Here is a 56,766-nt window from a genome sequence, read left to right as displayed (position 1 = left end):
GCAGCAGGTCCGCGGCGCGGCTCTGGCCGATCAGCCGGGGCAGCGTCCAGGAGACGCCCGAGTCGGCCGTGAGCGCGACCCCGGCGAACGAGGTGTTGAACGACGCGGTGTCGGCGGCCACCCGGTAGTCGCAGGCCAGGGCGAACCCGAACCCGGCGCCGGCCGCGACCCCGTTGATCCCGGCGACAACGGGCTTCGGCATCCCGGTGATGGCCCGCACGATGGGGTTGTAGTGCTCCTGCACGGTGCTGAGCGCGTTGCCGCCGTCCTGCTCACGGGCTTCCGCCAGCTTGGCGACGTGCTCCTTGAGGTCCTGGCCGACACAGAAGGCGCGTCCGCCGGCCGCGGTGAGCAGCACCGCCCGCACGGCGGGATCGGCGGCGGCCGACGTCAGGGCGTCACGCAGCGCCACCTTGGTCGCGGTGTTCATCGCGTTCATCGCGTCGGGACGGTTGATCGTGATCGTTGCGAGCCCGTCGCTCACTTCGCAGAGCACGGCGTCGGCCATGTGGGGTCCCCTTTTGCGCCTCGTCCAAAGTCTGTCGAGGCAAGCATGGCCGACTTCGGCGAAGGCGAACATGTGACCTGCGTCTAACAATTCCGCCCCGATGGAGGGGTATGGGGGACGGAGTATCGCAGTCGGTTCGCCGAATTGGGTGGTTTTGAGCGAGCGCGTTGCGCAAGCGATGCAGAGCGATGTTGGTCATCGGGGTCTCTGATGCGGGATAATGGCCTGGAAGCAATGTGTTCGATGCCGGTGAGGCAGCGCCTGTCATGGGGCCGCCGGTTGCGATGAGCTGGTTTCAGGAAGGGGAACGAGCATGGCGGCCATGAAGCCGCGGACGGGCGACGGCCCGCTCGAGGTGACAAAGGAGGGGCGGGGCATCGTCATGCGCGTTCCGCTCGAAGGCGGCGGTCGGCTTGTCGTGGAGCTGACTCCGGACGAGGCCGATGCGCTGGGCGATGCCCTCAAGAAGGTCGTCGGCTGACGCAGAGGCGCCCACACTTCGCTACTGCCCGGCACGGATTCCGTGCCGGGCAGCAGTGCGTTCGGTGACAGGTCCTGGGAACAGGGTTCGGTGACGAGCGACGAGCGACGAGCGACAAGTGACAAGCGACACGTAGTGCGTGACACGTGACACGTGACACGTGACACGTGACACGTGACACGTGATGCGTGGGAAAGTGCGTGACGGCCGGGGAGGCGGGTCAGCCCCGCCGCACCGCGCAGAGCAGACCGTCGCCCACCGGCAGCAGCGTCGCCATCAGCTCCTGGCTCTCACGGACCGCGCGCAGCAGCTCGCGCAGGCGCAGCACCTCCGCGGGCTGGGGCGCGGAGTCGACCGTACGGCCGTCCGCGAAGACGCCCTCGAAGCACACAAGGCCGCCCGGACGCAGCAGGCGCAACGATTCGGCGAGGCAGTCGAGGCTCTCCATCCGGTCGCCGTCGCAGAAGACGAGGTCGTATCCGCCGTCCGCCAGCCGGGGCAGTACGTCCAGGGCGCGGCCGGGGATGAAGCGGGCCCGGTTGGCGGCGAAGCCGGCCGCCCGGAAGGCCTCACGGGCGAACTGCTGGCGCTCGGGTTCCGGGTCGACCGTGGTCAGCACGCCGTCGGGCCGCATGCCGTGCAGCAGATAGATGCCGGACACGCCCGTACCTGTGCCGATTTCGGCGACCGCCTTGGCGTCCGTCGTGGCAGCGAGCAGGCGCAGCGCTGCGCCGGTGCCTGGTGACACCGAGCGGAGTCCTGCGTCCCGAGCCCGGTCCCGGGCCCAGCGCAGTGCTTCGTCCTCGGCGACAAAGGCGTCGGCGAACGCCCAGCTCGTCTGCCGGTTGGCTGTGATGGCCCTCTCCTGTCCCCGTAGTTGGCGCAACGGTGACTGTATCCGCTGCACCCGGGAACCCGCAGATGGGACCGGGCGTTATGAGAGGACAGGGGAAAGCCCATGGATCGGGCCCGCGGATCGGGCCCGGGATCATGGACAGGCGGTTCCCGGGGCTGTCCCCGGCCCCAGCAGGAAAAAGGCTTATCCGGAGCTAACGGGCGAGGTGGCTATGGTAGGGGCTCCACTGGACACCACCAGAGCCGACAGGGGAGGTGCGGCTGCGCCTGTGGATCGGGGAGGAGTGCTGTGGCGCTTTCTCAGGTCGGCGGGTGAGCCGAAATCCGTGACCAACACCGCTGACCGTTCTTCCAACGACTCCGCAACGACTGCGACCTTCGCCTCGGATGCGCATTCCCAGGCGTGGACGCCGCCCTCATGGGAAGAGATCGTCAGCACGCACAGCGGTCGTGTCTACCGCCTTGCCTACCGACTGACGGGAAACCAGCACGACGCCGAGGACCTCACCCAGGAGGTCTTCGTCCGGGTCTTCCGTTCGTTGTCGACCTATACGCCCGGCACCTTCGAGGGCTGGCTGCACCGCATCACGACCAACCTGTTCCTGGACATGGTCCGTCGTAAGCAGCGGATCCGTTTCGACTCCCTGGGCGACGACGCGGCCGAGCGCCTCCCGAGCCGCGAGCCGTCGCCGCAGCAGGTTTTCAATGACACGCACTTCGACGCGGACGTCCAGCAGGCGCTGGACACCCTCGCGCCCGAATTCCGGGCGGCGGTCGTGCTCTGTGACATCGAGGGACTCTCGTACGAGGAGATCGCCGCGACACTCGGCGTGAAGCTCGGCACCGTGCGCAGCCGTATCCACCGCGGGCGCTCGCACCTGCGCAAGGCGCTGCAGCACCGTTCGCCCGAGGCCCGTGCCGAGCAGCGCTCGCTGACGGGTGTCCTCGCGGCAGGGGAGGGCGGAGCGTCGTGAGTGGCACAGGACCGACCTCCGCGGAACAGCACCTGGGGGACCGGCTCGCCGCGCTTGTCGACGGTGAGCTCAAACACGACGCCCGTGACCGGGTGCTCGCCCACCTCGCGACCTGTGCCAAGTGCAAGGCCGAGGCTGCCGCCCAGCGGCGCCTGAAGAGTGTCTTCGCCCAGTCGGCCCCGCCCTCTCCCTCCGAGGGCTTCCTTGCCCGCTTGCAGGGCCTTCCCGGCGGCCCGGGTGGTGACGACGACAGTCAGGGAAGACCGCTCGGCGGCTCAGGCCGTTTCGGTGACGGGATCTTCCCCGTGATGCAGCCTCCCGGCAGCCGGGCGGATTCGCCCGTCGGCGGCTCTGCGCTGGACGGCTTCGGCTACCTCCCGACCGTGCACGGTTCGGCGGCGGCCCTTCCGGTCGGCCCGGCCCGGCCCGCGTTCCGGATTCACGAGGTCAGCCGCGAGGCCGACCGTTCGCCGTGGCGGGGCCGCAGGTTCGCGTTCGCCGCCGCCAGTGCCGTCTCCCTGGCCGCCATCGCCCTGGGCGGTGCCCTCCCGACGGACGCCGGCCCCGATTCCCCGGCCCGAGCCGACGGCTCGGGCAGCAGCGTGACACCGCTGGACGCCGACGCGCGTGCGGAGAGCGGCGTCGGCGTCAGCCGGCGAAGTGGTGGCCACGGCGCGCTCGCGGCGCCTGGTATCGGCGACCGCCCGGTGTCCCTCGCCATGAACGCCGCGCCGTTGGCGTTCTCCTCCGCGTCCCCCCTGCTCGGCGCCGGCAGCCTCACCGGAAGCCGGTACGCGCTTCCCGTCCAGACCAATGTGTCCGCGCCTTCGCTGATACGTCCCGGCAGCACCAGCCCGCTGTTCGCCCAGGCCCTCGGCAGCGGACTTTCCACGGCTTCCCCGGAGCCGTCCCGGACCCCCACGTCGGCCGCCGGACTGCCGGTTCCCGCCAACCACGGACTGCCGCTCCTCCCTCGTCGCTGACGCGGGTCCGCGCAGGGCATACGTAAACCTGGTTGAATTCCGACAGGATTCCGGGAGGGACGCCCCCTGCGGGGCGTGCAGAGGCCAGTTGCGGCAGTTGCGGGGAGAGCATGGACGACGGGAAGCCCACCGAGCCGAAGGCGAAGTGGTGGAGCCGGCCCACGGCGGGGCGCAGTGCGAGCACAGCGCCTCAGGAGCCGTCGCCCGTCGAGGACGCGGTGCCCCTGGTGGACGCGCCCGCAGCGCGTGACGGGGCGGAACCGGAGCCGGAGGAGTCCGTGGCGGCCGAGGCCGTGCCGCGGGCCCCGCAGCCGCTCCACGAGCCCGATCAGTACAGCACCCCGCCCTACGGCGGCCCCGGTCCCTGGGCACCCGCGCCCCCCGTGCAGCATCCGGTCCCGACACCGGCGCACGGCACCCCCGTACCGCCGCCCCACGCGGGGACGAACGGCGCGGGGACGAACGGTGCGGGCATCACGACGGCCTCCGCGCCGCCCCCCGCCCCGCCGGCCGCCTTCCCGCCCCCGGCCCCCCTGCCACAGCAGCCCCAGGACAGGCAGCAGCCCCACCAGCAGCAGCCCCAACACGCCCAGCCGCAGCCGCAGTCCCAGCCCCACCAGTCCCAGCCCCACCAGTCCCAGCCCCACCAGTCCCAGTCCCACCAGTCCCAGCCCCCGTCGCCGCAGTGGCTCCAGTACGACCCCTGGGGCGCACCCCGGCAGCCCCTGATCACCAACCCCGGCCCCCCGCTCGGCTCCGACGCCGGCCGGCCGGGGAACCGGCGCGGGTCCGTCCTCGTCGGCGCGCTGCTCCTCGCGCTGGTAGCGGGCGGCATCGGCGGCGGGATCGGCGCGTACATAGAGCGCAACGGCGGCCTCACCCAGGTCGAACTGCCCCAGGACGAACGGAACGGCGGCGGCCGGGCTCCCGACAGCGTCGCCGGTATCGCGGCCAGCGCGCTGCCCAGCGTGGTCACCCTCCACGTCAGCGGCAGCAGCGAATCCGGCACCGGCACGGGCTTCGTCCTCGACAACAAGGGGCACATCCTCACCAACAACCACGTCGTCGCCCCCGCCGGTTCGTCCGGCGACATCACCGTGACGTTCAGCGGCGGCGAGACGGCGAGCGCCGAGGTCGTCGGCAAGGACAGCGGCTACGACCTGGCCGTGGTCAAGGTCAGCGGCGTCTCGGGACTCAAGCCGCTGCCCCTCGGCAACTCCGACAACGTGCAGGTCGGCGATCCGGTGGTGGCCATCGGGGCGCCGTTCGACCTGTCCAACACGGTCACCTCCGGCATCATCAGCGCCAAGGACCGGCCGATCACCGCGGGCGGCGAGAAGGGCGACGGCAGTGACGTCAGTTACGTCGACGCGCTGCAGACCGACGCCCCGATCAACCCGGGCAACTCCGGCGGCCCGCTGGTCGACACCGACGCACACGTCATCGGGATCAACAGCGCCATCCGCGCCGCGGACAGCGGCTCGACCACCGGGGGCGGCCAGGCCGGTTCCATAGGCCTCGGCTTCGCCATCCCGATCAACCAGGGCAAGCGCGTCGCAGAGGAGCTGATCAACACCGGGAAGGCCACTCACCCGGTGATCGGCGTCACGCTCGACATGAAGTACACGGGTGACGGAGCGAAGGTCGGGCAGAAGGACGCCGTCGGCAAGTCCTCCGTCACGCCGGACGGTCCCGGTGCCAAGGCCGGGATCGAGCCCGGTGACGTCATCACCGAGGTGGACGGGCAGCGGGTGCACAGCGGCGAGGAGCTGATCGTGAAGATCCGCGCGCACCGGCCGGGTGACCGGCTGGACCTCAGGCTGACCCGTGGTGGTAAAGACCTGTCCATGACTTTGACGCTCGGCTCGGCAACGGGCACGTGACGGCCACGGGAAGCTACCGCGCGGACAGCCCCGGCGGGTACCGTGGGCCCGGTCGAGACCTCATCCGACCTGGTCGCGGAGAACACGAGGAGCCGCAAGGTGTTCAATGACATAGGCCCACTCGAGCTGCTGACGCTCGTGATCATTGGCGTGCTCGTCTTCGGTCCGGAGAAGCTGCCCAAGGTCATCCAGGACGCCTCGCGCTTCATCCGCAAGATCCGTGAGTTCTCGGAGAGCGCCAAGGAGGACATCCGCACGGAGCTCGGCCCGGAGTTCAAGGACTTCGATTTCGAGGACCTCAACCCCAAGACGTTCGTCCGCAAGCAGCTCATGGACGGCAACGACGATCTGGGGCTGAAGGAGATCCGGGAGAGCTTCGACCTGCGCAAGGAGGTCGCCGAGGTCACCGATGCGGTCAATGGCCGCGAGACCTCGTCGGTGGAGGCGAAGAGCGGCGTGTCGGGCGGTTCCGCGATCACCGCGGCGAACGGCTCCGCGGGCGCTCCCGACCTGCTCAAGAAGCGTGAACAGCCCGCGAAGGACGACCACCCGCCGTTCGACGCAGACGCCACCTGACACCCGTCAATCCCGACTCGTCCGGACGGTATGGCTATTCTCCATCTGTCCGGTTGTGAGGACGCCCGAGGGGGGCGGGCCGCTCCGGACCCTACGGATCGAGGAGGCGGCCGGACAGATGGAGACAACGAGTCGGGTGGGCGCGGATGGTGCGCCGGACGCAGGCACGGCGGAGGGGGTGCCGACGGCCCGGCTCACGGTCGACGGCTATCTGCGGGCGCCGTTCCCCTGGTACGGACTTGACGAGGCCTTCACCGGGCCGCGCTGGCTGATGCAGGTGGGCACCGCCGCGGACGGCACGGTGCAGCACGGCTCCACCGGCCACGGTGACGAGCCCTCGGTCCGCAGTGACGCGGGCGAGGACAGACAGAGATTCGCGGTCGTCGTGACCGTGGCCAGCAGCCCCGTGCGGCGCAGCGGCGACGGCACGGGCGTCCTGGACGCGACGACGGTCTCCTCCGCGGCCTGGCTGGCCGGCTCGGGCCTGCTGGCCTACACCTGGCCCGCGCAGATGGACCACACGCTGCGGGACGACTGGCTGGACCAGCAGACGGAGACGGCCTTCGAGCTGGCCGACGATCTGGACGGCCCCGCGTGGTCGGCGCTGTCACTGCCGGTCGACGGCGTGCCGGTGGCCTTCCACTACCGCGAGTCCGAGTTCGGCTGGGTGCTGGCCGGGTCGGCGCACGGCGGGGTGCACATCGGGGCGTACGGGCGCGGCATGAGCGCGTACGGGCTGGGGTTCTCGGCAATCGGGGACATCACGTCGTACGCGTAGCCGTGGGCGGGCCGTGGGCTTCGCCCCCGGCCCGCCGCGTTCCGGCCGCGGTCAGAACTTGTTGCGCGGGGTGATTCCCAGGGACATGCCCGACAGGCCGCGCTGACGGCCGCTCAGCTTCTCCGCGATGGAGCGCAGGGCCTTGCCCGCCGGGGAGTCCGGGTCGGACAGGACGACCGGCTTGCCCTCGTCGCCGCCCTCGCGCAGCCGCAGGTCGATCGGGATGGAGCCGAGCACCGGCACCTCGGCGCCGACCGTCCTCGTCAGTCCCTCGGCGACCCGGGCGCCGCCGCCCGAGCCGAACACGTCGACCATCTCGTCGCAGTGCGGGCACGGCATGCCCGACATGTTCTCGACGACGCCGACGATCTTCTGATGGGTCTGGACGGCGATCGAGCCCGCCCGCTCGGCCACCTCGGCCGCGGCCTGCTGCGGGGTCGTGACGACCAGGATCTCCGCGTTCGGCACCAGCTGGGCCACGGAGATCGCGATGTCACCGGTGCCCGGCGGCAGGTCGAGCAGCAGGACGTCCAGGTCGCCCCAGTACACATCGGCGAGGAACTGCTGGAGCGCGCGGTGCAGCATCGGCCCGCGCCACACCACGGGGGCGTTGCCCGGGGTGAACATGCCGATGGAAATGACCTTCACGCCGTGCGCGGACGGCGGCATGATCATGTTCTCGACCTGGGTCGGCTTGCCGTCCGCGCCGAGCATCCGGGGCACGCTGTGCCCGTAGATGTCCGCGTCCACGACGCCGACCTTGAGGCCGTCGGCGGCCATGGCGGCCGCCAGGTTCACGGTCACCGACGACTTGCCGACGCCGCCCTTGCCGGAGGCGACCGCGTACACCCGGGTCAGCGAGCCGGGCTGGGCGAACGGCACCTCGCGCTCCGCCGTGCCGCCGCGCAGCGACGACGCCAGGTCCTTGCGCTGCTCGTCGCTCATCACGTCGAGCGTGACCTCTACCCGTGACACCCCTTCGACGCGGGCCACCGCGTCGGTCACGTTCTTGGTGATCGTCTCGCGCATCGGACAGCCGGAAACGGTGAGATACACCGTGACAGCGACCACACCGTCAGGATCGATCTCGACCGATTTCACCATGCCCAGCTCGGTGATCGGGCGGTGGATCTCCGGGTCGTTCACTGTCGCCAGTGCCTCAAGCACCGCGTCTTCCGTAGCCATACAGACGATGTTACGGCGCTCGGCACTACGCGCGGGTGGCCCCGTCAGCGGTCTTCGTCACTCTCGGCCCCGGACAGCGCCCTGCGGTCGTCCAGGTCCCTCACCAGGTCCTCCAGTTCGGAGCGGATCCAGTCGCGGGTGGCGACCTCCCCGAGGCCCATCCGCAGTGCCGCGATCTCCCTGGTCAGGTACTCGGTGTCGGCGATGGAGCGCTCGTTCTGGGCGCGGTCCTGCTCGTGGGTGACCCGGTCGCGGTCGTCCTGCCGGTTCTGCGCGAGCAGGATCAGCGGGGCCGCGTACGAGGCCTGGAGGGAGAGCATCAGGGTCAGGAAGATGAACGGGTACTCGTCGAACCGGAGCTTCTCCGGCGCGAAGATGTTCCACACCACCCACAGGATGATGATCAGCGTCATCCAGACGATGAACCGACCGGTCCCCAGGAACCGCGCGATCCGCTCCGAGAACCGGCCGAACGCCTCGGGGTCGTACTCCGGCAGCAGCCGCCGCCTCGGGTCCTTCGGCTGGTCGAGCCGGGTCCTGGGGGTACGGGTCAGGGCCGTCGAGCCGTGCGACGCCCTGGAGCGGTCCTCACCGGCCACGGAGGACCCCCTCGCGGCCGTGGAAGTCGGTCTCCCGCCAGTCGTCGGGCAGCAGGTGGTCGAGCACGTCGTCGACGGTCACCGCGCCGAGCAGCGAGCCGCTCTCGTCCACCACGGGCACCGAGACCAGGTTGTACGCCGCCAGATAGCTGGTCACCACCGACAGCGGGGTGCCCGGTGTCAGCGCCACCAGGTCGCTGTCGACGATCGAGCTGACCAGGGTGAACGGCGGGTCCCGCAGCAGCCGCTGGAAATGCACCGTGCCCAGGTACTTGCCCGTGGGCGTCTCGTCCGGCGACCGGCACACGTACACCTGGGCGGCGAGCGCCGGGGACAGGTCCGACTGGCGGACCCGGGCGAGTGCGTCGGCCACCGTCGCGTCCGGGCGCAGGATGATCGGCTCCGTGGTCATGAGACCGCCCGCGGTCCGCTCCTCGTACGACATGAGGCGCCGCACGTCGGCCGCGTCGTCCGGGCGCATCAGCGTCAGCAGCCGCTCCTTGTCCGCCTCGGGCAGCTCGGACAGCAGGTCGGCCGCGTCATCGGGGTCCATCGCCTCCAGGACGTCCGCCGCGCGCTCCTCCTGGAGCTTGCCGATGATCTCCACCTGGTCGTCCTCGGGGAGCTCCTCCAGGACGTCGGCGAGCCGGTCGTCGTCGAGCGCGGCGGCGACCTCCGCCCGCCGCTTCGGGGAGAGGTGGTGCAGCGCGTTGGCCACATCGGTCGGGCGCAGCTTCTCGAACGTGGCGACGAGCGACTCCGCGCCCTGGCCGTGCTCCTCCAGCGAGAAGCCGCTGACCGCCGACCACTCGACCGTCAGGGTCTCGCCCTTGCGGCGCAGCGCCCCGCCCCTGCCCTTGCGGACGAAGTACTTGTCGATCTCCCAGTCGCGGCGGGCCGGCAGCTGCTGGATCGCGACGTCGAGGATGGTGACCTCCTCGCCGGTCTCCACCAGGCTGACCCGCCGGTCCAGGAACTCGCCGAGCACCAGGCGTTCGGTGGGCCGCTGTTCGAAGCGCCGCATGTTGACCACGCCGGTGGTGATGACCTGTCCCGACTCGATGCCGGTCACCCGCGTCATCGGGAGGAAGATCCGGCGCCGGCTCACCACCTCGACGACGATGCCGAGCAGCCGGGGCGGCCGGCCGCCGATCCGGAGCATCGCGACCAGGTCACGGACGCGGCCCACCTGGTCGCCGTTCGGGTCGAAGACCGGCACCCCGGAGAGGTGCGAGACGAAGACCCGGGGCGTTCCTGCTGCCATGTCTGCGCCTCCTCCTTCGCCGCCTGCTTACGCATCCGGTCTGTTCTGACATTTATTGCACCGTTATGACGGGATCAGGCTAGCCCGTACCGCTGCGGGCCGCCCCGGAGAGCTGTCGGCGCGACTCTCTGCCGATAGGCGTAGGCCGCACGGGTACGCTGCCGTCTGCCACCCCCCGCCATGAAGATGAGAGGCAGTGCGCCTGTGACCTCTTTTGTCCCGCCCGTCCGGGCCCGCCGCCGGACCGCCGCCCTCGCCGTCGTGCTCTGCGCGGGGCTGACCGCGGCCCTGACCGCGTGCGCGGGCGAGGATCCGGACGAGGGGACCAACGGCGTCGGCAGACTGGCCGCACCGGAGATCGAGCAGAAGGCGCGGACCGCGGCGGACTCCTCCGGCACGGTCCGGCTGGCCGGCACCCTGGTCAGCAAGGGCGGTACGTACAAACTGAACATGCGGCTCAAGGACAAGGGCGGGGCGGGCTCCGTCACGTCCGGGAAGAGCACGTTCGAGCTGCTCCGGATCGGCGACGTGCTCTACCTCAAGGCGGGCGCCGACTTCTGGAACCACGGCACGGAGGGCGCCGGCAGGGCGAGCGACGCGGACGGGGCGGCGGCGGACAAGCTGGACGCCAAGTACGTGAAGGTCCCAGAGGACGACCCCACGTACAAGCAGCTGCGCGGATTCACCGACAAGAAGGTGCTGCTCGGCGGGCTGCTCACGCTCCACGGCGAGGTCGGCAAGGGTGACCGCGACGAGGTCGGCGGGGTACGCACCATCCGGATCACCGGCGGCAAGGGCGAGGGCGGCGCGCTCGACGTGTCCCTGGAGGGCAAGCCGTATCCGCTGCGCTTCGCGCGGGGCGGCGGCGGGGGCACCATCACGCTCGCGGACTGGGGCAAGGACTTCGCGCTGAAGGCCCCGGCCGAGGGCGACACGGTCGACTACGGGCAGCAGCTGCCCAAGTCCTCGTCATAGGGCCGAGGCCGGCTACCGCTTCCTGAGCGAGCGCTTCAGCAGGTGCGGCAGCCCGGCCGGTACCGGCATCCGGGTGGTCGCGGTGGTGGGCAGCGGCGCCGCCGCCCCCGAGTCCGTCGGCAGGTCCGTGCGGGAGCCGAGGGGCGTGAGCCGCAGGATCCGGCACTCGCGCGCCCAGCGGCCGGTCATCTGCTCGGCGTCCGGTGCGTTCAGCCGCTTGCCCCTGAGTTCGGCGACCGCGGCCTCCCACGCCTCGGAGCGCGGCGCGAGCTGGGTGACGGAGGCCGTCCAGGCGACGAGCCGGCCGCCCTTGTCCTTGCTGCGGGCGGTCACCTCCGCGGTGGCGCCGTCCGTGAGACCGGCGGGGAGCGGCTGCTCGCCGGGGCCGTCCCCGACGAAGAGCGCCGCACTCTCGTGCCACACGTGCCACAGCGCCCGCGCGGGTCCGGTGCCGCGCACCCAGACCAGGCCCGACTTCTTGGTGGCCTCCTCGACGAGGGCCGGTCCGAGCAGCGTGTCAGCAGCAGTCATGCCGCAGAGCTTACGACCTGGTGCGGACCGGCTCCGTTCCCCCGCGGTCAGAGCCAGCCGTTGCGCTTGAGCATGCGGTGGATGGAGAAGCAGACCACCCCGATGAAGCCCAGCACCATGGGGTAGCCGTACGTCCAGCGCAGTTCCGGCATGTGCTTGAAGTTCATGCCGTAGACCCCGCAGATCATCGTCGGCACGGCGATGATCGCCGCCCAGGACGTGATCTTGCGCATGTCCTCGTTCTGGGCGACGGTCGCCTGCGCCAGATTGGCCTGGAGGATGGAGTTCAGCAGCTCGTCGAAGCCGATGACCTCTTCCTGCACCCGGACGAGGTGGTCCGCGACGTCCCGGAAGTACTTCTGGATGTCCGGGTCGATGAGCCGCATCGGCCGCTCGCTGAGCAGCTGCATCGGGCGCAGCAGCGGTGAGACGGCCCGCTTGAACTCCAGCACCTCGCGCTTCAGCTGGTAGATCCGGCCCGCGTCCGAACCGCGCGGGCCGCCCTTGTCCGGGGTGGAGAAGACCTCGATCTCCACCTCGTCGATGTCCTCCTGCACCGCGCCCGCCACCGCGATGTACCCGTCGACGACGTGGTCGGCGATGGAGTGCAGGACGGCCGACGGCCCTTTGGCGAGCAGTTCGGGGTCGTCCTGGAGCCGGTGGCGCAGCGCGCGCAGCGAGCCGTGGCCGCCGTGCCGCACGGTGATGACGAAGTCCCGGCCGGTGAAGCACATCACCTCACCGGTCTCCACGACCTCGCTGGTCGCGGTCAGCTCGGCGTGCTCGACGTAGTGGATGGTCTTGAAGACGGTGAACAGGGTGTCGTCGTACCGCTCCAGCTTCGGCCGCTGGTGGGCGTGCACGGCGTCCTCGACGGCCAGCGGGTGCAGCCCGAACTCCCGGGCGATACCGGCGAATTCCTCCTCGGTCGGCTCGTGGAGGCCGATCCAGGCGAAGCCGCCGTTCTCCCGTACCCGGAGCATCGCCTCGTGCGGCGTACGGCAGGTGCCGTCCACTTCCGCGAGGCGGCGTCCGTCGCGGTAGACCGCGCAGTCCACGACCGCGCTGGAGGCGGACGGGTCACGGGTGGCGTCGTACGTGCTGTGCAGGGTGTTGGTCTTGCGCAGGGACGGGCGCACCACGGCGCGCAGGTCACGGATCATCGACATGGCTGGCTCCTTCACGGAGGGCCGTCGGCGAGGGCGTGGAACAGCCCGGAATGGGGACGTGGGCTCACGTCCGCAAAGCGGGCGGCACCGCGGCGGCGCGATGACGGCGTTCGCTACAGACAGGCAAAAAAGGAGTGCTCTTCCGTCGTGCGAAAGGCCATGGGCCTTGACCGGGAAGGCGTCAGATCACAGAAGAAAGGTGTCGAGCGGAAGAGCGGTTGGTACTGCACGGTCGACTTGGATCCACCGCAGCCCCACCTCCTCCGGTCGGTCCCCCGTGGGGGACGACGTTGCGTCGGGACTTGAGAGCGACGCTTCTGCGTGCTGTCCCGACCGGCGGGCCCAGGCTATCAGTCGGCACAGGGCCAATCTCTTACTTTGCCCGTTCCATACGCGTCCTATGCTCGCCGCATGGCAGAAATTCTTGCTCTGGTCGAGGCCCGTCTGCGCACGGCCCTGGGTGAACCGGACGCACGCGCGGCAGTGACGTTCCTCGGCACGGACCGGATCGAGGTGCTCAGGTTCATCGACGGCGACATCGTGAGGTACGCCACGCTCGGGATGTCCGCGCAGCCGATGGCCGACCCGGCCGACTCCCTCGCCGACCCCGTGAAGGGGCCGCGGGCCGAGCTGGTCCTCTCGGTACGGGCCGGCCTCGCCGACACCGACCAGGTGCTGCGCAAGCTCGCCGTGCTGGCCGCGTCGCCGCAGGTGGAGGGGTTGATCGTGGCGCCGGGCGCCTCGCTGGACCTCGGCGAACCGCTGTGGCCGGGGGCGCCGTTCAGCTCGGTGCTCGTCGCCGAGTCCGGGGGGCTGGTCGAGGACCTGGAGATGGACGCGCCCATGGAGGCGGTGCGGTTCCTGCCGCTGCTGCCGATGACGCACAACGAGGCGGCCTGGAAGCGGGTCAGGGGCGCGCAGGAACTCCAGGAGCGGTGGCTGTCCCTGGGGACGGACCTGCGCGACCCGCTGCGCGCCTCGGTGGCCCTGGACTGACGCCGGTGAGACGAGCGTCTCACGGTGGGTTCGGACCCGCGCCGGCGAGAAGTGCGGAACAGCCGGAAGCCCCGCCGCGCGGCGAGGAGGGGAGCCGCGGGCGGGGCGGTATGCGGGGCGACCGGTCGCCCCCGTCGCCTCAGTCGGCGAAGACCGTGACGCCGTCCTCCGTGGCGTGCTTCGGTTCCAGCTCCTGCGCGTCGTGGGTCAGTGCCGAGCGCCGTACCCAGATGACGATCGCGCCGATGACCGCGGCGACGGCGGCGATCACGAACGGGATGTGGATGTTGCTCCACTCCTCGATCTTCGGGGCCAGGAAGGGCGCGGCGGCCGCGGCGAACCAGCGGACGAAGTTGTACCCGGCGCTGGCCACCGGGCGCGGTGCGTCGGACACCCCGAGTGCCAGCTCCGTGTAGACGGTGTTGTTCATGCCGATGAAGGCGCCGGAGACGATCGTGCAGACGATGGCCGCGGTGTGGTCGCCGTAGCCGAGGATCACCAGGTCGGCGGCGAGCAGCACCAGTGACCCACCCACCACCTTGAGCGAGCCGAAGCGCTTCTGCAGCCTCGGCGCGACGAGGACGGAGAAGACCGCGAGCAGCAGGCCCCAGGCGAAGAAGACGGCGCCGGACTTGTACGGCGACATGTTCAGCACGAACGGCGTGAACGCCAGGATCGTGAAGAACGCGTAGTTGTAGAAGAACGCCGAGGTGGCGACGGAGGCGAGCCCGCCGTGGCCGAGCGCCTTGATCGGGTCGAGCAGCGATGTCTTCCTGGCCGGCCTGGGCTGTTCCTTGAGGAACGCCGTGATGCAGACGAAGCCGATGGCCATCAGCGCGGCCGTGCCGAAGAACGGGTAGCGCCAGCTGGCGTCACCGAGCAGGGCGCCGAGCAGCGGTCCGCAGGCCATGCCGAGGCCGAGCGCCGACTCGTACAGCAGGATCGCCGCCGAGCTGCCGCCCGCCGCCGCGCCGACGATCACGGCGAGCGCGGTCGACACGAAGAGGGCGTTGCCCAGGCCCCAGCCGGCCCGGAAGCCGACGAGTTCCGCGACGGAGGACGAGGTGCCGGAGAGCGCGGCGAAGACCACGACGAGCGCCAGTCCGGCCAGCAGCGTCTTGCGCCCGCCGATGCGGCTGGAGACGAAACCGGTGACCAGCATCGCGACGGCGGTGATCAGGAAGTAGGAGGTGAAGAGCAGGGACACCTGGCTCGGCGTCGCCTGGAGTCCCTTGGCGATGGACGGCAGAATCGGGTCCACCAGGCCGATTCCCATGAACGCGACAACAGAGGCGCCCGCTGTGGCCCAGACGGCCTTCGGCTGGCGCAGGATGCTGACCGTTCCTTGATCGAACGGATCCTCTCCCTGCATGGGTCTACTCACTCTCCACTAGATCGGTGTGTTATGCACAGAATAAGTTAGAGAAGCTAATAAATGCAAGCTACATCTAAATCTCCTGGTGGGAGCCACGCTGCGGAAGGGTGATCGTCCTTGACGCGGCGACGGCCGGGGAGGACGGTTGGTCGGTATGAGGGGCGAACCCAGTTGCCCGAAGTGCGGAGGCCGGGTCAAGGCGCCCGGTTTCTTCGACGACACCTGGCAGTGCGACGCGCACGGCAGCGTGCAGCCGATGCAGCCGGTGATCCCGCCCAGCGTCGAGGCGCTCGGCGTGGTGGTGCACCGTGCCCGGGTGCCGGTGTGGATGCCCTGGCCGCTCCCGGTGGGCTGGCTCTTCACCGGTGTGGCGTGCGCGGGCGACGACCGCGGCGGCGGCCGGGCCACCGCCGTCGCCTGCTCCGGACCGGGGCCGCTCGGCGGCATCGGTGAGCTGCTGCTCGTCGCGGAGGAGCTCGGCGTCGGACTCGGTGCGCGGTATGCGGGCGTCGACGGCCCCGACCCCGGCCCGTACCTGCGGGTGGACGGGCCGCCGGACGTCAAGGTGCTCGCCGCCGGACGCCCTACCCCGCTCTGGCACGTGAAGGACGCCCCCGACGACCGGGCGGTCTTCGCGGGCGAGGCCTGCGGCCTGTGGCTCTGGGCGGTCGTCTGGCCCGAGCAGTCGGGACTCCTGATGTACGACGAACTGGTGCTGACCGATCTGCGCGACGCCGGAGGAGAGGTCGACCTCGTGCCCTGCGGCGCGCTCACGCCCCGGCTGCTGGGCGGGCCCTGAGCGGCCGCCGGATCACCTCCGGCCGGGTCCGGAATCCACCCGTCCGCCGGTTATCCTTGGGCGTCCCCCATCCGCCCGCGAGCACCGGAGTCCGCGTCGTGCGCATCGACCTGCACACCCACTCCACCGCGTCGGACGGTACGGATACCCCCGCCGAGCTGGTCCGCAACGCCGCCGCCGCGGGTCTGGACGTCGTCGCCCTCACCGACCACGACACGGTCCGCGGACACGCGGAGGCACTCGCGGCCCTGCCCGAGGGGCTCACCCTGGTCACCGGCGCGGAGCTGTCCTGCCGGCTCGACGGCGTGGGCCTGCACATGCTGGCGTACCTCTTCGACCCCGACGAACCCGAGCTGGCGCGCGAGCGCGAACTGGTGCGCGACGACCGGGTGCCGCGCGCCAGGACCATGGTGCGCAAGCTCCAGGAGCTGGGCGTGCCCGTCGAATGGGAGCAGGTCGCGCGGATCGCCGGAGACGGATCGGTCGGGCGGCCGCACATCGCCACCGCACTGGTCGAACTCGGCGTCGTCCCGACCGTCTCCGACGCCTTCACCCCGCAGTGGCTCGCCGACGGCGGCCGCGCCCACGCCGAGAAGCACGAGCTCGACCCGTTCGACGCGGTCCGGCTGGTCAAGGCCGCCGGCGGCGTCACCGTCCTCGCCCACCCCGCCGCCGTCAAACGCGGCAACGTGGTCCCCGAGCCGGCGATCGCGGAGCTGACCGCCGCGGGGCTCGACGGCATCGAGACCGACCACATGGACCACGACGAACCGACCAGGGCCGCCCTGCGCGGGCTCGCCCGCGAGCTCGGGCTGCTGACCACCGGGTCGAGCGACTACCACGGCAGCCGCAAGACCGTACGGCTCGGCGAGAACGTCACCGACCCCGAGATCTACGGCGAGATCACCCGGCGAGCCACGGGAGCCTTCCCGGTGCCGGGAGCCGGCGGACCGCTCACCCCGTAACGGCCCACGCGCCACGCCTCCACCCGGCCGCGCCGCAGCGCGACGCCGTCCGTTCCACTCCCGCGCACCGGTCTGCCGCGGCTGCCGTCAGGACCCTCCGGCACCCGCCCGGTGCGCCGCCCCCAGCCGAATTCCCGCTCTCTCCCCGCAAGGCTCACTGTGTTCGACGTCGCTGTCTTCGGATCCCTTTTTCTCACGCTTTTTGTGATTATGGATCCGCCCGGAATCACCCCGATCTTCCTGGCCCTCACCGCCGGCCGCCCCGCCAAGATGCAGCGCAGGATGGCACTGCAGGCGGTCTCCGTCGCCTTCGGCGTGATCGCCGTCTTCGGGCTGCTCGGCCAGCAGATCCTGGACTACCTGCACGTCTCCGTACCCGCGCTGATGATCGCGGGCGGACTGCTCCTGCTGCTGATCGCGCTGGATCTGCTGACCGGCAAGACCGACGAGCCGACGCAGACGAAGGACGTCAACGTGGCGCTCGTCCCCCTGGGCATGCCGCTGCTCGCCGGTCCCGGTGCGATCGTCTCGGTGATCCTCGCCGTGCAGCACGCCGACAGCGTGGGGAGCCAGGTCTCGGTCTGGACGGCGATCGTCGCCATGCACATCGTGCTCTGGCTGACCATGCGCTACTCACTGCTGATCATCCGGGTCATCAAGGACGGCGGCGTCGTGCTGGTCACCAGGCTGGCCGGGATGATGCTCTCCGCCATCGCCGTGCAGCAGATCATCAACGGTGTCACCCAGGTCATCCAGAACGCCTGACCCGCCCCGCGCACCACAGCGCCCCCGCACGGTCCATCCGTGCGGGGGCGCTTCGTCTTTATGTCCGTGATGCGTTACGAAGCCGAGGTGTCGGCCGGGCGGATATAGATGCGCTGGCCCAATGCGGCGGCCTGCTGCACGATCCGGTTGACGGAGGCGGCGTCCACGACGGTGCTGTCCACGGCGGTACCGTCGACATCGTCGAGTCGCATGATCTCGAAGCGCATATGGCTTCCCTTCGTCTGATCCTCCTGCTGGAGAACTACTGGGAGGACGGGTGACCCGTCCGCAAGGATGAGGAGCGCCAGGCTGTACGTCTCGCGCCCCACGGGGTGTACAACGGCTTGCCTCCTGCAATCATTCCCTACGCTAAGGAAATTTTTTGGATGTCTAAGTACCAGCAGGTAACCGAGCATGCGCGGACGACGACATCCGCGACGAGGCCCCTATGAGCGAGGCAGAGATCGGTGAGCGACTGGAGCGCACCAACGAACTGCTCCAGCGCGTGCTCGCCGAGGTGTCGAAGACCCCCTCGACCCACGCGATCTTCGTGGACGCGGGCTATGTGTACGCCGCCGCCGGACTGCTCGTCACCGGCACCGAGGACCGGCGCTCCTTCGACCTCGACTCCGAGGGGCTGATCGAGGCCTTCATCGACAAGGCCCGCACGATCTTCGCGGACAGCAGACTGCTGCGCGTGTACTGGTACGACGGGGCCAGGCGCCGGATCCACACCGTCGAGCAGCAGTCCATCGCGGAACTCCCCGACGTCAAGGTCAGACTCGGCAACCTCAACGCCAACAACCAGCAGAAGGGCGTCGATTCACTCATCCGCACCGACCTCGAATCCCTCGCCCGCCACCGCGCCATCAGCGACGCCGCGCTCGTCGGCGGCGACGAGGACCTGGTGTCGGCCGTCGAGGCCGCACAGGGGTACGGGGCCCGCGTCCACCTGTGGGGCATCGAGGCAGGGGAGGGCCGCAACCAGGCCGAACCGCTGCTCTGGGAGGTCGACAGCCAGCGCACCTTCGACCTCGACTTCTGCCGCCCCTATGTGACCAGACGGCCCGTCACCACCTACGAGGACGACTCACCGGCGCCCTCGCGCGACGACGTCCGCTTCGTCGGTACGCAGATCGCCGCGACCTGGCTCTCCGCCCGCGGCCGCGACTCCCTGGCCGATCTGCTCCCCGGACACCCGTATCTGCCGGGCTCCGTCGACCAGGACCTGCTGGTCGAGGCCGAACGCCTGCTCCAGCACTCGCTGCGCGGCCACGCCCATCTGCGGCGCGCGCTGCGCGACGGCTTCTGGCAGCACCTCCAGTCGCAGTACTGACCCCGCCACCGTCAACGGTTGCCGGCGCCGCCTACAGGCTGTCCCAGAAGGAGATCAGCGCGGCCGCCGTCGGCTCCGGCCGGTCCGTGTTGGGGGAGTGCTCCGCGCCCTCGATCCGGGTCCGGTGGGCGCCCAGCCGTCGAGCCATCCCGTCGAGCACCGGCACCGGCCAGGCGTCGTCGCGCTCGCCGGAGATCACATGGACCGGCAGTCCCGTGGCGGCGACCTCGGCCACCCGGTCGGGCTCGGTGGCCAGCCGGCGGCCGGTGGCGATCAGTTGGGCGGGCGTGTGGCGCATCCAGCGCCGCCGCAGGTCCTCGCCGCCGCCGGTGTCGGCCTCCGCGGGCGGGTCGGAGGCGCGCATGGCCTCCCAGACCCGGTCCATGCTCATGGTCGCGAGGGCGTCACCCAGGATCTTCAGCCGGACCTGCTGGGCCTCGACGACCTCGGCGGGCCCGGAGGACATCAGGGTCAGCGACCGGAACGGTGCCGGGTCGAGGATCGCCGCAGCGCGTGCGATCAGCCCGCCGAGCGAGTGCCCGAGCAGGTGGACCGCGCCGTCACCGAGACCGAGCGCGGCCGTCTGCGCGAGTGCGTCACGCGCCAACTCATCAATTGCGTAAGCCTCTTGGCGGTCCGGGCCGTCGGTCTCGTACTGCCCGCGCCCGTCGACGGCGACGGCACGGTAGCCGGCGTCGGCGAGCGGTTCCAGCAGCGCGATGAAGTCCTCCTTGCTGCCGGTGAAGCCGGGCAGCAGGAGAGCGGTGCCGCGCCGGGCGGTACGCGGGGAGGCGTCCAGCACGGCGAAGTCCCCGCGCGAGGTGCGCAGCGTACGGGCACGGGTGCAGGGAGGCGGGGTGAAGGTGGGTGGCCGGCTCATGGGACGAGGTTACGACTTCCTCCGCCACGCCCCTGTCCGGCGGCGCACGACCGGACCGCCGCGCCGTGAAACGCCCGACGGGCCCGAGGGATTCCCTCGGGCCCGTCGGGCACACTCGACGCCGGCCGGCCGGGGCGTGGCCCCGCCGCTGCCGGCGCCGGGCTCAGCTCTCGGTCTTGGCGGCAGCCGCTCGCGGCGCCCGCCGCCTGCGCGGCTTGGCCTCGCCCTCGGCAACCGCGGCTTCCGCCACGGCCTCCGTCTTCGGCTTCGCGGCCGCACGGGTGCGACGGCGAGGCCTGGTGTCCGTCTCGGGCTCGGCGATCGGCGCGATCTGGAAGTCGACCTCGTCCTCGGCCGGCTTGATCACCCGGGCGCGGCGGCGCGGCTTGGTCACCGTCTTCGCCTCGGGAGCGGGGTCGGACACGGGGGCGGTCTGGAAGTCGACCTCCTCCGTCACCGGCTTCACGACCCGGGCGCGGCTGCGACGCGGCTTCGCCGCGGGCACGGCCTCGGCCTCCACGTCGATCGCGACATCGGCCTTGGCCGCCTTGGCGGTCCTGGTCCTGGTCTTCACCGCGGGCTCGGTGTCGATGACGACGACCGGGGCCTGCGCCACGTCCACCGCGGCCTCGGCCGCGATGTCCGGGGCACCGACGCGGCTGCGCCGGCGACGGCGAGGCGTACGCGGCTCAGCGGGACCCTCGACGGCCTCAGGGGCCTCGACGGCCTCCGCGGCCGGTGCGGGCACCGTGGCGACGCCCTCTTCCGCGGCGGAGCCGCCCCGGGTGCGACGGCGCTGACGCGGCGTGCGCGGGGGGCGCTCCTCGCGGACGGCGGGCGCCGCGGCGGGGGCGGACTTGCGGCCGCGGCCGCCCGTCTCGCCGAGGTCCTCGATCTCCTCGGCCCGCAGACCGGCACGGGTGCGCTCGACGCGCGGCAGGACACCCTTGGTGCCGGCCGGGATGTCCAGCTGCTCGTACAGGTGCGGGGAGGTGGAGTACGTCTCGGGCGGGTCCGGGAACTTCAGGTCCAGCGCCTTGTTGATCAGCTGCCAGCGCGGGATGTCGTCCCAGTCGACCAGCGTGATCGCGATGCCCTTGGCACCCGCGCGGCCGGTCCGGCCGATCCGGTGCAGATAGGTCTTCTCGTCCTCGGGCGACTGGTAGTTGATGACGTGGGTGACACCCTCGACATCGATACCGCGGGCCGCGACGTCCGTGCAGACGAGCACGTCCACCTTGCCGTTGCGGAAGGCGCGCAGCGCCTGCTCGCGGGCACCCTGGCCGAGGTCGCCGTGGACGGCGCCGGAGGCGAAGCCGCGCTTCTCCAGCTGCTCGGCGATGTCGGCGGCGGTCCGCTTGGTGCGGCAGAAGATCATCGCGAGTCCGCGGCCGTTGGCCTGCAGGATGCGCGAGACCATCTCGGGCTTGTCCATCGAGTGGGCGCGGTAGACGTACTGCGCCGTGTTCTTGACGGTCGTGCCCTCGTCGTCGGGCGAGGTGGCGTTGATGTGGGTCGGCTGCGACATGTAGCGACGCGCCAGGCTGATGACCGCGCCCGGCATGGTCGCCGAGAACAGCATGGTCTGCCGCTTGGCCGGCAGCATCGTGATGATGCGCTCGACGTCGGGCAGGAAGCCCAGGTCGAGCATCTCGTCGGCCTCGTCGAGGACGAGGACGCGGATGTGCGAGAGGTCGAGCTTGCGCTGACCCGCGAGGTCCAGGAGCCGGCCCGGGGTGCCGACGATCACGTCGACGCCCTTCTTGAGGGCCTCCACCTGGGGCTCGTACGCCCGGCCGCCGTAGATCGCGAGAACGCGGACGTTACGGACCTTGCCGGCGGTCAGCAGGTCGTTGGTGACCTGCTGGCAGAGCTCGCGGGTGGGGACGACGATCAGTGCCTGCGGCGCGTCGGTCAGCTTCTCGGGCGCGGCCCGGCCGGCCTCGACGTCCGCGGGGACGGTGACGCGCTCCAGCAGCGGAAGGCCGAAACCGAGCGTCTTGCCGGTGCCCGTCTTGGCCTGTCCGATGACATCGGAGCCGGAGAGCGCTACGGGGAGCGTCATCTCCTGGATGGGGAAGGGGGACATGATGCCGACGGACTCAAGGGCCTCGGCCGTCTCGGGAAGAATCCCGAGGTCTCGGAACGTAGTCAGGGTATTGCCTCTTCTGTGAAACGCGGTCCGAGGCGAACGATGGGGGTCGTACCGTGCCGGGGTTGGTCATCCGGCCGTGGATGGGCCGGGTGGCGCGGGACCACTGCCGTCGCTCGAGCGCTCGTGCCGCTGAGGGGGCCCCTCATCTGCGGTCGTACGTGGTGTACGCATCGCGTGGAGGGCTGTCGGGTCGGAGCCGATCGGGCCACCGACCGGGCATCCTCATTCAATTTCGCGCCACGAGCAGTTGCAAAATGCTCAGTAAGCGCAATACCACTGTACCCCGGATTCGCGCATCTGTGTTGGGCGAATTCATCGGAACGGTATGAGGGCAGTCGGCGGCCGGACCCTTCCGCCCCTCGGCGGGCGGGCTATTCTGCGCTCCATGGAGACGCCTGACAACGCCACGGAAACCCCCGCATCCACCCGAATCGCCGACCAGGACTGGGCCACCGCGTCCACGGAACCGCAGTACCGGGCCGCTGTCGTGGACCTGCTGGGAGCACTCGCCTACGGGGAGCTGGCGGCCTTCGAGAGGCTCGCCGAGGACGCGAAACTCGCGCCGACGCTGGGTGACAAGGCGGCGCTGGCGAAGATGGCGTCCGCGGAATTCCATCACTTCGAGCGGCTGACCGACCGGCTGACGGCGATCGAGGTGGACCCCACCGGAGCGATGGAGCCGTTCGCCAAGGCGCTCGACGACTTCCACCGCCAGACCGCACCGTCGGACTGGCTGGAAGGCCTGGTCAAGGCCTATGTCGGTGACTCGATCGCCAGTGACTTCTACCGCGAGGTCGCGGCCCGGCTCGACTCGGACACCCGCTCCCTCGTGCTCGCCGTGCTCGACGACACGGGCCACGGCAACTTCGCCGTCGAGAAGGTGCGCGCCGCCATCGAGGCGGACCCGCGGCTCGGCGGCCGGCTCGCGCTGTGGGCACGCCGGCTGATGGGCGAGGCGCTCTCGCAGGCCCAGCGCGTGGTGGCCGACCGCGACGCGCTGTCGACCATGCTGGTGGGCGGGGTGGCCGACGGGTTCGATCTGGCCGAGGTCGGCCGGATGTTCTCGCGGATCACCGAGGCGCACACCAAGCGGATGGCCACCCTGGGGCTCGCCGCGTAGGACCGCCCGCGCGGGGCCGGGGGCGGCGTCAGACCGCCGCCGACCGGCTCAGCCGGCGGCTGCGCGGCCGGATGAGCAGGGACACCGTCACCGCGGAGATGAGCACCGCGCCGATCAGCGTCGCCGCCACATGGCCGCCGCCCAGCACCGAGTGCATCAGGTACAGGCCGAACAGGGCTCCCAGCGCTCCGGTGCCGAAGACGGCCCGAGGGGACGGGAGACGCGGGGACAGGGTGCGCAGTGCCGCCCAGGAGAGGGCGAGTCCGAGCACGACGGAGCTCAGGGTTTCCAAGATCACAGACGATCACCTCGCAGGTGCGGGGCGGGCTATTCGGTCGTAGGCGGTACTACCCCCGGGCCACGGAACGCAACCCTCCCGCGGACAGGCTTCGCTCAGCCGCCGCACAGGAACGGCCGCCCCGCCCGGCTCGCGCCCCGGGGCACGACGGAAAGCGGCCCGGCGGGGAATCCCCGCCGGGCCGCTTCCACGGTCACCGTGTCCGTGCGCGCCGCTACAGCGCGCCGAACCCCACCCGTCGCGTGCTGGGCTCGCCGATCTCCACGTAGGCGATCCGGTCGGCCGGCACCAGGACCTTGCGGCCCTTCTCGTCCGTGAGGCTGAGCAGCTGCGCCTTGCCGGCGAGAGCCTCGGAAACCGCGCTCTCGACCTCTTCGGCGGAGAGCCCGCTCTCCAGAACGATCTCCCGGGGCGTGTGCTGCACCCCGATCTTGACCTCCACGGCTATGTCCCTCCGACGGTCAGTCCCTGCGCGGTGAACCGCGCCGTACGCAGCACACAGTAGCCCGCTGAAGGGACCGGTCAGGGACCGGCCGGCAACGCCCGCAGCGAACACGGGCGCCGGCCGCTCCGCTCAGTGCTGATCGATGCCGTGCAGCGGGAAGCCCGCGATGCCGCGCCAGGCCAGCGAGGTGAGCAGCTGCACCGCCGTGTCGCGCGGGATGGCGGACCGGCTGGAGAGCCAGTAGCGGGCGACCACCTGGGACACCCCGCCCAGGCCGACCGCGAGCAGCATGGACTCGTCCTTGGACAGGCCCGTGTCACCGGCGATCACGTCGGAGATCGCCTCGGCGCACTGCAACGAGACCCGGTCGACCCGCTCGCGCACGGCGGGCTCGTTGGTCAGGTCCGACTCGAAGACCAGCCGGAAGGCACCGCCCTCGTCCTCGACGTACGCGAAGTAGGCGTCCATCGTCGCGGCCACGCGCAGCTTGTTGTCGGTCGTCGACGCGAGCGCCGTGCGCACCGACTGGAGCAGCGACTCGCAGTGCTGGTCGAGCAGGGCCAGATAGAGCTCCAGCTTGCCCGGGAAGTGCTGGTAGAGCACCGGCTTGCTGACCCCGGCCCGCTCCGCGATGTCGTCCATCGCGGCGGAGTGGTACCCCTGTGCGACGAAGACCTCCTGGGCGGCGCCCAGGAGCTGATTGCGCCGGGCGCGACGCGGCAGGCGAGTGCCCCGCGGGCGCGCCGCCTCGGTCTGCTCGATGGCTGTCACGCCGCCTCCCAAATTCGTGATCCGACCCAGCTGTTCCGTACTCGCTGCGCCGTACCTCCATCGTACTTTCGGGTAACCCGGGTATGCGCGGCGCGGACGCAGAATTTCACGGACCGGACGACTGCGGTAGCCACAGATTCTCTGAACCTGCGCCGGATAGCCGGACGTATCAGCGGTAATCGTCCTCGTCGTGGGTGACGACGCGGGCCTGTTCCGCGGCGTCCGCCTCGTTCGCGCGGTTCCGGTCGAGCTCCGTCAGTGGTTCGTCGCTCTCGGGGCGCAGCTCCGCCTGCTGCTCGGCGGCGTCCGCCTCGGGTGTCTCCTGGTCGGGTTCGTCCGGCTGGACGTCCTCGAAGGTCTCCGGGTCACTGGGGTCGACCGTCATGGGCACTCCCTTCCTTTGCCCCGAGCCTAGGAGCAAGGTCCCGATGCCGCGACGCGGTGTGTGACGGCGAACACATGAATCGCGGTGTGATCGTCTCGTAACATTGCCGCATGTCTTCGACCGAGCTGCCGGGAGTCCGTGCCGCCGCCGCAGCGGTGGCCCCCACGGTGGGCGCCGTCAGGGTTGCGGAGGGCGAGAGACTCCGCTCCGTCACGCTGGCCGGACTCACGCTGTCCGTCCGTTCGCGGCCGCCGGAGCGGAAGGGCCTGGCGCCCGCCCTCTATGTGCACGGGCTCGGCGGCTCCTCGCAGAACTGGTCGGCGCTGATGCCGCTCCTCCAGGACGTGCTGGACGGCGAGGCCGTGGATCTGCCCGGCTTCGGGGACTCCCCGCCGCCGGACGACGGCAACTACTCCGTCACCGGTCACGCCCGCGCGGTGATCCGCTTCCTGGACGCGGGGGAGCGCGGGCCCGTCCACCTGTTCGGCAACTCCCTCGGCGGTGCGGTGGCGACCAGGGTCGCGGCGGTCCGCCCCGACCTGGTGCGCACGCTCACCCTGATCTCGCCCGCGCTCCCCGAGATCCGGGTGCAGTGGTCGGCCGCGCCGACCGCGCTGCTCGCCGTTCCGGGGCTCGTGTCACTGTTCAACCGGATGACCCGCGACTGGAGCGCGGAAGAACGCACCCGTGGAGTCATGGCACTCTGTTACGGCGATCCGGCACGCGTCTCGGAGACGGGCTTCCGTGCGGCCGTGGCCGAAATGGAGCGACGGCTCGAACTGCCGTACTTCTGGGACGCCATGGCGCGCTCGGCACGTGGCATCGTCGATGCGTACACGCTGGGCGGCCAGCACGGACTGTGGCGTCAGGCCGAGCGTGTGCTCGCACCGACGCAGCTCGTGTACGGCGGACGGGACCGGCTCGTCTCGTACCGGATGGCACGCAGGGCGTCCGCGGCCTTCCGCGACTCGCGGCTGCTGACGCTGCCCGACGCGGGGCACGTGGCGATGATGGAGTACCCGGAGGCGGTCGCCCAGGCGTTCCGGGAACTGCTCGACGAATACGGCGGGAGCTGATCCGGGGCGTGGGACGACACAGTCGAAAAGGCGCTGCGCCCAAGGCGCCCGAGGCCGGGACCGCCCCGGCGGACGCGGGCGTCCCGGGCGAGGGTGCCGAGCGCGAGGGCGCCGGGCCCGCGCCCGGCAACGGCCGGCGCAGAAGGCCGGGCGAGGTGCCACCGGGCACCGACGGCCACACCCCGTTCCAGGGCACGCCCCAGGTGCGCGGCGGCCACCCCGAACAGCGTGAACCCGGTGGTGGCTGGGGCACCGGGCCGATGGAGCGGCCGGGTCCGCCGCGCGGCGGACCCGGCCGCATCGGTGTCCAGGAGTCGGCGCCCGCGCGTCCGCGGGCACCGCGGAACGCGCAGGGGACCGGCACCAAGCCGCTGATACCGGGACCGCGCAAGGAGTTCGTCGAGGCCTTCGACGCCCCGGCTGCCCGGCCGTCTCGTGGCCCGGCACCGGAGCCGGCCGCTCCCACCGGTCCGGACGGCCCCGTCAGTGACCGGGGCGAGAAGCCGCCGGCCGGTGGCGACGGCGCGCCCAAGGACTCCAGGGGCGGCAGGGGCCGCACCTTCACCGGTATCGCGGCCGCCGCGGTGACCACCGTGCTCGCGGTGATCGTGGCGGGCCAGGTGGCCCACGACAGCGACCGCCGGACCGGCGGTGCCGCCCAGGCCGCGGGCGTCGGCCGGGACGGCACCGACGACACCTCCCGCTCCGACAGCAGGAAGACCCCCGCGCCCAAGGCGGCGGTCAAGCCCCTTTCGTACGAGCAGAAAATGGCCAAGGCCTATCCGCTGGCGCCGAAGCTCAAGGCTTCGGGGGAATTCGAGGTCGTACCCGGCGCGGCGAAGGCTCCGGGCAAGGGGCACACGCACCGCTACCGGATCGATGTCGAGAAGGGGCTCGGGCTCGACTCCGCCCTCTTTGCCGAGGCGGTCCAGAAAACCCTTAATGATGAACGCAGTTGGGCGCACGACGGCGAGATGACCTTCGAACGGATTTCCACCGGTGATCCGGATTTCGTGATCACGCTGGCCAGTCCGGGAACCACCGGTGTCTGGTGCGAGAAGTCGGGGCTGGACACGACGCAGGACAACGTCTCCTGCGACTCCGCCGCCACCGAGCGCGTGATGATCAACGCCTATCGCTGGGCCCAGGGGTCGTCCACCTTCGGGCCGGACAAGCTCTACTCCTACCGCCAGATGCTGATCAACCACGAGGTGGGCCACCGGCTGGGGCACAACCATGTGAGCTGCGGCACGGCCGGCAAGCTCGCCCCGGTGATGCAGCAGCAGACCAAGTCGCTGAATATCAACGGCATCAAGTGCCTCGCCAACGCCTGGGTGTATCCGACCGGTTGAGGCGGGCCCGCGTCCGCGCGAGCGGTCGCGGGACCGGCGGCCGCGGGCCGGTGTCCCGGCCCGCGGGGACGGCCTCGCGGGGCATCTGTCCGAATGGCGAGACCGTCGTCTCATATCGCGTTGACATCGGGCAGGCCGTCGGCCCATATTTCTCGGCATGTCACGCAGCCTCGTCACCTCCGATCGCGCCGCCATTGAGCTGGCGCTCATCGGTGTGACCGGGCACAGCGTCGCCGACGTCGACTGTTGCTGACGCCTGCCCGAGTGCGCGTCGGCCCCCTCCTCCGAGCCTGATGGCCCGGACGGATCCTCCACGGCTGCCGCACCGGGCGTACTCCGTCCGCAGGCGCGGCAGTTCCAGTGTTCCGGTCCCTGTACCGACCGGTCGTGTGCACCTACCCCTCGTCGCCGCCTGCACGGATTCGCTTCTGTTTCCTTCATTCAGGCAGTTCTCCGAGAGGTCACCTTCCGATGCGTCAACCGTCCGTCATATCGCGCCGCGCAGCAGCGGCCGCCGCAGTACTCGTCGTGGCCGCGGGCGCCGCGGCCTGCGGGCCCGAGGACAGCAGCAAGGGCGGCGACGGCAGCTCCGGCGCGGCGGGCGCGCCCCGGAAGGGCGGCACGCTCACCGTCCTCAACAGCGCCCCGCAGGAGGACTTCGACCCCGCCCGGCTCTACACCTCCGGCGGCGGCAACGTCCCCTCGCTCGTCTTCCGCACCCTCACCACCCGCAACCGGGAGGACGGCGCGGCCGGCTCGAAGGTCGTCCCCGACCTGGCGACCGACCTGGGCACGCCCAGCAAGAACGCCACCGTCTGGACGTACACGCTCAAGGACAACCTCAAGTACGAGGACGGCAGCGCGATCACGAGCGCCGACATCAAGTACGGCATCGAGCGCTCCTTCGCCGCCGAACTGTCCGGCGGCGCGCCCTACCTGCGCGACTGGCTGATCGGCGGGGCCGGCTACCAGGGCCCGTACAAGGACAAGAAGGGCCTCGACTCGATCGAGACGCCCGACGCGAAGACGATCGTCTTCCACCTCAACAAGCCCGAGGGCGAGTTCCCCTTCCTGGCCACCCAGACCCAGACCACTCCCGTACCGAAGGCCAAGGACACCGGCACGAAGTACGAGGAGCACCCGCTCTCCTCCGGCCCGTACAAGGTCGTCAAGAACGAGGGCGACGGCGAGCGCCTCACCCTGGAGCGCAACACCCACTGGTCGGCCGCCACCGACGAGGAGCGCAAGGCCTACCCCGACCGGATCGACGTCCGCTCCGGGCTCGACTCCGCCGTCATCAACCAGCGGCTGTCCGCCTCGCAGGGCGCCGACTCCGCCGCCGTCACCACCGACACCAACCTCGGCCCGGCCGAGCTCGCCAAGGTCAGCGGTGACAAGAAGCTCGCGGCCCGGGTCGGCACCGGCCACTTCGGCTACACCAACTACATCGCCTTCAACCCGAAGGTGAAGCCGTTCGACGACCCGAAGGTGCGCCAGGCGATCTCCTACGCCGTCGACCGCAGCTCCGTCGTCAACGCCGCGGGCGGCTCCTCGCTCGCCGAGCCCGCCACCACCTTCCTGCCCGACCAGGCCTCGTTCGGCTACACGCCGTACGACGCCTTCCCGGCCGGCAGGACGGGCAACGCGGCCAAGGCGAAGGAACTGCTGAAGGAGGCCGGTTACCCCAAGGGGCTGACCGTCACCCTGACGCACAACAACGAGAAGAACTTCGCGACCAGCCCGGAGATCGCCACCGCGCTCCAGGAGGCGCTGAAGAAGGCCGGGATCACCGTCAAGCTCCGGGGCCTGGAGTCCAACGCCTACTCGGACACCGTCTACAACGTGAAGACCGAGCCCGGCTTCTTCCTCGGCGGCTGGGGCGCCGACTGGCCCTCCGGCGGCCCCTTCTTCGCCCCGATCTTCGACGGACGCCAGATCGTCAAGGCCGGCTACAACTTCAACTCCGCCCAGCTCGACGACTCCGCCGTCAACAAGGAGATCGACGAGATCAACAAGCTGACCGACCTGAGCGCCGCCGCCAAGCGCTGGGGCGCGCTCGACAAGAAGGTCGGTGAGCAGGCACTGACCGTGCCGCTGTTCCACCCGGTCTACAAGCGCCTGTACGGCGAGTCCGTGAAGAACGTCGTGATCAGCGACTGGACCGGTGTGCTCGACATCTCCCAGGTCGCGGTCAAGTAGCGATGACCGAAGCACTGCCGGCCGAGGAGGCGGGGGCCGTCGCGGCCCCCGCCTCCGGGGCCCATCCGTTCTGGCGTCGGCTGCGCACCCGGCGCTCGGCCCTGGTGGCCGCCGTCGTCGTCGCCCTGCTGGTCCTGACCGCGCTCGCCGCACCGCTGCTCGCGGGCATCGAGGGCCAGAACCCCACCACGTACCACCCGGATCTCGTCGACTCCGCAACCGGCGGCGTGCCGCTCGGCTCCTTCGGCGGGATCGGCGCCGAGCACTGGCTCGGCGTCGAACCGCTCACCGGACGCGACCTCTTCGCCCGCGTCGTGTACGGCGCCCGGGTCTCGCTCGGCGTCGCGCTCGGCGCGACCGTGCTCCAGGTCGTCATCGGCGTCCTCACCGGCCTCGCGGCCGGTCTCGGCAACCGCTTCGTCGACCAGGTGTTCAGCCGGATCACCGATGTCATGGTCGCCCTGCCGGTCATGGTGGCCGCCCTCGGCGCCCTCGCCGTCGTCCCGGCCGGATTCCCGCGCCCGGTGCTGATCGCGCTGCTCGTCGGCCTGGTCGGCTGGACCCACATCTCGAAGATCGTGCGCGCCAAGACGCTCGCGCTGAAATCCCTCGACCACGTCGCGGCCGCCCGGCTCAGCGGCTGGGGGTCCTGGCAGATCGCCCGGCGCGAACTGCTGCCCGCGCTGGCGGCGCCCGTCATCACGTACGCCGTCCTGCTCTTCCCCGCCAACATCGTCGTCGAGGCCGCCCTGTCCTTCCTCGGCGTCGGCATCAAACCGCCCACACCGTCCTGGGGACAGATGCTCAGCGACGCCGACACCTGGTACCAGGCCGCGCCCACCTATCTGCTGATCCCGGCCGGGCTGCTCTTCGTCACCGTGCTGGCCCTCACCGTCCTCGGCGAGGGCGTGCGCACCGCGCTCGACCCGCGCGCCGCCTCCCGGCTGCGGATCGGCACCGGCGCCAAGAAGGAGGCGGGAGCATGACGTGGTTCCTGCTGCGGCGCCTCGGCGGGGCGCTCTTCGTCCTGCTCGCCCTCAGTCTCGTCGTCTACGCCGCGTTCTACGTGGCACCGGGCAACGTCGCGCAGATCGCCTGCGGCCCGCGCTGCTCGCCCGCGCAGGTCGCCCAGGTCAGCGAACAACTGCGGCTCGACGACCCGGTGTACGTGCAGTACGCGCACTTCCTCCAGAGCCTGGTCGCCGGCCGCGACTACTCCACCGGGACCGGAGTGGTGCACTGCCAGGCCCCCTGCCTCGGACTCTCGTACCAGAGCGGCCAGCAGGTCACCCAGCTGATCGTCGCCAAGCTGCCGGCCACCGCCTCGCTCGCCGTCGGCGCCTTCGTGCTGTGGATGGTGCTCGGGGTCGGCACCGGAGTGCTCTCGGTGTGGCGGCGCGGCCGCGCCACCGAGCGCGTCCTCACCGGGATCACCCTGGCCGGCATGGCCACACCGGTCTTCGTGATCGGCCTGCTGCTCATCATCATCTGCGTCACGGCGCTCCAGATCCTGCCGTTCCCGGACTACGTCCCCTTCACCGAGGACCCGGAGCAGTGGGCGTGGAACCTGCTGCTGCCCTGGGTCTCCCTGGCCCTCGTCTCCGCGGCCCCGTACGCCCGGATGACCCGGGCCTCGATGCTGGAGACGCTCGCCGAGGACCATGTGCGCACCTTCAGGGCGTACGGGGTCAGCGAGCGGGTGATCGTCGGACGGCACGCGCTGCGCGGTGCGCTCGCGCCGGTGATCGCGCTCGGCGCACTGGACATCGGCTCGATGTTCGGCGGCGCCGTGCTCACCGAGTCCCTCTTCGGGATCCCGGGCGTCGGCCGTGAACTCGTCGCAGCCGTACGGAACGTGGACCTCCCGGTCGTCGTCGGTCTGGTGCTCGTCACCGGGTTCTTCGTCGTCCTCGCCAATGCCGTCGCGGACATCCTCCAGGCGATGGCCGACCGACGGGTGGTGCTGTCATGAGTCTCGTCGAGGTCACCGATCTCTCGATCTCGTTCGGCGACGTGCACGCGGTGCGCGGACTGTCGTTCTCGCTGGAGGCGGGCGGCGCGCTCGGCGTCGTCGGCGAGTCCGGCTCCGGCAAGAGCGCCTCCGCGTACGCCCTGCTCGGACTGCACCGGGGGACCGGCGCCAAGGTCGGCGGCTCGGTCCGGGTCGCCGGTGTGGACGTCCACACCGCCGACGACACCGCGCTGCGCGGGCTGCGCGGGGCGAAGGCCGCGATGGTCTTCCAGGACCCGCTGTCCTCGCTGGACCCGTACTACGCCGTCGGGGACCAGATCGCCCAGGTGTACCGCGTCCACAACTGGGTCTCCCGGCGGGCGGCCCGGACCAGGGCCGTCGAGGTGCTGGACCGGGTCGGCATCCCGGACGCGGTACGCCGCTCCCGCTCCCGGCCGCACGAGTTCTCCGGCGGGATGCGGCAACGGGCGCTGATCGCGATGGCGCTGGCCTGCGAGCCGGAGCTGCTGATCGCGGACGAGCCGACGACCGCGCTGGACGTCACCGTCCAGGCCCAGATCCTGGACCTGCTGCACGAGCTGCGCCGCGAGACGGGCATGGGGCTGCTGCTGGTCACCCATGACGTGGGCGTGGCGGCGGAGTCCGTGGACGACGTGCTGGTGATGCGCTCCGGCCTCGCGGTGGAACGGGGGCCGGTGGCCCAGGTCCTCGGCGCCCCGCGCGAGCCCTACACCAAGGCGCTGCTCTCCGCGGTGCCGCGCATCGCCCCGGAGCCGGGGGGCCCGGCCGACGCCGCCGGGCGCGCGGTCCTCGACAAGGCGGAGGTGCTTGTCCAGGCCGACGGTGTGCGGCAGGTGTTCGGCCGGGGAAAGTCCGCTCTGACCGCCGTCGACGGGGTCTCCCTCACCGTCCGCCACGGCGAGACGCTCGGCGTCGTCGGGGAGAGCGGCAGCGGCAAGACCACCCTCGGACGGATGCTCGTCGGCCTGCTGGAGCCCACCTCCGGCAGTCTCACCCGGGTCGACCGGGTGCAGATGGTCTTCCAGGACCCGGTCTCCTCGCTCAACCCGCGCCGTTCCGTGGGCGAGTCCGTCGCGGACCCGTTGAGGGCGCGCGGGCAGCGTGACGAGGGCGCGATCAGGGCGCGCGTCCGGGACCTGCTGGAGCGCGTCGGGCTCGACCCGGAGCAGTACGACCGCTATCCCCACGAGTTCAGCGGCGGACAGCGCCAACGCGTCGGGATCGCAAGGGCGCTGGCCGCGGAACCGAGGCTGATCGTCTGCGACGAGGCGGTCTCCGCCCTCGACGTGACGACCCAGGCCCAGGTGACCGCGCTGCTGGCCGGGCTCCAGGAGGAACTGGGACTCGCGATGGTCTTCATCGCGCACGATCTCGCGGTCGTGCGCCAGGTCAGTGACCGGGTGGCCGTCATGCGCCACGGCCGGATCGTCGAGGAGGGACCGGTGGAGCAGGTGTACGGAGACCCCCGTGACCCGTACACCAAGCAGCTCCTGGCGGCCGTGCCGGCGCTCGATCCGGCGCTCGCGGCGGTCCGCCGCGCGGCCCGCGCGGAGTCGGCCGCGGCCTGACGTTGAGTAATCGACCGCCTCTATAGCGCGACGGAACGCTACGGGGGCGGGAAAGTTACGACGGTTCACCCCTTTCGGTGGTGCGACGGACAACCGTCCGTCGCGCCACCGGCGTATCCGCTTACGGTCGTCCCGCTGCGAGTCGCCGATCCAACGGTGGCCGCCCACAAGGGAGATCGGGGGTGTGCTCGTGCGGATCGGACTCCTCACCGACGGTGGTTATCCGTATGCGACCGGTGAGTCCAGACTCTGGTGCGATCGTCTGGTGCGCGGGCTCGCGCAACACGAGTTCGATCTCTTCGCGCTCAGCCGCACCGCCGAACAGGAGGCGCGCGGCTGGGTCCAGCTCCCGCTCCAGGTGAGCCGGGTACGGACGGCGCCGCTGTGGACCGCCGACGAGGACACCCTGGGCCTGCACGTCCCCAGGGGGCTGCTGTCGCGACTGCTGTCCGGTGGGGGCGCGCACTCCTACGGGCGGCGCGAACGACGGCGCTTCACCACCCACTTCACGGCCCTCGCGACCGCGGTCTGCGCCGCCGGTGCGACCGGCGCGGAGCGGGGTGACGGCTCCGAACCCGCCGGCCGGGGGCCGCGCGGCGACGGGGGCCGGGCCGCCGCCACCGAGGACACGCGGTTCACCGAGGGCCTCTACGGTCTCGCCGAACTTGCCTGCGAACACGGCGGACTTCCCGCGGCGCTCCGCTCCGAGACCGCGGTACGGATCCTGGAGGCGGCCTGCCGTGCGCCCGGCACCGGCCGCACCGTCCAGGCCGCCACCGTCCCCGACCTCCTCGCCTTCGCGGCGGAGCTCGACCGGGTGCTCCGCCCGCTCTCCCTCGACTGGTACGACGAGGAGGGCCTCGGTGCCGTGGACCTCTGCCACGCCACCTCGGGAGGCGCCGCCGCTCTGCCCGGCCTGCTGGCCAAACGCTTCTTCGGCGTGCCGCTGCTGGTCACCGAGCACTCCGTGCACCTGCGGTCGCACTACCTCGCGGCGGCCGGAACGCCGCTCAGTGCGCCGGTGCGCGCCCTGCTCGCGAACTTCCACGGCCGGCTCGCCGCGGAGGTGTACCGCCAGGCCGCGCTCATCACCCCCGGCAATACGCACGCCCGCCGCTGGCAGGAGCGCTGCGGCGCGGAACCCGCCAAGGTGCGCACGGTCCACCCCGGCATGGAGTCCGGCCGGTTCGCGGCGCTGGGCGAGAACGAGGGCGACGGCGGCCCGGACACCCTGGTGTGGGTCGGCCGGATCGAGCCCGCCAAGGACCTGGTCGCCCTGCTGCACGCCTTCGCGGAGGTGCGCGGGGCCGAGCCGGACGCCCGGCTGCGGATCATCGGCGCGGCGGCCCGGGGAACGGAGGGCGCCGGCTACCTTGCGCACTGCCGGGCGCTCGCGGCCCAGCTGTTCCCGGACGTGGCCGCCGGCCCGCACGCCGTCGGCGACAACCCCGTCTCCTTCGAGGACATCGGCGGGGCCGAGGTCCCCGACCTCGCCCAGGCGTACGCGGCCGGCGGGATCGTGGTGCTCTCCAGCGTGGTCGAGGGCTTCCCGATCAGCCTGGTCGAGGCGATGTTCTGCGGCCGGGCCACGGTCTCGACGGACGTCGGAGCGGTCGTCGAGATCATCGGCGGGACGGGGCTCGTGGTGCCCCCGCGCAATCCCCGGGCGCTCGCGGACGCCTGCCTGGCGCTCCTGCGCGACCCCGAGCGCCGTGCGCGCCTGGGCTCGGCGGCCCGCGCCCGAGCCCTCGAACTCTTCACGGTCGAACAGAACCTCGCGGCATTTCGCGGCATCTACCTGGAGCTGATCGCTCGGGCACCGGTGCGCCGGGAGCCCATGACGGTGCACGCGGACGGCGGACCGCGCCCCTTCGCCACCCCGCCGGAGGCCCACGTCCTCGGCCTGTGGCCGGAGCCCGGCGAGACCCTCGCCCCGGAACCGGCCGGGCGCACACCCAGCTGGGCCGGGCGCGGAGTCTGCGCGGGGGCGCTCGGCGGAGCGGGGGACGGCGATGCGTGACCAGGAAGCGGCCGGGCCCGGCCGCCGTACCGGCCGGTCAGGGCCGTCCGGCGCCCCCGCAGAGGAACACGGAGGAACGACGATGGGCCGCCCGACCGAGGTGCCCGGCACACCGGCGACCGGCAGCGGCTGGGACCCGCGTTCGCGGGCGCTCGTCTCCGGTTCGCCGCCCGTCGACGTCTCCGTACCGTCCTGGGGGCCGGCCGCCCCGCAGAACGCGCCGGCGGACGCCCCGACCATGGCCGGGCCGGTGGCCGTCGCCGCGGAGAACACCCCTGCGCGGACGGCACCACAGGACACCCCGGAGCGCGGAACGCACTCCTCCCGCGCCCCCGAGATCACGCCCGCCGCCGCGGCGCGCGGACTCAGCACCGGGCGGCGCGGCCCCGCCGACCCCGTGAAGTCGCTCATGCACCGGCACCGCGAACTCTGCGAGCGCGCCGTCGATCCACTGGAGATCGCCGCCGGGCTGGAGGCCCACGGCGTCACCGACCGCACCGCGGCCCGCTACCGGCACCGCGACGTGTTCTCGCTCGCAGAGGAACTCTTCGCACGGGTACCGGGTGTCGCGGGGGAGCCCGTCGGAGCGGTCTCCGCTCCGGCGCGCGACATCCAGACGCGCGCCGCATGGTCGCTCCGGGCCCTGCTGCCGGGCGCTGCCTGCCTGGCGACCCTCGTCTCGCTCCGGCTCACCGACGGGGTGCTCGGCGGCGGGGCGCGGCTCGCTCTCGCCAGCGGCGGCACGCTCCTCGCGCTCCTCGGACTCGCCCTCGCCCTGCGCACCGGCCCGCTCTCCACCGACGGCCGCCCCGCCGGCGCCGCCACCCTGTACGGCTGCTGGCTGCTCGGCTACGCCCTGTACGGCGAGGCCCTGCTCCACCAGGTCCTGAGCGGCGGCCCGGAAGGCCCCTGGGCGCTCACCCCGGCGCCGCTGCTCGGGCTCGCCGTGGCGGTCGCCCCCGCGGCCTGGTGCGCACACCTCTTCTCCCTGCACGCACACCGCAAACTCAACGGCAGCCGCGCACTGGAGGAGTTCGCGGCAGGCGTGCGCCCCCTGCTGTTCGGCGCCGTCGCGTTCTTCCTCTGCGCCGTCACCGGGCTGCTCTGCCTGGCCGGCCTCGGGACCGGGGGCGGCGTCCCGGTCGGGGCCGCCGGCCTCGGGGTACTGCTCCTGCTGGCCCGGCTCCTCACCGTCCACGGCTTCCCCGGACCGGCCGCCACCGGCCTCGCCGCCGCCTGCGCCGTCGAGGCGGCGGCCCCCGCCCTGGTCCTGTCCGGGCGGCTGCCCGGCCTCCACACCCTCGCCCGGCCCGTCGACGCCCTCGTGGCGGCGGGGGGCACCGGAGCGGTGTCCGCCGTGGCCTGCGGCGCGGCCGCGCTCGGCCTGCTGACCACCGCCACCGTCGCGCTCTCCCGAGCATCCGCCCACACCGCCGCCTGACCCACCCCACAGCCCCCGCGGAGCCGACGCCGCGGGTCTCTTCCCGCACCGTACGCAACTGCCCCAAGGAGACACCGGACATGACCCCCCAATACCTCGCACCGGCAGCCCGCCGTCGGCACCCAGGGGGCACGCGATGAGGGTGCTGCTGCTCGGAGCCAACGGATTCCTCGGCCGGTTCGTCGCCGACCGGCTGCTCGCCGACCCCGCCGTCCATCTCACGGCGCTCGGCCGCGGCGACGACGCCGACGTACGGTTCGACCTCGCCAGCGGCAGCCCGGGAGCGCTCACCCGCTTCCTGGACGCCGTCCACCCCGGAGTCGTCGTCAACTGCGCGGGCGCCACCCGCGGCGGGGCGCGCGACCTGACCCGCCACAACACCGTCGCCGTCGCCACCGTCTGCGAGGCGATGCGGCGCAGCGGCTGCACCGCCCGGCTGGTCCAGGTCGGCTGCTCCTCGGAGTACGGCCCGTCCCAGCCGGGCTCGTCCACCGCGGAGGACGCCATCCCGCGCCCCGGCGGCCCGTACGGCGTCAGCAAGCTCGCCGCCACCGAACTCGTCCTCGGCTCCGGCCTCGACGCGGTCGTGCTGCGGGTCTTCTCGCCGGTCGGCCCCGGCACCCCGGCCGGTTCGCCGCTGGGCCGGCTCGCCGAGGCGATGCGCCGTGCCATGCAGTCCGGCGACGGTGAGCTGAAGCTCAGCGGCCTCGGCGTGCAGCGCGACTTCGTCGATGTGCGCGACGTCGCGCGCGCCGTGCACGCCGCCTCGCTCTCCGCCGCCCAGGGGGTCGTCAACATCGGCACCGGCCGGGCCGTACGGCTCCGTGACGCCGCCGCCGTGCTCGCCAAGGTCGCCGGATACGCCGGCGCGCTCCACGAGCTGGACACGCCCCCCGCCCGGCTGCCCATCGGCGCCCCCCGCACCTCCACCGAATCGGTCATCGAGCACCTCTCGGCCACCCCGTCGCCCTACCCGGACGGCTGCGGCGCCTGGCAGCAGGCGGATGTCCGCACGGCCAGGGACCGGCTCGGCTGGCGTCCCCGGATCAATCTGGAGGAGTCCCTCGCCGACATCTGGATGGAGGCGGCGTGCCGTATCTGACCAGTACCGGCACGGCCCGCAGGACCAGCGGCGCGGAACAGCTCGGCTTCGGCGTCCCGGGCTGCGCGCACCCCTTGCTCGCGCCCGCCGAATGGGCCGAGCTCGCACGCCCCGGCACCCCGCTGCACTGGGCCGTCCTCAACATCGACAACGGCCCCGGCTCCCGCCCCGACCCGCACTGCCTGGAGGCCGCGGGCCGGCTCCGCAACGCCCGTGAACGGGCCGCGCACGGCGAGGGGGCGCCGGACTCCGTACGCGCCTCGGCCGGCCGGCTGCTCGGCCGGCTCGATCTGGCCTTCGGCGACCGGCCCTTCGGCGAGCTGATCTCCGAGGCCCGGTCGTACCTGGACTGGTACCGGGTCGACGGCTTCTACCTCGACCGGTGTCCGGCCGGGCGCCCCGGCCTCCCGGCGGTCCGCCGCCTCACCAGCACGCTCGCCGCGCTCCTGGCGGACAGCGACAGCGCGCGGAACGGCGGACACCTGGTGCTCGGCCACGACACCCATCCGTATCCCGGCTACGCCGAGGCCGCCGACCAGCTCGTCACCTTCCGCGGCCCGTGGACGGACTACCGCTGGTCGCAGGTGGCGGAGTGGACCGCCGCCTACCCGCCCGGCCGGTTCGCGCACTTCGTGCACGGCGTCCCGCGCAGCCATCTGGAGGAGGCGATGCGCATCGCGCGCTGGCAGGGCGCCGGGACGATCTTCTTCACGGACCGCACCGGGGAGGCGGATCCGGTGAACAGGTGCGGACAAACCGACCCATTCGCGACGCTGCCCAGGTACTGGGACGAAATCGTCTCGCGGATCGGACCTGGTATCTCGGAATGAGAGGGGGCGTGGCAGTGTTACGGCAAGAACAACCGTACGTAGCCGAAGTACGTAGAAACCGACCACCTGCATTGTTGAGGTTCCTGTGTCGCTGCCACCCCTGGTCGAGCCAGCTGCTGAGCTCACCGTCGACGAGGTCCGCAGGTACTCCCGCCACCTGATCATCCCCGATGTCGGGATGGACGGGCAGAAGCGGCTGAAGAACGCGAAGGTGCTCTGTGTGGGCGCCGGCGGTCTCGGCTCGCCGGCTCTGATGTACCTGGCCGCCGCCGGTGTCGGAACGCTCGGCATCGTGGAGTTCGACGAGGTCGACGAGTCGAACCTGCAGCGCCAGATCATCCACAGCCAGGCCGACATCGGCCGGTCCAAGGCCCAGTCCGCCAAGGACTCGGTGCTGGGCATCAACCCGCTGGTGAACGTGGTCCTTCACGAGGAACGGCTCGAAGCCGAGAACGTGATGGACATCTTCGCCCAGTACGACCTGATCGTGGACGGCACGGACAACTTCGCCACCCGCTATCTCGTCAACGATGCCGCGGTGCTGCTGAACAAGCCGTACGTCTGGGGCTCGATCTACCGGTTCGACGGCCAGGCGTCCGTCTTCTGGTCCGAGCACGGTCCCTGCTACCGCTGCCTCTACCCGGAGCCGCCGCCCCCCGGCATGGTTCCGTCGTGCGCCGAGGGCGGCGTGCTGGGCGTGCTCTGCGCGTCCATCGGCTCCATCCAGGTCAACGAGGCCATCAAGCTGCTCGCCGGCATCGGCGACCCGCTCGTCGGCCGGCTGATGATCTACGACGCCCTGGAGATGCAGTACCGCCAGGTCAAGGTCCGCAAGGACCCCGACTGCGCGGTCTGCGGCGAGAACCCGACCGTCACCGAGCTCATCGACTACGAGGCCTTCTGCGGCGTCGTGTCCGAGGAGGCCCAGGAGGCGGCGCTCGGCTCCACGATCACTCCCAAGCAGCTCAAGGAGTGGATCGACGCGGACGAGAAGATCGAGATCATCGACGTCCGTGAGCCGAACGAGTACGAGATCGTCTCGATCCCCGGTGCGAAGCTGATCCCGAAGAACGAGTTCCTGATGGGCAACGCCCTCCAGGACCTCCCGCAGGACAAGCGCATCGTCCTGCACTGCAAGACCGGTGTGCGCAGCGCCGAGGTTCTCGCGGTCCTCAAGTCGGCGGGCTTCGCCGACGCGGTGCACGTCGGCGGCGGCGTGATCGGCTGGGTCAACCAGATCGAGCCCGAGAAGCCGGTGTACTAGAACGTTTCGAAGGGGCCGGTCCGCATCATGCGAGCCGGCCCCTTCGACGTGTCCACCGTTCGTTGCTACGAGCAGGTCTTGCCGTCCGCCGGGACCTTCCCGTCCAGGAAGTACGTGTTCACCGTCGACGTCACGCAGGTGTTCCCGCCGTAGGCGCCGTGCCCCTCACCCTTGTTGGTGAGCAGGATGCCGACGCCCCCGCCCAGCTCGTCCGCCATCTTCCGCGCACCCTCGTACGGTGTCGCGGGGTCGCCCGTCGTCCCCACGACCAGGATCGGACCGGCGCCCGGAGCGCTCGCCTCCGGGGTGTCGCGCTCACCCTGCACCGGCCAGTCGGAGCACCAGCCCGCGGTGTCCCAGGCCAGGAACGCGCCGAAGACCGGGGACAGCTTCTCGAACTCGGGCAGCAGCGCCTTCGCCTCGGCCGCCGTCGGCCGGGCCTTGCTGTCGGCGCAGGAGATGGCTCGCTGGGAGTGGCTCTCGGTGTCGTAATGCCCCTTCGCGTCGCGGCCGTTGTACGAGTCGGCCAGCTGTAGCAGCATGCTGCCCCGGCCGCCCTCCGCCTCGTCCAGGGCCTGGGTCAGGAACGGCCAGTTGTCCTTGGAGTAGAGCGGCATCACGATGCCGGTGAGGGCCAGTGACTCGTTGAGCTCGCGGGACGTACCGGTCGGCAGCGGCTTCCTGTCGATCCGTGCCAGCAGCCGGGCGATGCGCCGGGTGCCCGCCTCCGGGTCCTGGCCGCGGTCCTTGAGGTAGTTGTCCAGCGCCCGCTGGAAGCCGGTCGTCTGGTTGCGGGCGTGCCCGACGGTGTCCGCCGTGGGGTCGACGACGGCGTCCAGGACGGTGCGCCCGACGTGCGACGGGAAGAGGTGCGCGTAGGTGCCGCCCAGCTCGGTGCCGTACGACATGCCGAAGTAGGTCAGTTTCCGGTCGCCGAGCACCTCACGGATCAGGTCCAGGTCCCGGGCGGCGTTGGTCGTGCCGACGAACGGCAGGACCTTGCCGGAGCGGCGCTCGCAGCCGGCGCCGAAGTCCGCGCCGTCCTTCATGAACGCCGCCTCCTCCGCCGCCGTGTCCGGAGTCATGTCGACCTTCCGGACGGCGTCCTCCTGTTCCTGGTCGGAGCGGCACCGCACCCCGGCGCTCCCGGCCACCCCGCGCGGATCGAAGCCGACCAGGTCGTAGCGGGTGTTGAGCTTCTCGTACGAACCGGCGGCGCGCGGCAGGATGGAGACCCCCGAACCGCCGGGGCCGCCGAAGTTGAACAGCATCGAGCCCAGCCGGCGGCCCGCGTCCCCGGCCCGCTTGCGGATCAGCGCGATCCCGATCGTGGCACCGTCAGGCCTGGCGTAGTCCAGCGGGACGCGGACCGTCGCACACCGCCAGTCCGAACCGGGGGAGGCCTCGCCCTCGGGGGCGTCGCAGGTGTTCCAGTCCGGCTTCTGCGAGGTGAGCGAGCCGGGCAGCGCCGGGAGCGGGTCCGGCTTGCCGCTCGCGGTGGACGAGGCCGCGGCGGACGGTGAGACGTCCGCCCGTTCGGCGGGCTTGTCGTCCGTACCGTCCTCGCAGCCCGCGAGCACCCCCGTCAGCAGCAGCGCGGCGGCGGCCAGCGCCCCGGCCCGTGCGTATGAGACCACGTGTGCGTCCCTCCCCGTTGTGCCTGCCCGGTCGGGGCAGTTCGCCCATGGTAGGTCGGGGTCCGGACAGCCCTACCCGCAGACCGTTCCGGCGGCCGGCACCTTGCCGTCCAGGAGATAGCCGCCCACCGCCTTCTGCACACAGGCGTTGCCGCTGTTGTACGCGCCGTGCCCCTCGCCCTTGTACGTCATCTCCACGCCGACGCCCTTGCCCAGTGCGTCGGCCATCGCCCGCGCGCCCTTGTACGGGGTCGCCGGGTCACCGGTGTTGCCGATGACCAGCTGGGGGGCCGAGCCCGGGGCGCTGACATCGGGGTGCTCCCAGGTGCCCTGCACCGGCCAGCCGGTGCAGGTCATCAGGCCCCAGCCCAGGTAGTCACCGAAGACCGGTGAGGCCTCGCGGAACCGGGGGAGCCTCGCCTTGGCCTGCTCCAGGGTGAACCGCTCCTTGGAGTCGGCACAGCTGATGGCCGTGTTGGCCGCGGCGGAATTGTCGTAGTGGCCGTTGTCCGAGCGGCCGTTGAGGGAGTCGGCGAGGGCCAGCAGCAGTCCGCCGTTGCCGCCGTCCGCCTCGTCCAGGCCCTGTTCCAGCAGCGGCCAGGTCTCCTTGGAGTACAGGGCGGAGGCGATGCCTGTGGTGGCCTGTGTCTGCGTCAGCTTGCGTGAACCGAGCCCGGACACGGGCTTCTTCTCCAGGCGGCCGAGGAGGTCGGACACCCCTTGCTCGACCTCCTCCGCGTTGGCACCCGGCAGCTTGCAGGCGTCGCCCCGGTCCGCGCAGTCCTTGGCGAAGTTGTCCAGCGCGAGCTGGAACCCCTTGGCCTGGCCCAGGGAGGACTGCTCGGCGTCCTCGGTGGGGTCCACCACCGCGTCCAGCACCGACCTGCCGACCTTCTCCGGGAACAGGTGCGCGTAGACACCGCCCAGTTCGGTGCCGTACGAGATGCCGAAGTAGTGCAGCCGGTCATCGCCGAGCACCTGACGCATCAGGTCCATGTCGCGGGCGGCGTTCGTCGTCCCGACGAAGGGCAGTTCCTTGCCCGAGTGCTTCTGGCAGGCCGCCGCGTACGTGTTCGTGTCGTCGGTGAACGCCTTCTCCTCCGCGGCGTCGTCCGGCGTCCCGTCGGCCTGGTACCGCGCGTCCAGCTGCTTGTCGTTCTCGCAGGTCACCCCGTCGCTGCGGCCGACCCCGCGCGGGTCGAAGCTCACCAGGTCGTAGCGGGTGCGCAGCTTGTCGTACGCGGTGCCGAAGGCGGGCAGGGTGGCGACGCCGGAGGCGCCGGGGCCGCCGAAGTTGAAGATGAGCGACCCGATCCGGTTCTTCTGGTCCATGGCCTTCGCGCGGACGAGAGCCAGCTCGATCGTGTCGCCGGCGGGCTCGGCGTGGTCGAGCGGGACCTTCATGACGGAGCACTCCCAGACGGCCCCGCCGGGCAGTGGGGTCGGTGCGGCGCCGCCGCCCTCCGCCTGGGACGGGGCGGGGCAGCGCTTCCACGTCAGCTTCTGGGTGGCGAGGGCGGACGGACCGGAACTCGTGGCGGTGTTCGCCGCGTGCGGCGAACCCTCCGACCGGTCCGGTGCGTCCTCGCCACCGCCGTTCGAACAGCCGGTGAGCGGAAGCAGCACGGTGGCGGCGAGGGCCGCGGCGCGCAGGGCAGGGGAGGTCCTCATCGCTCCATCGTGCGGCGGTGGCGGGGAGTGCGCACGGGGCACCGGTCCAAGCGGGTGGCGGCGGTCCTAGAGCTCGCCCTTGCGCGTCAGGTGGTTGAAGCAGATCCAGCCGGGAAGGACCGGCAGCCACAGCGTCATCAGGCGGAACAGCAGCACCGCCGGGGCCGCGACCTCCTTCGGCAGGCCGACCGCGATCAGACCCAGCGTCAGCGCCGTCTCGACCGCGCCCATACCGCCCGGGGTCGGCGCCGCCGAGCCCAGCGCGTTGCCGGCGAGGAAGACCACCGCGATGCTCGCGTAACTGAGGTGCGGCGTGTCCGGACCGCTGAACGCCCGGACCGAGGCGTCCAGGCACATCACGAACAGGCCGGTCAGCAGCAGCATCCCGCCGATGCCGGTGAGCAGCTTCTGCGGACGCTGGACGACGTCGAGCATGCGCGGTACGACTCCGGCGAACAGCGACCGCACCCGGGTCACCACGAACTTCCGCAGGAACGGGATCGCCGTCACCACCAGCACCAGTACGGCGACCGTCAGCAGCCCCGCGATCACGGTCCTGGACGGGGTGAGCGAGGACGGGGTCTTCTCGGTGCCGGTCAGATAGCCGAAGGCGCCCAGCAGCAGGATGTGGCAGCCGAGACCGAACAGCTGCGAGGCGCCGACACTCGCGACCGCCAGCCCCGGGCGTACGCCGGAGCGTTGCAGGAACCGCGTGTTCAGGGCGACACCGCCCACCGCGGCCGGCGCCACGATCTTCACGAACGATCCGGCGATCTGCGCCAGCACCGTCTTGCCGAACGGCACCCGCTCGGGCACGAAGCCCAGCAGGCTCATCGCGGCCGCGACGTAGCTGAGGGCCGAGAAGCCGACCGCGGCCGCCACCCAGCCCCACTCCGCCTGCTCGACCACCGCACCGAAGTCGGCCTGGGTGAACTGCGAGATCAGGAAGTACGCGGCGATGGCGCCCGCGATGAAGCTGAGCAGGGTGCGCGGCTTGATGCGCTCCAGCCGGACCGGCTCGACCGGCGCCTGCGGCCGGATCAGCAGCACCTCCCGGCGGATCTGGGAGAGCAGATCCTCCTCGCGGGCCTCGTCCAGCGCGTCGTCGAGGGCCCGCTTCTCGGCCTGCTTCTCGGTGCGCACCGACTTGCGGACGGCCTTGCGGTCCGCGTCCTCGGGGAGCTCCGCACCATGGGTACGGGCCCGCTTGGCCGCGTCCGACGCGTCGAGCACGGCCTCGCGCTCCCGCTGCGACCGCTCCCGGGCGAGTCTGCGCAGATGCGCCCGGGTGGAGCGGCTGAGCGCGATCGGCTGGAGCAGCGGCAGCGAGTCCGCGACGGTGTCCGGACCGACCACCGCGAGCGCCGCGGCCACCGCCCGCTCCGGGCCCACCCGCAGACCGGTCGTGGTGAGCAGCTGGGCGACGTCCATCCGTAGGACCAGATCGCCGGCCGCGATCTCGCCGCCCCGCAGATCCGTGACGAACACCTTGCCGGAACGGTCCACCAGCAGGGCGTCGCCGGTGAGCCTGCGGTGCGCGATCCGCCGCGACTGGAGGGCCTGGACCTGGCGCCAGGCGCCGCGCAGCAGGTCGTCGGTGATGTCGGCGTCCTCCAGGGCGTCCAGCGAGCGCCCGCCGATGTGCTCGTACACCAGCATCACGGCGTCGGGGCCCAGCTCGGAGGTGGCGATCAGCTTGGGGGCGTTGGCCCCGGCGGCGATCGCCGCGTACGCGAGCAGCGCCTCCTGCTCCAGCGCCTGGCGCAGCGACTGGATGGAACGCCGCTGGGTGATGCCGCGCAGGGTGAGCCTGCGCCACACCCGGTAGAAGAAGCCCTGGGCCTGCTGTTCCCGGTCGACGACCGTCACATCGAGCGGTGGGCCGTCCTCCAGGGAGACCAGATAGCGGCGTCCGCGGTCGTTCTGGTCGCCGGAGTCGGGGGCGTCGTCGGCCCGCATCGCGGTGACGGGGCGGAAGCCGACATGGCGCAGACCGGCCATCAGGTGCTGGCCGGTCGGCCGGACGTTCGGCGAGCCGACCGCGTACAGCGTGCCGTACGCCACCGTCCAGCCGATCAGTACCGTGAGGATGATCGAGAGCGGTGTCGTGTAGCCGCCGACCAGCATGGCGAAGGCGTCGAGCAGCAGCACCACCCACAGCACGACCCGCCAGCGCGGCCGTCTCGCCATCCCCACCGCCGTCATATAGGCGATCACGGGGGCGAGATAGCCGTGCACGGGATCGGTGAGCGCGTCACCGGGCGCCGGCTGGGTCAGGGCGTCCTGAATGGTCCCGGAGGCGGTCTTGGCGACCCACAGGTCGGCGGCGAGCGTCACCCCGTGTGCGAGCACGGCGGCCAGCACGCCGTCCGCGATGCGCAGTCCGTCCCGTTTGATCAGCCGCTCGATGGCGAAGGCGACCGGGACCAGCAGGACGGCGATGCTGGAGACCAGACCGGCGATCTTGATGAGCACATCGGGCGCCTGGCCGGTGCCCTTGTTGATGTCCGCTTCGAGACCGGTGGTGGTGCCGTGGGCGAACGCGGCGACGGAGAACAGCACGGCGATCGCCAGGACGCCGATGAGGAGCCGCAGCAGGTCGGAGGGACGGTGCACCCGGGCGGGGAGCAGGGGTTCGTCCCCCGAGACGCGTTCGGACGGTTCCTCTTCCGCGGTGGAGAGCGTCGAGCCGGTCAGGTCCCCGGAAGGGTTCTCCGGACCGGTGTCCGCGTCCGGGCGGGGTCCCTCCGGGTGCGGCTCGGCATCAGAGGCGTCGGCCGCCTTCGGTGGCTGCACGCCCTGCTCCTTCGTCGCCTCTGATTGGTCTTCGTGTTCTCGTATCACCGGTCACCGCCCGGATGATGGTGGCACGGCTCGCGGACGGAGGAGGGCATCAGGGTGCGATGCAGGGGCGCTGCGAAGCGCAAGATACGCCCCTTTCCCGCCGTGCGCACGCTCCGTGTCCGGCCGGACACGGAATGGGCCGCACTGTCGGTGCCGTAGGGCAGGATGGGCCGGATGAGCGAAAACCCGACGGGCGACGCGTTGCCGGAGTACGCGGAGCGCGTGCTCGATGTCGCCGAGCTGATCCCGCCCGGCCGCGTCATGACGTACGGCGACATCGCGGAGTGGCTGGGGGACGGCGGCCCGCGTCAGGTCGGCCGGGCCATGGCGCTGTACGGGGGAGCGGTGCCGTGGTGGCGCGTGGTGCGCGCCGACGGGGCGCTGCTGCCCGGCCACGAACTGCGTGCGCTGAACCACTACCGCGAGGAGGGCACCCCGCTGCGCGAGGCCCCGAGTCAGGCGGACGGCCACGTTCCGCGCCTGGACATGAGACGCGCACGGTGGGACGGCGGGGCGGGCGGTCCGGGAGCGGACGGCGGCGGGGGTGCTCACACCTGACAGCTTCGGCCATCCGGCGGCGCATCGGGCGGAGCCGGGCCCGTACGGCGTACAGCAAGCATGACGCGGGGACCGGGCGGGGCCCGCTGCCACCACCCCGTCCGCCGTCCGTGCCGTCCCCCGGGCGTTCGCCGTCCGGGCGGAACGTGACGATCCCCGCAGCCGTACCGCCGCGATCGGGCCCGTCGCCGGAGTAGCGTCGTCAGTTCGCGGCAGGTGCCGCGCCCTCACCATCAGCACACCCACCAGGACCGGCGACCCACGTGAGCTCCTCCTCCACCACCCGGCACAGTCCGCACCGTCAGGCACGGCGGGGGACCACGGGCGCGTACCGGCTGGTGCGTACCCTGCCGGGCTCCGTGGATCCCCCTCTCCTGGACGCGGCGCAGCGCGCGGTGGTTGACCACCCCGGCGGGCCACTGCTGGTCCTCGCCGGACCGGGCACGGGCAAGACCACCACGCTCGTCGAGTCCGTGGCGGCGCGCGTCGCGCAGGGCACCGACCCGGCCCGCGTCCTCGTCCTCACCTTCAGCCGCAAGGCCGCCGTCGAACTCCGCGACCGGATGGCCGCCCGGCTCGGCGCCGTCCGGGGCCCGCAGGCCACCACGTTCCACTCCTTCTGCTATGCCCTGGTCCGCGCCCACCAGGACGCCGACCTCTTCGCCGACCCGCTGCGGCTGCTCTCCGGGCCCGAGCAGGACGTCACGGTCCGCGACCTGCTGGCCGGCCAGCTCGATCTGGAGAAGCAGGGCCACGCCCACATCCGCTGGCCCGACGAACTGCGGGCCTGCCTGACCACGCGCGGCTTCGCCGACGAGGTACGCGCGGTGCTCGCCCGCAGCCGTGAGCTGGGACTCGGCCCTGACGCCCTCGCCGACTTCGCCCGGCGTACCGGCCGCCCCGACTGGAGCGCCGCCGCCGAGTTCCTCGCCGAGTACCTCGACGTGCTGGATGCCCAGGGGGTGCTGGACTACGCGGAGCTGGTCCACCGCGCGGTGCTGCTCGCGGAGCGCCCCGAGGTGGCGGCGCTGCTGGCCGGCCAGTACGACCTGGTGTTCGTCGACGAGTACCAGGACACCGACCCGGCGCAGGTGCGGCTGCTGCACGCGCTCGCCGGGAACCGGGGGAGCACCCCGGGCGGCGGCGGTGGCCGGAACCTGATCGCGTTCGGCGACCCGGACCAGTCGATCTACGCCTTCCGGGGCGCCGACGTGAACGGCATCCTCGACTTCCCCGAGGTGTTCCGGCGGGCGGACGGCGACCCGGCCCCGGTCGGCGTCCTCACCACCTCGCGCCGCTCCGGCGACCGGCTGCTGGAGGCCACCCGGCTGCTCACCCGGCGGATGCCGCTGACCCGGCTGCCCTCGGCGAAGGTCCGCGCCCACCGCGAGCTCGGCGCGGTCCGCGAGGGCGGCACCGTCGAGACGTACACCTACCCGACCGCCTCCACCGAGCTCGACAACATCGCGGACCTGCTGCGCCGGGCGCATCTGGAGGACGGGGTGCCGTGGCACGAGATGGCGGTGCTGGTCCGGGCCGGCGGCCGCACCATCCCCGCGGTGCGCCGGGCCCTGACCTCGGCGGGCGTTCCGCTGGAGGTCGACGGCGACGATCTGCCCCTGCGCCACGAGCCCGCGGTGGCCCCGCTCCTGACCGCCCTGCGCACGGTGGCGACGGCGGCACTGAACCGGGGCGCCGCGGGTACCGGCGCCGGCCCCGCGGATCGGGAAGAGGCTCCGGACGACGAGGCCCAGGAAGGGGCGCCGGACGACGAGGCCCAGGAAGAGGCTCCGGACGACGAAGCTCCGGAAGAGGACCCGGACGCCGTTCCCGCCGACGAGGTGCCCGCCGGGCCGCAGGCCTGGCTCGGCACCGAGACCGCGCTGACCCTCCTCGCCTCCCCCCTCGGCTCCATGGACGCCGCCGATCTGCGCCGCCTGGGCCGGGCCCTGCGCGACGAGGAACGCGCCGCCGGGAACCGGGTGCCCGCACCCTCCGGCGATCTGCTGGCCCGCGCCCTGGCCGAGCCGGAGCGGCTCGTGGCGCACGATCCGGCGTACGCCCGCGGCGCCCAGCGCCTCGGTGCCCTGTTGCGCAAGGCACGCGAACTCCTGGAGGGCGGCGGAACCGCGGAGGAGGCCCTGTGGGAGCTGTGGTCAGGCACCCCCTGGCCGGGCAGGCTGGAGCGCGCCGCGCTGCGCGGTGGCGCGGGGGGCCGCAACGCCGACCGCGACCTCGACGCGGTCTGCGCCCTGTTCGACACCGCGGCCCGCGCCGAGGAGCGCACCGGCGGCCGGGGCGCGCTCAACTTCCTGGAGGAGGTCGACGCCCAGGACATCGCCGCCGACACCCTCTCCCGGCGCTCCGTCCGGCCCGAGGCCGTACGGCTGATGACCGCGCACCGGTCCAAGGGCCTGGAGTGGCGCATGGTCGTCGTCGCCGGGGTGCAGGAAGGCCTCTGGCCCGACCTGCGCCGCCGCGGCTCGCTGCTCGAAGCGGACCGGATCGGCCGCGACGGGCTCGCCGAACCCCTCACCCCCGGCGCCCTCCTCGCCGAGGAGCGCCGGCTCTTCTACGTCGCGGCCACCCGCGCCCGCGAACGCCTCGTCGTCACCGCCGTCAAGGCACCCGCGGACGACGGTGACCAGCCGTCCCGCTTCCTCACCGAACTCGGCGTCGAACCCCGCGACGTCACCGGCCGTCCCCGCCGCCCCCTCGCCGTCGCCGCCCTCGTCGCCGAACTGCGCGCCACCACCGTCGACCCCGACGCGTCCGCCACCCTGCGCGAGGAGGCCGCCCACCGCCTCGCCCGGCTCGCCGCGCTCGCCGACGACGAGGGGCAGCCGCTCGTACCGGCGGCCCACCCCTACCGCTGGTGGGGCCTGTACGAGCCGACCCTCTCGGCCGTCCCGCTGCGCGACCGGGACCAGCCCGTCACCCTCTCCGGCAGCGCGCTCGACCAGCTCGCCAACACCTGCGCGCTCCAGTGGTTCCTCGGCCGCGAGGTGAAGGCCGACGCCCCGGCGACCGCCGCCCAGGGCTTCGGCAACGTCGTCCACGTACTGGCCGACGAGGTGGCCTCCGGCCGTACGCCCGCCGACCTGGCCGTCCTCATGGAGCGGCTCGACTCGGTCTGGGACGGGCTGGTCTTCGACGCCCCCTGGAAGTCGCAGCAGGAGAAGGAACAGGCGCGCGTCGCCCTCGAACGCTTCCTGCGCTGGCACGTCATGGACCGCACCGGCCGCACCCCGGCCGCCAGCGAGCACGACTTCGACGTGACGCTGGAGGCGGGCGAGTACGAGGTGCGCATCCGCGGTTCCATGGACCGGGTGGAGCGGGACGCCGAGGGCCGCGCCTACGTCGTCGACTTCAAGACCGGCAAGCAGTCCCCGACGAAGGAGGAGGTCGCCCGCCACCCCCAGCTCGCCGTGTACCAGCTGGCCGTCCGGGAAGGGGCGGTCGACGAGGTCTTCGACGGCCTGCGCCCCGAGTCCGGCGGCGCCGAACTCGTACAGCTGCGCCAGCCCGCCCCGAAGAAGGAGGGCGGCGACGCCGTCCCCAGGGTGCAGGCCCAGCAGCCCCCCGACACCGAGTGGGTCTCCGACCTCCTGGCGACCGCCGCGGGCCGCGTCCTGGACGAACGGTTCACCCCGACGACCGGCCAGCACTGCACCCACTGCACCTTCAGGGCCTCGTGCAGCGCCCAGCCGGAGGGCCGGCACGTCCTGGAGTGATGTGCTCCAGGTGCCGGGGTTCCCGGGCCGTCACGGTTTGCGGGCCATCACTCCGTACACACTGACGTCCGCGTCCGTCACGTCGTTGATGTCCCGGTAGCGCGTCCTGTCCAGCTCGTCCAGGCTCGCCACGAACTCCTGGTCGGGGTCGGCGGCCTCGGGCAGATCGGTGACCCGCTCGGGCCGCCAGCGGTGCACCGGGACGACGCCGGGGTCGAGCATCTCCAGACCGTTGTCGGTCACGAAACGCTCCACCTGGGCGTGCGTGCGGCGGACCATGGCGAAGCCGCGCTCCTTGAAGGCCTTCGTCACCTGGCCGACCTGCTCGGGGTTGAGATCCGAGCTGACGTTGCTCAGCACGAGACAGCTGCCCGCCGGCAACGCGTCGAGGAGCTGCCGCACGATGGGATAGGCCGCGTCGTCCTCGATGAAGTGCAGGACGGCGGCGAGGACGAGGGCGACGGGACGGTCGAAGTCCAGGGTGCGGCGAGCGGCTTCGAGGATCTTGGCGGGGTCGCGCAGGTCCGCCTCGATGTAGTCGGTGCTGCCCTGCGGGCCGCTGGTGAGCAGGGCCTGCGCGTGTACGAGGACGACCGGGTCGTTGTCGACGTAGACGACCCGCGCGTCGGGAGCGATGGCCTGCACGATCTGGTGGACGTTCTGCTGGGTCGGCAGTCCCGTGCCGACATCCAGGAACTGCCGGATGCCGTCGTGGGCGGCGAGGGTCACCGCGCGCCGCATGAAGTCCCGGTTGTGCCGCACGGTGAGATACCCGCGCGGATTGGCCGCCAGGGCCATCGCCGCGGCCTCGCGGTCGGCCGGGTAGTTGTCCTTCCCACCGAGGAAGACGTCGTAGACGCGGGCCGGGTGCGCCTTCGTGGTGTCTATTCGCTTCCTGAGCTCGGCGGTGGCGTCCGGCGCTCCGGAGCCGGAGCCGGTTGCGGGGCCGGGCGCGGTTGCGGGGGCTGGGGTGTCGGCGCTCATGTGACCGTCCTCGTCAGGCTGTTGATGCGACTGGCGTCAATCTAGACGCTTCCCTGCGGCTGGCGGGCCACCAGCCGGCAATGCGGGCGGGCGCCTGCGCCCGCCCGCTCACGGCTTCGTGGGTTGTCGGCGCGGCCGGTTAGCCTCTGTGGAGTGTCCTCGCACCTCACCGATCCCGCGCAGCTCAAGGAGCTCCTCGGGATCCCCTTCACCCCGGAGCAGACGGCGTGCATCACCGCGCCGCCCGCCCCGCAGGTGATCGTCGCCGGAGCCGGGTCGGGGAAGACCACGGTGATGGCGGCCCGCGTGGTGTGGCTCGTCGGGACCGGGCAGGTCGCCCCCGAGCAGGTCCTCGGCCTCACCTTCACCAACAAGGCGGCCGGCGAGCTGGCGGAGCGCGTCCGCAAGGCCCTGGTCGCGGCCGGGGTCACCGACCCGGACGCCATCGACCCGGACAACCCGCCGGGCGAGCCCAGCATCTCCACCTACCACGCGTTCGCCGGCCGGCTCCTGACCGAGCACGGGCTGCGGATCGGGCTCGAACCCACCACCCGCCTCCTCGCCGACGCCACCCGCTTCCAGCTCGCCGCCCGCGTACTGCGCGAGGCCCCCGGCCCGTACCCGGCCCTGACCAGGTCGTTCCCCACCCTGGTCAGCGATCTTTTGGCGCTCGACGCCGAGCTGGCCGAACACCTCGTACGCCCCGAAGAGCTCGCGGAGTACGACACCGAGCTGCTCCGCACGCTGGAGAGCGCCAAGCTCAGCAACGCCGAACTGCGCAAGATCCCCGAGACCGCGGAGGCCCGCCGCGAGTTGCTCTCCCTGACCCGGCGCTACCGCGAGGCGAAGCGGAGCCGCGACCTCCTCGACTTCGGCGACCAGATCGCGCTGTCCGCGCAGCTCGCCCTCACCCGTCCCGAGGCCGGCGCGATCCTGCGCGAGGAGTACCGGGTCGTCCTGCTCGACGAGTACCAGGACACCTCCGTCGCCCAGCGGCTTCTGCTCTCCGCCCTCTTCGGCAGTGGCCCCGACGGCATCGCGTCCGGGCACGCCGTCACCGCGGTCGGCGACCCCTGCCAGGCCATCTACGGCTGGCGCGGCGCCTCCGTGGCCAACCTCGACGACTTCCCGAGCCACTTCCCGCAGGCCGACGGCGCCCCCGCGACCCGCTACTCCCTCAGCGAGAACCGCCGCAGCGGCGGCCGTCTCCTCCACCTCGCCAACGGCCTGGCCGAACCCCTGCGCGCCATGCACGAGGGCGTCGAGGCCCTGCGCCCCGCCCCCGGCGCCGAGCGCGACGGCCTGGTCCGCTGCGCACTGCTGCGTACCCACACCGAGGAGATCGACTGGCTCGCCGACTCGATCGCCCACCTGGTGCGGACCGGCAAGGCACCCGGTGAGATCGCCGTCCTGTGCCGTACCGCGGGCGACTTCCCGGAGATCCAGGCCGCCCTGGTGGCCCGGGACATCCCGGTCGAGGTCGTCGGCCTCTCCGGGCTGCTCCACCTGCCCGAGGTCGCGGACCTCGTGGCGGTCTGCGAGGTCCTCCAGGACCCGGGGGCCAACGCGTCCCTGGTCCGGCTGCTCACCGGCCCCCGCTGGCGGATCGGCCCCCGTGACCTGGCGCTGCTCGGCCGCCGGGCCCGCCTCCTCGTCCACCGCGCGGCCCACGGGGACGACGACTTCGACCCCGACCGCCGGCTCGCCGAAGCCGTCGAGGGCATCGACCCCGCCGAGGTGATCTCGCTCGCCGACGCGCTGGACACCTTCCTCGACTCCGGCGGCGAGCAGGACGACCGCCTGCCGTTCTCCACCGAGGCCCGCATCCGCTTCGCCCGGCTCGCCACCGAACTGCGCGACCTGCGCCGCTCGCTCGCCGACCCCCTGATGGACGTACTGCACCGCGTCCTCGGCACCACCGGACTCGAAGTCGAGCTCTCCGCGTCCCCGCAGGCCCTGGCGGCGCGCCGCCGCGAGACCCTCGCCAACTTCCTCGACGTCGCGGCCCGCTTCGCCGCCGTCGACGGGGAGGCCACGCTCCTCGCCTTCCTCGGCTTCCTGCGCACCGCCGCGCAGTACGAGAAGGGCCTGGACAACGCGCTGCCCGGCGGCGAGAACACCGTCAAGGTCCTCACCGCCCACAAGTCCAAGGGCCTGGAATGGGACGTCGTCGCCGTGCCCGGCCTGGTCACCGGCCAGTTCCCCAGCGGCCAGTCCCGTGACGCCTGGACCTCCCAGTCCAAGGTCCTCCCGCACGCCCTGCGCGGCGACACGGCCACCCTGCCCGTCATCCACTCCTTCGACGCCAAGGGCCTCAAGGGCTTCAAGGAGGAGATGAAGGAGCACCAGCACACCGAGGAGCTGCGCCTCGGATACGTCACCTTCACCCGGCCCCGCACCCTGCTGCTCGGCTCCGGTCACTGGTGGGGCCCCAGCCAGAAGAAGCCGCGCGGCCCGTCCGCCTTCCTGCACGCGCTGTACGAGCACTGCGCCGCCGGGCACGGCGAGATCGAGGCGTGGGCGGACGAGCCGGCCGAGGACGAGGAGAACCCCGCCCTGGCCGAGTCGGCGGCCGACCACGCCTGGCCGCTGCCCCTGGACGACACCGCGCTGGCCCGCCGCAGGGCCGCCGCGGACACGGTGATGGCCCACCTGAAGGCGCTGGCCACGGCGGGCCCGGTACCGGACGGGCAGGACGAGCCGTTCGCCGAGGACGAGCCGCCGCCCGACGACGCACCGTTCCCCGACGACGACCCCTTCCGGGACGAGGAGCCGTTCCCGGACGAGGAGCCGTTCCCTGAGGACGGGCTCTCCCCGGCCCCAGCCCCGCACGTTCCTTCAGCCCCACATGTCCCCTCAGCCCGTGCTCCCGAGAGCGTCTCAGCCCGCGTGCCCGAGAGCGTCCCCCCGCGCCTCACCCCCGAGGAGTCCCGCACCCTCGCCTCCTGGGACCGCGACCTCGACGCCCTCGCCGGGGAGCTGCGCCGGGCCCGCGCCGGCGTGCGCGAGGTCCTCGTACCGGCCTCGCTCTCCGCCACCCAGTTGCTGCGCCTGGCCGACGACCCCGACGGCTTCGCCCAGGAGCTGGCCCGTCCGATGCCCCGCCCCCCGCAGCCGGCCGCCCGCCGGGGCACCCGCTTCCACGCCTGGGTGGAGTCCCGGTTCGAGGAGCTGCCGCTGCCCATGCTCGGCCCCGACGAGCTGCCCGGCGGTGACGAGAGCGATACCGACATCGCCGACGAACGCGATCTCGCCGAGCTGAAGGAGGCCTTCGAGCGCACCCCGTACGCCCGCCGCACCCCCTACCGCGTCGAGACGCCGTTCCAGATCACCCTGGCCGGCCGGGTGATCCGGGGCCGTATCGACGCGGTGTACCGCACCGGGGACACGTACGAGATCGTCGACTGGAAGACCAGCCGCACCAACACCGCGGACCCCCTCCAGCTCGCCGTCTACCGTCTCGCCTGGTCCGAACTGCACGGTCTGCCGCTCACCGATGTCACGGCCACCTTCCTCTTCGTGCGGAGCGGCGAGAGCGTCCGCCCGGCCCGGCTGCCGGGCCGTCCGGAGCTGGAGCGCATCCTCCTGGACGAGCCACCTCCCGTGGGCGGATAGGCTGAAGGTCATGAGCGACACCCCGGACAGCGCCGTCCGTACGTACACCGAGCAGCACCGCACAGCCTTCCTCGACGACCTCGCCGAGTGGCTGCGCATCCCCTCCGTGTCCGCTCAGCCGGAGCACGACGGGGACGTACGGCGCAGCGCCGAGTGGCTCTCCGCCAAGCTGACGGAGACCGGCTTCCCGGTCGCCGAGATCTGGGAGACGGACGGGGCGCCCGCCGTCTTCGCCGAGTGGCCGTCCGACGACCCGGACGCCCCGACGGTCCTCGTGTACGGGCACCACGACGTGCAGCCCGCCGCCCGCGAGGACGGCTGGGACACCGACCCGTTCGAGCCGGTGATCCGGGACGGCCGGATGTACGGGCGCGGCGCGGCCGACGACAAGGGGCAGGTGTTCTTCCACACCCTCGGGGTCCGGGCCCACCTGGCCACCACCGGCCGCACCAGCCCCGCCGTGCACCTCAAGCTCCTCGTCGAGGGCGAGGAGGAGTCCGGTTCCCCGCACTTCCGCGCCCTGGTCGAGCGGCGGTCCGCCCGTCTCGCCGCCGACGCCGTGATCGTCTCCGACACCGGCATGTGGGACGAGACAACCCCGACCGTCTGCACCGGAATGCGCGGTCTCGCCGAGTGCGAGATCGAGCTGCACGGTCCCGGCCAGGACATCCACTCCGGATCGTTCGGCGGCGCGGTCCCCAACCCCGCGACCGAGATCGCCCGGCTCGTCGCCGCGCTCCACGACGCGGACGGCCGGGTCGCGGTGCCCGGTTTCTACGACGGCGTGGCCGAACTCACCGCCACCGAGCGCGCCCTCTTCGCCGAGCTGCCGTTCGACGAGGCCACCTGGCTGCGTACCGCCAGGTCGCAGTCCGCGTCCGGCGAGGCGGGCTACTCCACGCTGGAACGCATCTGGGCCCGCCCGACCGCCGAGGTCAACGGCATCGGCGGCGGCTACCAGGGCGCCGGAAGCAAGACGATCATCCCGGCCTCCGCCCGGGTGAAGCTCAGCTTCCGCCTGGTCGCGGGCCAGGACCCGGACCGCGTCCAGCAGGCCGTGCAGGCCTGGGCCGAGTCCCGGATCCCGGCCGGAATCCGGCACCGCATCACCTTCCTCCCCGCCACCCGCCCCTGCCTCACCCCACTGGACCACCCCGCGCTGCAGGCCGTGGCCCGCGCCATGGGACGGGCCTTCGGCCAGAAGATCCTCTTCACCCGCGAAGGAGGCTCGGGACCCGCCGCCGATCTGCAGGACGTCCTCGGCGCCCCCGTCCTCTTCCTGGGCATCTCCGTACCGTCCGACGGCTGGCACGCCCCCAATGAGAAGGTCGAACTCGACCTGCTGCTCAAAGGCGTGGAGACCACCGCCCATCTCTGGGGCGAACTGGCGGCCGCACTCCGCTGAATCCTCTGAACACCCGATCCATCCCGGGGGAGTAGGAAGCACCTGTGAGCACCTTCGACAACGCCACCGCAGACCGGCCGATCGGTCTGACCGCGCCCAGCGGTATCGACCGCGCCGCGCACCACCGCCTCGACGAGGCCTGGCTGGCCGCCGCGTGGAGCCACCCGACGACCCGGGTCTTCGTCGTCTCCGGCGGGCAGGTGCTGATCGACGACACCGCCGACGGCACCGAACTCGTGATGACCCCCGCCTTCGAGGCGCCCGTCACCGAGACCCACCGCTACTTCCTGGGCACCGACGAGAAGGGCGTCAGCTACTTCGCCCTCCAGAAGGACTCGCTGCCGGGCCGCATGGACCAGTCGGCCCGTCCCGCCGGGCTGCGCGAGGCGGGCCTGCTCCTCGGCGCCCGCGACGCCGGTCTG

Annotated in this window: 49 protein-coding genes (2 of these 49 cut by a window edge); 30 read left to right on the top strand and 19 right to left on the bottom strand. The window is 72.0% G+C overall.

From position 1 onward, the window contains the following. Positions 1-508, bottom strand: partial view of an enoyl-CoA hydratase/isomerase family protein gene (locus tag ACIO3R_RS08875; RefSeq protein WP_385039882.1) — the 5' portion only. 296 nt of this gene lie to the left of the window's left edge; 508 of the gene's 804 nt are visible here — the first part of the coding sequence; its start codon is at positions 506-508; its stop codon lies off the left edge, out of view. 313 nt (positions 509-821) lie between these two features. Between ACIO3R_RS08875 and ACIO3R_RS08870 the strand changes: the two genes are divergently transcribed. Beyond that, positions 822-989: a DUF3117 domain-containing protein gene (locus tag ACIO3R_RS08870; protein WP_003966491.1), complete on the top strand. Its 168-nt coding sequence runs from the start codon at positions 822-824 to the stop codon at positions 987-989. A 220-nt stretch (positions 990-1,209) separates the two neighbouring features. Here ACIO3R_RS08870 and ACIO3R_RS08865 read toward each other — a convergent pair whose 3' ends face one another. Next, complete coding sequence (locus ACIO3R_RS08865) at positions 1,210-1,875, bottom strand: O-methyltransferase (protein WP_123523731.1); 666 nt, start codon at positions 1,873-1,875, stop codon at positions 1,210-1,212. A 181-nt stretch (positions 1,876-2,056) separates the two neighbouring features. On the opposite strand from ACIO3R_RS08865, the gene sigE reads away from it, so the two are divergent. From sigE to ACIO3R_RS08840, 5 genes are all read left to right on the top strand, one after another. Then, entirely contained in the window at positions 2,057-2,818 is a 762-nt protein-coding gene (sigE, locus tag ACIO3R_RS08860; RefSeq protein ID WP_363031467.1) for an RNA polymerase sigma factor SigE, read from the top strand. Then, positions 2,815-3,801, top strand: a complete 987-nt coding sequence (locus tag ACIO3R_RS08855; RefSeq protein WP_402104609.1) for a zf-HC2 domain-containing protein — start codon at positions 2,815-2,817, stop codon at positions 3,799-3,801. The genes sigE and ACIO3R_RS08855 overlap by 4 nt, the downstream gene beginning before the upstream one ends. 110 nt (positions 3,802-3,911) lie before the next feature. Beyond that, entirely contained in the window at positions 3,912-5,684 is a 1,773-nt protein-coding gene (locus tag ACIO3R_RS08850; RefSeq protein WP_402104606.1) for a trypsin-like peptidase domain-containing protein, read from the top strand. Between the two features lie 99 nt (positions 5,685-5,783). Further along, on the top strand, positions 5,784-6,260 hold the full coding sequence (locus tag ACIO3R_RS08845; protein WP_363031464.1) for a sec-independent translocase: 477 nt from the start codon (positions 5,784-5,786) through the stop codon (positions 6,258-6,260). Between the two features lie 118 nt (positions 6,261-6,378). Continuing rightward, positions 6,379-7,038 (top strand): hypothetical protein, encoded by a 660-nt coding sequence (locus ACIO3R_RS08840; RefSeq protein ID WP_385039869.1) that lies wholly within the window; start codon positions 6,379-6,381, stop codon positions 7,036-7,038. Between the two features lie 51 nt (positions 7,039-7,089). Here ACIO3R_RS08840 and ACIO3R_RS08835 read toward each other — a convergent pair whose 3' ends face one another. Genes ACIO3R_RS08835 through ACIO3R_RS08825 form a run of 3 tightly spaced genes read right to left on the bottom strand, consistent with a single transcriptional unit; the run spans position 7,090 to position 10,086 of the window. Next, on the bottom strand, positions 7,090-8,223 hold the full coding sequence (locus tag ACIO3R_RS08835) for an Mrp/NBP35 family ATP-binding protein (RefSeq protein WP_385040026.1): 1,134 nt from the start codon (positions 8,221-8,223) through the stop codon (positions 7,090-7,092). A 44-nt stretch (positions 8,224-8,267) separates the two neighbouring features. Next, positions 8,268-8,822 carry a DUF1003 domain-containing protein gene (locus tag ACIO3R_RS08830; protein WP_385350905.1) on the bottom strand — a complete coding sequence of 185 codons (555 nt, stop codon included), beginning with the start codon at positions 8,820-8,822 and terminating at the stop codon, positions 8,268-8,270. Beyond that, entirely contained in the window at positions 8,812-10,086 is a 1,275-nt protein-coding gene (locus ACIO3R_RS08825; protein WP_385040020.1) for a magnesium transporter MgtE N-terminal domain-containing protein, read from the bottom strand. Before ACIO3R_RS08825 ends, ACIO3R_RS08830 begins: the two co-directional genes overlap by 11 nt. Before the next feature lie 204 nt (positions 10,087-10,290). Between ACIO3R_RS08825 and ACIO3R_RS08820 the strand changes: the two genes are divergently transcribed. After that, on the top strand, positions 10,291-11,061 hold the full coding sequence (locus tag ACIO3R_RS08820; RefSeq protein WP_385040017.1) for a hypothetical protein: 771 nt from the start codon (positions 10,291-10,293) through the stop codon (positions 11,059-11,061). 12 nt (positions 11,062-11,073) lie between these two features. Here the strand turns inward: ACIO3R_RS08820 and ACIO3R_RS08815 are convergent, their stop codons facing one another. Next, a complete protein-coding gene (locus ACIO3R_RS08815; protein WP_402104600.1) occupies positions 11,074-11,592 on the bottom strand; it encodes a hypothetical protein in 519 nt (172 codons plus the stop codon). Positions 11,593-11,639: 47 nt separating this feature from the next. Beyond that, positions 11,640-12,761 (bottom strand): magnesium and cobalt transport protein CorA, encoded by a 1,122-nt coding sequence (locus tag ACIO3R_RS08810; protein WP_385040011.1) that lies wholly within the window; start codon positions 12,759-12,761, stop codon positions 11,640-11,642. Between the two features lie 411 nt (positions 12,762-13,172). On the opposite strand from ACIO3R_RS08810, the gene ACIO3R_RS08805 reads away from it, so the two are divergent. Then, positions 13,173-13,757: a suppressor of fused domain protein gene (locus ACIO3R_RS08805; protein WP_402104598.1), complete on the top strand. Its 585-nt coding sequence runs from the start codon at positions 13,173-13,175 to the stop codon at positions 13,755-13,757. A 139-nt stretch (positions 13,758-13,896) separates the two neighbouring features. Here the strand turns inward: ACIO3R_RS08805 and ACIO3R_RS08800 are convergent, their stop codons facing one another. After that, positions 13,897-15,129, bottom strand: coding sequence for an MFS transporter (locus tag ACIO3R_RS08800; protein ID WP_402104596.1), 1,233 nt, complete (start codon positions 15,127-15,129; stop codon positions 13,897-13,899). Positions 15,130-15,286: 157 nt separating this feature from the next. On the opposite strand from ACIO3R_RS08800, the gene ACIO3R_RS08795 reads away from it, so the two are divergent. The 3 genes from ACIO3R_RS08795 to ACIO3R_RS08785 all read left to right on the top strand — a co-directional run bounded on the left by ACIO3R_RS08795 (position 15,287) and on the right by ACIO3R_RS08785 (position 17,661). Beyond that, positions 15,287-15,931, top strand: coding sequence for a DUF6758 family protein (locus ACIO3R_RS08795; protein ID WP_385040001.1), 645 nt, complete (start codon positions 15,287-15,289; stop codon positions 15,929-15,931). Between the two features lie 98 nt (positions 15,932-16,029). Continuing rightward, entirely contained in the window at positions 16,030-16,896 is an 867-nt protein-coding gene (locus ACIO3R_RS08790) for a PHP domain-containing protein (RefSeq protein WP_385039998.1), read from the top strand. Positions 16,897-17,055: 159 nt separating this feature from the next. Beyond that, positions 17,056-17,661: a MarC family protein gene (locus tag ACIO3R_RS08785; RefSeq protein ID WP_385039995.1), complete on the top strand. Its 606-nt coding sequence runs from the start codon at positions 17,056-17,058 to the stop codon at positions 17,659-17,661. 74 nt (positions 17,662-17,735) lie between these two features. On the opposite strand, the gene ACIO3R_RS08780 is transcribed toward ACIO3R_RS08785, so the two are convergent. Then, a complete protein-coding gene (locus ACIO3R_RS08780; RefSeq protein WP_199884445.1) occupies positions 17,736-17,888 on the bottom strand; it encodes a hypothetical protein in 153 nt (50 codons plus the stop codon). Positions 17,889-18,109: 221 nt separating this feature from the next. Between ACIO3R_RS08780 and ACIO3R_RS08775 the strand changes: the two genes are divergently transcribed. Further along, positions 18,110-18,997 (top strand): NYN domain-containing protein, encoded by an 888-nt coding sequence (locus tag ACIO3R_RS08775; RefSeq protein WP_385039992.1) that lies wholly within the window; start codon positions 18,110-18,112, stop codon positions 18,995-18,997. A 31-nt stretch (positions 18,998-19,028) separates the two neighbouring features. Here the strand turns inward: ACIO3R_RS08775 and ACIO3R_RS08770 are convergent, their stop codons facing one another. Together ACIO3R_RS08770 and ACIO3R_RS08765 are read right to left on the bottom strand one after the other, a co-directional pair. Further along, positions 19,029-19,877 carry an alpha/beta fold hydrolase gene (locus ACIO3R_RS08770; protein ID WP_402104592.1) on the bottom strand — a complete coding sequence of 283 codons (849 nt, stop codon included), beginning with the start codon at positions 19,875-19,877 and terminating at the stop codon, positions 19,029-19,031. A gap of 163 nt (positions 19,878-20,040) precedes the next feature. Then, positions 20,041-21,966 (bottom strand): DEAD/DEAH box helicase, encoded by a 1,926-nt coding sequence (locus tag ACIO3R_RS08765; RefSeq protein ID WP_402104590.1) that lies wholly within the window; start codon positions 21,964-21,966, stop codon positions 20,041-20,043. A gap of 451 nt (positions 21,967-22,417) precedes the next feature. Between ACIO3R_RS08765 and ACIO3R_RS08760 the strand changes: the two genes are divergently transcribed. Beyond that, positions 22,418-23,152 carry a ferritin-like fold-containing protein gene (locus ACIO3R_RS08760; protein ID WP_363031073.1) on the top strand — a complete coding sequence of 245 codons (735 nt, stop codon included), beginning with the start codon at positions 22,418-22,420 and terminating at the stop codon, positions 23,150-23,152. Positions 23,153-23,180: 28 nt separating this feature from the next. On the opposite strand, the gene ACIO3R_RS08755 is transcribed toward ACIO3R_RS08760, so the two are convergent. The 4 genes from ACIO3R_RS08755 to ACIO3R_RS08740 all read right to left on the bottom strand — a co-directional run bounded on the left by ACIO3R_RS08755 (position 23,181) and on the right by ACIO3R_RS08740 (position 25,051). After that, entirely contained in the window at positions 23,181-23,450 is a 270-nt protein-coding gene (locus tag ACIO3R_RS08755) for a hypothetical protein (protein WP_385041463.1), read from the bottom strand. Between the two features lie 214 nt (positions 23,451-23,664). Beyond that, a complete protein-coding gene (locus tag ACIO3R_RS08750) occupies positions 23,665-23,892 on the bottom strand; it encodes a DUF3107 domain-containing protein (protein ID WP_024490505.1) in 228 nt (75 codons plus the stop codon). A gap of 132 nt (positions 23,893-24,024) precedes the next feature. Beyond that, on the bottom strand, positions 24,025-24,666 hold the full coding sequence (locus ACIO3R_RS08745; protein ID WP_123523710.1) for a TetR/AcrR family transcriptional regulator: 642 nt from the start codon (positions 24,664-24,666) through the stop codon (positions 24,025-24,027). A gap of 169 nt (positions 24,667-24,835) precedes the next feature. Further along, complete coding sequence (locus ACIO3R_RS08740) at positions 24,836-25,051, bottom strand: hypothetical protein (RefSeq protein ID WP_385041458.1); 216 nt, start codon at positions 25,049-25,051, stop codon at positions 24,836-24,838. A gap of 110 nt (positions 25,052-25,161) precedes the next feature. On the opposite strand from ACIO3R_RS08740, the gene ACIO3R_RS08735 reads away from it, so the two are divergent. From ACIO3R_RS08735 to moeZ, 12 genes are all read left to right on the top strand, one after another. Next, the gene (locus ACIO3R_RS08735) at positions 25,162-26,127 is read left to right on the top strand and encodes an alpha/beta fold hydrolase (protein WP_385041455.1); all 966 of its coding nucleotides are present in this window, start codon (positions 25,162-25,164) and stop codon (positions 26,125-26,127) included. Positions 26,128-26,135: 8 nt separating this feature from the next. Further along, complete coding sequence (locus tag ACIO3R_RS08730; protein WP_402104587.1) at positions 26,136-27,479, top strand: DUF3152 domain-containing protein; 1,344 nt, start codon at positions 26,136-26,138, stop codon at positions 27,477-27,479. Positions 27,480-27,636: 157 nt separating this feature from the next. Beyond that, complete coding sequence (locus ACIO3R_RS08725; protein ID WP_323178015.1) at positions 27,637-27,732, top strand: Ms4533A family Cys-rich leader peptide; 96 nt, start codon at positions 27,637-27,639, stop codon at positions 27,730-27,732. Between the two features lie 218 nt (positions 27,733-27,950). Beyond that, on the top strand, positions 27,951-29,678 hold the full coding sequence (locus tag ACIO3R_RS08720) for an ABC transporter substrate-binding protein (protein ID WP_385025394.1): 1,728 nt from the start codon (positions 27,951-27,953) through the stop codon (positions 29,676-29,678). A gap of 2 nt (positions 29,679-29,680) precedes the next feature. Beyond that, positions 29,681-30,664 (top strand): ABC transporter permease, encoded by a 984-nt coding sequence (locus tag ACIO3R_RS08715; protein WP_402104584.1) that lies wholly within the window; start codon positions 29,681-29,683, stop codon positions 30,662-30,664. After that, complete coding sequence (locus ACIO3R_RS08710) at positions 30,661-31,650, top strand: ABC transporter permease (RefSeq protein ID WP_385025391.1); 990 nt, start codon at positions 30,661-30,663, stop codon at positions 31,648-31,650. The genes ACIO3R_RS08715 and ACIO3R_RS08710 overlap by 4 nt, the downstream gene beginning before the upstream one ends. After that, positions 31,647-33,239 (top strand): dipeptide ABC transporter ATP-binding protein, encoded by a 1,593-nt coding sequence (locus ACIO3R_RS08705; protein ID WP_402104581.1) that lies wholly within the window; start codon positions 31,647-31,649, stop codon positions 33,237-33,239. Before ACIO3R_RS08710 ends, ACIO3R_RS08705 begins: the two co-directional genes overlap by 4 nt. 190 nt (positions 33,240-33,429) lie before the next feature. Beyond that, positions 33,430-35,259 carry a DUF3492 domain-containing protein gene (locus ACIO3R_RS08700; RefSeq protein WP_402104876.1) on the top strand — a complete coding sequence of 610 codons (1,830 nt, stop codon included), beginning with the start codon at positions 33,430-33,432 and terminating at the stop codon, positions 35,257-35,259. Between the two features lie 238 nt (positions 35,260-35,497). Further along, entirely contained in the window at positions 35,498-36,700 is a 1,203-nt protein-coding gene (locus tag ACIO3R_RS08695) for a hypothetical protein (RefSeq protein ID WP_385025421.1), read from the top strand. A 136-nt stretch (positions 36,701-36,836) separates the two neighbouring features. Then, positions 36,837-37,802, top strand: coding sequence for an NAD-dependent epimerase/dehydratase family protein (locus ACIO3R_RS08690; protein WP_363031063.1), 966 nt, complete (start codon positions 36,837-36,839; stop codon positions 37,800-37,802). Beyond that, complete coding sequence (locus ACIO3R_RS08685) at positions 37,790-38,632, top strand: spherulation-specific family 4 protein (RefSeq protein WP_385025385.1); 843 nt, start codon at positions 37,790-37,792, stop codon at positions 38,630-38,632. Before ACIO3R_RS08690 ends, ACIO3R_RS08685 begins: the two co-directional genes overlap by 13 nt. A gap of 85 nt (positions 38,633-38,717) precedes the next feature. Beyond that, positions 38,718-39,896: an adenylyltransferase/sulfurtransferase MoeZ gene (moeZ, locus tag ACIO3R_RS08680; protein WP_363031061.1), complete on the top strand. Its 1,179-nt coding sequence runs from the start codon at positions 38,718-38,720 to the stop codon at positions 39,894-39,896. Positions 39,897-39,961: 65 nt separating this feature from the next. On the opposite strand, the gene ACIO3R_RS08675 is transcribed toward moeZ, so the two are convergent. The 3 genes from ACIO3R_RS08675 to ACIO3R_RS08665 all read right to left on the bottom strand — a co-directional run bounded on the left by ACIO3R_RS08675 (position 39,962) and on the right by ACIO3R_RS08665 (position 46,000). Continuing rightward, entirely contained in the window at positions 39,962-41,533 is a 1,572-nt protein-coding gene (locus ACIO3R_RS08675; RefSeq protein WP_402104577.1) for an alpha/beta hydrolase, read from the bottom strand. 72 nt (positions 41,534-41,605) lie between these two features. Next, positions 41,606-43,204, bottom strand: coding sequence for an alpha/beta hydrolase (locus ACIO3R_RS08670; RefSeq protein ID WP_402104575.1), 1,599 nt, complete (start codon positions 43,202-43,204; stop codon positions 41,606-41,608). Positions 43,205-43,270: 66 nt separating this feature from the next. After that, positions 43,271-46,000, bottom strand: a complete 2,730-nt coding sequence (locus ACIO3R_RS08665) for a lysylphosphatidylglycerol synthase domain-containing protein (protein ID WP_385025376.1) — start codon at positions 45,998-46,000, stop codon at positions 43,271-43,273. Positions 46,001-46,222: 222 nt separating this feature from the next. Here ACIO3R_RS08665 and ACIO3R_RS08660 point away from each other — a divergent pair, with 222 nt between their 5' ends. Both ACIO3R_RS08660 and ACIO3R_RS08655 read left to right on the top strand, forming a co-directional pair. Then, entirely contained in the window at positions 46,223-46,606 is a 384-nt protein-coding gene (locus ACIO3R_RS08660) for an MGMT family protein (protein WP_385025373.1), read from the top strand. 263 nt (positions 46,607-46,869) lie between these two features. Continuing rightward, on the top strand, positions 46,870-50,340 hold the full coding sequence (locus ACIO3R_RS08655; protein ID WP_402104573.1) for an ATP-dependent helicase: 3,471 nt from the start codon (positions 46,870-46,872) through the stop codon (positions 50,338-50,340). 30 nt (positions 50,341-50,370) lie between these two features. Here the strand turns inward: ACIO3R_RS08655 and ACIO3R_RS08650 are convergent, their stop codons facing one another. After that, positions 50,371-51,324 (bottom strand): SAM-dependent methyltransferase, encoded by a 954-nt coding sequence (locus ACIO3R_RS08650; protein ID WP_402104571.1) that lies wholly within the window; start codon positions 51,322-51,324, stop codon positions 50,371-50,373. A gap of 153 nt (positions 51,325-51,477) precedes the next feature. On the opposite strand from ACIO3R_RS08650, the gene ACIO3R_RS08645 reads away from it, so the two are divergent. The 3 genes in view from ACIO3R_RS08645 to nudC are tightly spaced (at most 44 nt apart) and all read left to right on the top strand, a layout consistent with a single transcriptional unit that may run on beyond the window. After that, positions 51,478-54,939, top strand: a complete 3,462-nt coding sequence (locus ACIO3R_RS08645) for a UvrD-helicase domain-containing protein (protein ID WP_402104569.1) — start codon at positions 51,478-51,480, stop codon at positions 54,937-54,939. Positions 54,940-54,949: 10 nt separating this feature from the next. Next, on the top strand, positions 54,950-56,344 hold the full coding sequence (locus ACIO3R_RS08640; RefSeq protein WP_402104567.1) for a dipeptidase: 1,395 nt from the start codon (positions 54,950-54,952) through the stop codon (positions 56,342-56,344). Between the two features lie 44 nt (positions 56,345-56,388). Beyond that, positions 56,389-56,766, top strand: partial view of an NAD(+) diphosphatase gene (gene nudC / locus ACIO3R_RS08635; protein ID WP_385025358.1) — the 5' end (the start) only. It continues 567 nt past the right edge of the window; 378 of the gene's 945 nt are visible here — the first part of the coding sequence; its start codon is at positions 56,389-56,391; its stop codon lies off the right edge, out of view.

This window comes from Streptomyces sp. NPDC087428, from assembly GCF_044744085.1.
Lineage (GTDB): Bacteria > Actinomycetota > Actinomycetes > Streptomycetales > Streptomycetaceae > Streptomyces.
Note: the sequence above shows the minus strand (reverse complement) of the source record. Positions and strands in the feature narration are given on the sequence as shown.

What these genes read in the sequence shown, in the direction of transcription:
- ACIO3R_RS08870 (WP_003966491.1), top strand. Translation starts at nt 822, where the DNA reads ATGGCGGCCATGAAGCCGCGGACGGGCGACGGCCCGCTCGAGGTGACA.
- sigE (WP_363031467.1), top strand. Translation starts at nt 2,057, where the DNA reads ATGGTAGGGGCTCCACTGGACACCACCAGAGCCGACAGGGGAGGTGCG.
- ACIO3R_RS08850 (WP_402104606.1), top strand. Translation starts at nt 3,912, where the DNA reads ATGGACGACGGGAAGCCCACCGAGCCGAAGGCGAAGTGGTGGAGCCGG.
- ACIO3R_RS08840 (WP_385039869.1), top strand. Translation starts at nt 6,379, where the DNA reads ATGGAGACAACGAGTCGGGTGGGCGCGGATGGTGCGCCGGACGCAGGC.
- ACIO3R_RS08835 (WP_385040026.1), bottom strand. Translation starts at nt 8,223, where the DNA reads ATGGCTACGGAAGACGCGGTGCTTGAGGCACTGGCGACAGTGAACGAC.
- ACIO3R_RS08825 (WP_385040020.1), bottom strand. Translation starts at nt 10,086, where the DNA reads ATGGCAGCAGGAACGCCCCGGGTCTTCGTCTCGCACCTCTCCGGGGTG.
- ACIO3R_RS08815 (WP_402104600.1), bottom strand. Translation starts at nt 11,592, where the DNA reads ATGACTGCTGCTGACACGCTGCTCGGACCGGCCCTCGTCGAGGAGGCC.
- ACIO3R_RS08810 (WP_385040011.1), bottom strand. Translation starts at nt 12,761, where the DNA reads ATGTCGATGATCCGTGACCTGCGCGCCGTGGTGCGCCCGTCCCTGCGC.
- ACIO3R_RS08805 (WP_402104598.1), top strand. Translation starts at nt 13,173, where the DNA reads ATGGCAGAAATTCTTGCTCTGGTCGAGGCCCGTCTGCGCACGGCCCTG.
- ACIO3R_RS08800 (WP_402104596.1), bottom strand. Translation starts at nt 15,129, where the DNA reads ATGCAGGGAGAGGATCCGTTCGATCAAGGAACGGTCAGCATCCTGCGC.
- ACIO3R_RS08795 (WP_385040001.1), top strand. Translation starts at nt 15,287, where the DNA reads ATGAGGGGCGAACCCAGTTGCCCGAAGTGCGGAGGCCGGGTCAAGGCG.
- ACIO3R_RS08780 (WP_199884445.1), bottom strand. Translation starts at nt 17,888, where the DNA reads ATGCGCTTCGAGATCATGCGACTCGACGATGTCGACGGTACCGCCGTG.
- ACIO3R_RS08775 (WP_385039992.1), top strand. Translation starts at nt 18,110, where the DNA reads ATGAGCGAGGCAGAGATCGGTGAGCGACTGGAGCGCACCAACGAACTG.
- ACIO3R_RS08770 (WP_402104592.1), bottom strand. Translation starts at nt 19,877, where the DNA reads ATGAGCCGGCCACCCACCTTCACCCCGCCTCCCTGCACCCGTGCCCGT.
- ACIO3R_RS08765 (WP_402104590.1), bottom strand. Translation starts at nt 21,966, where the DNA reads ATGTCCCCCTTCCCCATCCAGGAGATGACGCTCCCCGTAGCGCTCTCC.
- ACIO3R_RS08760 (WP_363031073.1), top strand. Translation starts at nt 22,418, where the DNA reads ATGGAGACGCCTGACAACGCCACGGAAACCCCCGCATCCACCCGAATC.
- ACIO3R_RS08740 (WP_385041458.1), bottom strand. Translation starts at nt 25,051, where the DNA reads ATGACGGTCGACCCCAGTGACCCGGAGACCTTCGAGGACGTCCAGCCG.
- ACIO3R_RS08735 (WP_385041455.1), top strand. Translation starts at nt 25,162, where the DNA reads ATGTCTTCGACCGAGCTGCCGGGAGTCCGTGCCGCCGCCGCAGCGGTG.
- ACIO3R_RS08725 (WP_323178015.1), top strand. Translation starts at nt 27,637, where the DNA reads ATGTCACGCAGCCTCGTCACCTCCGATCGCGCCGCCATTGAGCTGGCG.
- ACIO3R_RS08720 (WP_385025394.1), top strand. Translation starts at nt 27,951, where the DNA reads ATGCGTCAACCGTCCGTCATATCGCGCCGCGCAGCAGCGGCCGCCGCA.
- ACIO3R_RS08715 (WP_402104584.1), top strand. Translation starts at nt 29,681, where the DNA reads ATGACCGAAGCACTGCCGGCCGAGGAGGCGGGGGCCGTCGCGGCCCCC.
- ACIO3R_RS08710 (WP_385025391.1), top strand. Translation starts at nt 30,661, where the DNA reads ATGACGTGGTTCCTGCTGCGGCGCCTCGGCGGGGCGCTCTTCGTCCTG.
- ACIO3R_RS08705 (WP_402104581.1), top strand. Translation starts at nt 31,647, where the DNA reads ATGAGTCTCGTCGAGGTCACCGATCTCTCGATCTCGTTCGGCGACGTG.
- ACIO3R_RS08695 (WP_385025421.1), top strand. Translation starts at nt 35,498, where the DNA reads ATGGCCGGGCCGGTGGCCGTCGCCGCGGAGAACACCCCTGCGCGGACG.
- ACIO3R_RS08690 (WP_363031063.1), top strand. Translation starts at nt 36,837, where the DNA reads ATGAGGGTGCTGCTGCTCGGAGCCAACGGATTCCTCGGCCGGTTCGTC.
- ACIO3R_RS08670 (WP_402104575.1), bottom strand. Translation starts at nt 43,204, where the DNA reads ATGAGGACCTCCCCTGCCCTGCGCGCCGCGGCCCTCGCCGCCACCGTG.
- ACIO3R_RS08660 (WP_385025373.1), top strand. Translation starts at nt 46,223, where the DNA reads ATGAGCGAAAACCCGACGGGCGACGCGTTGCCGGAGTACGCGGAGCGC.
- ACIO3R_RS08650 (WP_402104571.1), bottom strand. Translation starts at nt 51,324, where the DNA reads ATGAGCGCCGACACCCCAGCCCCCGCAACCGCGCCCGGCCCCGCAACC.
- ACIO3R_RS08640 (WP_402104567.1), top strand. Translation starts at nt 54,950, where the DNA reads ATGAGCGACACCCCGGACAGCGCCGTCCGTACGTACACCGAGCAGCAC.